This window comes from Enterobacter sp. BIDMC 30 (assembly GCF_000534355.1).
Taxonomy (GTDB): Bacteria; Pseudomonadota; Gammaproteobacteria; order Enterobacterales; family Enterobacteriaceae; genus Enterobacter; species Enterobacter ludwigii.
Genome location: NZ_KI973169.1, coordinates 3206445 through 3262805, shown reverse-complemented (window position 1 = coordinate 3262805; position 56361 = coordinate 3206445). Strand labels below are relative to the sequence as shown.

At 56.9% G+C, this 56361-nt stretch carries 52 protein-coding genes, 1 tRNA gene, 2 pseudogenes and 1 riboswitch (1 of these 56 cut by a window edge); of the genes and pseudogenes, 30 read left to right on the top strand and 25 right to left on the bottom strand.

Annotated features, from left to right (window positions below; all coding sequences use genetic code 11):
- Together guaD and L466_RS06920 are read right to left on the bottom strand one after the other, a co-directional pair.
- Positions 1-1299, bottom strand: partial view of a guanine deaminase gene (gene guaD / locus L466_RS06915; protein ID WP_032681296.1) — the 5' portion only. It extends 21 nt beyond the left edge of the window; the window shows 1299 of its 1320 coding nt (coding positions 1-1299); its start codon is at positions 1297-1299; the stop codon falls past the left edge of the window.
- Between the two features lie 99 nt (positions 1300-1398).
- Positions 1399-2895, bottom strand: a complete 1497-nt coding sequence (locus tag L466_RS06920) for an NCS1 family nucleobase:cation symporter-1 (protein ID WP_032681295.1) — start codon at positions 2893-2895, stop codon at positions 1399-1401.
- 144 nt (positions 2896-3039) lie between these two features.
- Here L466_RS06920 and L466_RS06925 point away from each other — a divergent pair, with 144 nt between their 5' ends.
- The 3 genes and pseudogenes from L466_RS06925 to puuE all read left to right on the top strand — a co-directional run.
- The gene (locus L466_RS06925) at positions 3040-3756 is read left to right on the top strand and encodes a GntR family transcriptional regulator (protein WP_020884746.1); all 717 of its coding nucleotides are present in this window, start codon (positions 3040-3042) and stop codon (positions 3754-3756) included.
- Positions 3756-4632 (top strand): annotated as a pseudogene (gene hpxA, locus L466_RS06930) (allantoin racemase). The gene L466_RS06925 and the pseudogene hpxA overlap by 1 nt, the downstream one beginning before the upstream one ends.
- Positions 4532-5449 (top strand): annotated as a pseudogene (gene puuE, locus L466_RS06935) (allantoinase PuuE); the annotation flags it as partial. The pseudogenes hpxA and puuE, both read left to right, overlap by 101 nt.
- A gap of 92 nt (positions 5450-5541) precedes the next feature.
- Here the strand turns inward: puuE and hpxZ are convergent.
- Genes hpxZ through hpxW form a run of 4 tightly spaced genes read right to left on the bottom strand, consistent with a single transcriptional unit; the run spans position 5542 to position 9101 of the window.
- The gene (gene hpxZ, locus L466_RS06940; protein WP_032681293.1) at positions 5542-5928 is read right to left on the bottom strand and encodes an oxalurate catabolism protein HpxZ; all 387 of its coding nucleotides are present in this window, start codon (positions 5926-5928) and stop codon (positions 5542-5544) included.
- Entirely contained in the window at positions 5925-7322 is a 1398-nt protein-coding gene (locus tag L466_RS06945; RefSeq protein WP_014169466.1) for an AtzE family amidohydrolase, read from the bottom strand. Before L466_RS06945 ends, hpxZ begins: the two co-directional genes overlap by 4 nt.
- Positions 7319-7507, bottom strand: coding sequence for an oxalurate catabolism protein HpxX (gene hpxX / locus L466_RS06950; protein ID WP_014169467.1), 189 nt, complete (start codon positions 7505-7507; stop codon positions 7319-7321). Before hpxX ends, L466_RS06945 begins: the two co-directional genes overlap by 4 nt.
- A gap of 10 nt (positions 7508-7517) precedes the next feature.
- Positions 7518-9101 (bottom strand): oxamate amidohydrolase, encoded by a 1584-nt coding sequence (gene hpxW, locus L466_RS06955; RefSeq protein ID WP_032681292.1) that lies wholly within the window; start codon positions 9099-9101, stop codon positions 7518-7520.
- Positions 9102-9254: 153 nt separating this feature from the next.
- Between hpxW and hpxU the strand changes: the two genes are divergently transcribed.
- The 7 genes from hpxU to hpxK all read left to right on the top strand — a co-directional run bounded on the left by hpxU (position 9255) and on the right by hpxK (position 15607).
- Positions 9255-10094: a MurR/RpiR family transcriptional regulator HpxU gene (gene hpxU, locus L466_RS06960; protein WP_032681291.1), complete on the top strand. Its 840-nt coding sequence runs from the start codon at positions 9255-9257 to the stop codon at positions 10092-10094.
- Positions 10095-10286: 192 nt separating this feature from the next.
- A complete protein-coding gene (locus tag L466_RS06965) occupies positions 10287-11069 on the top strand; it encodes a transporter substrate-binding domain-containing protein (RefSeq protein WP_020884739.1) in 783 nt (260 codons plus the stop codon).
- Positions 11070-11073: 4 nt separating this feature from the next.
- Positions 11074-11739, top strand: coding sequence for an amino acid ABC transporter permease (locus L466_RS06970; RefSeq protein WP_014169471.1), 666 nt, complete (start codon positions 11074-11076; stop codon positions 11737-11739).
- Positions 11739-12395 (top strand): amino acid ABC transporter permease, encoded by a 657-nt coding sequence (locus L466_RS06975; RefSeq protein ID WP_025204495.1) that lies wholly within the window; start codon positions 11739-11741, stop codon positions 12393-12395. Before L466_RS06970 ends, L466_RS06975 begins: the two co-directional genes overlap by 1 nt.
- The gene (locus tag L466_RS06980; RefSeq protein WP_032677837.1) at positions 12376-13113 is read left to right on the top strand and encodes an amino acid ABC transporter ATP-binding protein; all 738 of its coding nucleotides are present in this window, start codon (positions 12376-12378) and stop codon (positions 13111-13113) included. Before L466_RS06975 ends, L466_RS06980 begins: the two co-directional genes overlap by 20 nt.
- A gap of 14 nt (positions 13114-13127) precedes the next feature.
- Positions 13128-14369 carry a pyridoxal-phosphate-dependent aminotransferase family protein gene (locus L466_RS06985; protein ID WP_032681290.1) on the top strand — a complete coding sequence of 414 codons (1242 nt, stop codon included), beginning with the start codon at positions 13128-13130 and terminating at the stop codon, positions 14367-14369.
- The gene (hpxK, locus tag L466_RS06990; protein ID WP_032681289.1) at positions 14366-15607 is read left to right on the top strand and encodes an allantoate amidohydrolase; all 1242 of its coding nucleotides are present in this window, start codon (positions 14366-14368) and stop codon (positions 15605-15607) included. The genes L466_RS06985 and hpxK overlap by 4 nt, the downstream gene beginning before the upstream one ends.
- Here the strand turns inward: hpxK and L466_RS06995 are convergent.
- Complete coding sequence (locus L466_RS06995; protein ID WP_032681288.1) at positions 15604-16719, bottom strand: ABC transporter ATP-binding protein; 1116 nt, start codon at positions 16717-16719, stop codon at positions 15604-15606. The genes hpxK and L466_RS06995 overlap by 4 nt on opposite strands.
- 321 nt (positions 16720-17040) lie before the next feature.
- Here L466_RS06995 and L466_RS07000 point away from each other — a divergent pair, with 321 nt between their 5' ends.
- The 6 genes from L466_RS07000 to L466_RS07025 all read left to right on the top strand — a co-directional run bounded on the left by L466_RS07000 (position 17041) and on the right by L466_RS07025 (position 24115).
- Positions 17041-18255 carry an extracellular solute-binding protein gene (locus L466_RS07000; RefSeq protein ID WP_032681287.1) on the top strand — a complete coding sequence of 405 codons (1215 nt, stop codon included), beginning with the start codon at positions 17041-17043 and terminating at the stop codon, positions 18253-18255.
- A 57-nt stretch (positions 18256-18312) separates the two neighbouring features.
- Positions 18313-19617, top strand: a complete 1305-nt coding sequence (locus L466_RS07005; RefSeq protein WP_020884733.1) for a carbohydrate ABC transporter permease — start codon at positions 18313-18315, stop codon at positions 19615-19617.
- Positions 19618-19628: 11 nt separating this feature from the next.
- Positions 19629-20480, top strand: a complete 852-nt coding sequence (locus L466_RS07010; RefSeq protein ID WP_032681286.1) for a sugar ABC transporter permease — start codon at positions 19629-19631, stop codon at positions 20478-20480.
- A gap of 2 nt (positions 20481-20482) precedes the next feature.
- Positions 20483-21685, top strand: a complete 1203-nt coding sequence (locus L466_RS07015; protein WP_032681285.1) for a glycoside hydrolase family 53 protein — start codon at positions 20483-20485, stop codon at positions 21683-21685.
- 30 nt (positions 21686-21715) lie between these two features.
- The gene (locus L466_RS07020; RefSeq protein ID WP_032681284.1) at positions 21716-23773 is read left to right on the top strand and encodes a beta-galactosidase; all 2058 of its coding nucleotides are present in this window, start codon (positions 21716-21718) and stop codon (positions 23771-23773) included.
- Positions 23774-23872: 99 nt separating this feature from the next.
- A complete protein-coding gene (locus tag L466_RS07025; RefSeq protein ID WP_155962775.1) occupies positions 23873-24115 on the top strand; it encodes a PTS sugar transporter subunit IIB in 243 nt (80 codons plus the stop codon).
- A 104-nt stretch (positions 24116-24219) separates the two neighbouring features.
- On the opposite strand, the gene L466_RS07030 is transcribed toward L466_RS07025, so the two are convergent.
- Positions 24220-25485, bottom strand: a complete 1266-nt coding sequence (locus L466_RS07030) for a maltoporin (RefSeq protein WP_032681282.1) — start codon at positions 25483-25485, stop codon at positions 24220-24222.
- 269 nt (positions 25486-25754) lie between these two features.
- On the opposite strand from L466_RS07030, the gene L466_RS07035 reads away from it, so the two are divergent.
- Positions 25755-26831 carry a LacI family DNA-binding transcriptional regulator gene (locus tag L466_RS07035; RefSeq protein WP_032677847.1) on the top strand — a complete coding sequence of 359 codons (1077 nt, stop codon included), beginning with the start codon at positions 25755-25757 and terminating at the stop codon, positions 26829-26831.
- 41 nt (positions 26832-26872) lie between these two features.
- Here L466_RS07035 and L466_RS07040 read toward each other — a convergent pair whose 3' ends face one another.
- Positions 26873-27874 carry a magnesium transporter gene (locus L466_RS07040; RefSeq protein ID WP_032681281.1) on the bottom strand — a complete coding sequence of 334 codons (1002 nt, stop codon included), beginning with the start codon at positions 27872-27874 and terminating at the stop codon, positions 26873-26875.
- A 60-nt stretch (positions 27875-27934) separates the two neighbouring features.
- Positions 27935-28104, bottom strand: a riboswitch (M-box (ykoK) riboswitch).
- A 288-nt stretch (positions 28105-28392) separates the two neighbouring features.
- Here L466_RS07040 and L466_RS07045 point away from each other — a divergent pair.
- Entirely contained in the window at positions 28393-28896 is a 504-nt protein-coding gene (locus L466_RS07045) for a DedA family protein (protein WP_032681280.1), read from the top strand.
- Between the two features lies 1 nt (position 28897).
- On the opposite strand, the gene L466_RS07050 is transcribed toward L466_RS07045, so the two are convergent.
- The gene (locus L466_RS07050; RefSeq protein ID WP_032681279.1) at positions 28898-29647 is read right to left on the bottom strand and encodes an SDR family oxidoreductase; all 750 of its coding nucleotides are present in this window, start codon (positions 29645-29647) and stop codon (positions 28898-28900) included.
- A gap of 100 nt (positions 29648-29747) precedes the next feature.
- Between L466_RS07050 and L466_RS07055 the strand changes: the two genes are divergently transcribed.
- Positions 29748-30107 (top strand): winged helix-turn-helix transcriptional regulator, encoded by a 360-nt coding sequence (locus L466_RS07055; protein ID WP_020884724.1) that lies wholly within the window; start codon positions 29748-29750, stop codon positions 30105-30107.
- An 86-nt stretch (positions 30108-30193) separates the two neighbouring features.
- Positions 30194-31435 (top strand): bifunctional glucose-1-phosphatase/inositol phosphatase, encoded by a 1242-nt coding sequence (gene agp, locus L466_RS07060; RefSeq protein WP_032681278.1) that lies wholly within the window; start codon positions 30194-30196, stop codon positions 31433-31435.
- 32 nt (positions 31436-31467) lie between these two features.
- Here agp and L466_RS07065 read toward each other — a convergent pair whose 3' ends face one another.
- Both L466_RS07065 and wrbA read right to left on the bottom strand, forming a co-directional pair.
- On the bottom strand, positions 31468-31695 hold the full coding sequence (locus L466_RS07065; protein ID WP_014169490.1) for a YccJ family protein: 228 nt from the start codon (positions 31693-31695) through the stop codon (positions 31468-31470).
- An 18-nt stretch (positions 31696-31713) separates the two neighbouring features.
- On the bottom strand, positions 31714-32310 hold the full coding sequence (gene wrbA / locus L466_RS07070; protein ID WP_014169491.1) for an NAD(P)H:quinone oxidoreductase: 597 nt from the start codon (positions 32308-32310) through the stop codon (positions 31714-31716).
- A gap of 391 nt (positions 32311-32701) precedes the next feature.
- On the opposite strand from wrbA, the gene L466_RS07075 reads away from it, so the two are divergent.
- Positions 32702-32872, top strand: coding sequence for a con-10 family general stress protein (locus L466_RS07075; protein WP_001273664.1), 171 nt, complete (start codon positions 32702-32704; stop codon positions 32870-32872).
- A gap of 117 nt (positions 32873-32989) precedes the next feature.
- Positions 32990-33913: a DMT family transporter gene (locus L466_RS07080; RefSeq protein ID WP_032670558.1), complete on the top strand. Its 924-nt coding sequence runs from the start codon at positions 32990-32992 to the stop codon at positions 33911-33913.
- On the opposite strand, the gene rutG is transcribed toward L466_RS07080, so the two are convergent.
- From rutG to rutA, 7 genes are read right to left on the bottom strand one after another with little or no spacing between them, the layout of a single operon-like run.
- On the bottom strand, positions 33901-35229 hold the full coding sequence (rutG, locus tag L466_RS07085; RefSeq protein ID WP_014169495.1) for a pyrimidine utilization transport protein G: 1329 nt from the start codon (positions 35227-35229) through the stop codon (positions 33901-33903). The two genes, L466_RS07080 and rutG, sit on opposite strands and share 13 nt — an antisense overlap.
- 21 nt (positions 35230-35250) lie before the next feature.
- On the bottom strand, positions 35251-35745 hold the full coding sequence (gene rutF / locus L466_RS07090; protein WP_014169496.1) for an NADH-dependent FMN reductase RutF: 495 nt from the start codon (positions 35743-35745) through the stop codon (positions 35251-35253).
- A gap of 9 nt (positions 35746-35754) precedes the next feature.
- Complete coding sequence (locus L466_RS07095; protein ID WP_025204485.1) at positions 35755-36345, bottom strand: malonic semialdehyde reductase; 591 nt, start codon at positions 36343-36345, stop codon at positions 35755-35757.
- 9 nt (positions 36346-36354) lie between these two features.
- On the bottom strand, positions 36355-37155 hold the full coding sequence (rutD, locus tag L466_RS07100; protein ID WP_032681277.1) for a pyrimidine utilization protein D: 801 nt from the start codon (positions 37153-37155) through the stop codon (positions 36355-36357).
- 7 nt (positions 37156-37162) lie between these two features.
- Entirely contained in the window at positions 37163-37549 is a 387-nt protein-coding gene (gene rutC, locus L466_RS07105; RefSeq protein ID WP_020884718.1) for a pyrimidine utilization protein C, read from the bottom strand.
- An 11-nt stretch (positions 37550-37560) separates the two neighbouring features.
- Positions 37561-38250: a pyrimidine utilization protein B gene (gene rutB, locus L466_RS07110; RefSeq protein WP_020884717.1), complete on the bottom strand. Its 690-nt coding sequence runs from the start codon at positions 38248-38250 to the stop codon at positions 37561-37563.
- Positions 38250-39341 (bottom strand): pyrimidine utilization protein A, encoded by a 1092-nt coding sequence (rutA, locus tag L466_RS07115; RefSeq protein WP_025204484.1) that lies wholly within the window; start codon positions 39339-39341, stop codon positions 38250-38252. The genes rutB and rutA overlap by 1 nt, the downstream gene beginning before the upstream one ends.
- 243 nt (positions 39342-39584) lie before the next feature.
- Between rutA and rutR the strand changes: the two genes are divergently transcribed.
- Complete coding sequence (rutR, locus tag L466_RS07120) at positions 39585-40223, top strand: HTH-type transcriptional regulator RutR (protein ID WP_020884715.1); 639 nt, start codon at positions 39585-39587, stop codon at positions 40221-40223.
- Here rutR and L466_RS07125 read toward each other — a convergent pair.
- Both L466_RS07125 and putA read right to left on the bottom strand, forming a co-directional pair.
- The gene (locus tag L466_RS07125) at positions 40220-40615 is read right to left on the bottom strand and encodes a lysozyme inhibitor LprI family protein (protein WP_020884714.1); all 396 of its coding nucleotides are present in this window, start codon (positions 40613-40615) and stop codon (positions 40220-40222) included. The two genes, rutR and L466_RS07125, sit on opposite strands and share 4 nt — an antisense overlap.
- A 101-nt stretch (positions 40616-40716) precedes the next feature.
- Entirely contained in the window at positions 40717-44679 is a 3963-nt protein-coding gene (putA, locus tag L466_RS07130) for a trifunctional transcriptional regulator/proline dehydrogenase/L-glutamate gamma-semialdehyde dehydrogenase (protein ID WP_032681276.1), read from the bottom strand.
- 423 nt (positions 44680-45102) lie between these two features.
- Between putA and putP the strand changes: the two genes are divergently transcribed.
- Positions 45103-46611 carry a sodium/proline symporter PutP gene (putP, locus tag L466_RS07135; RefSeq protein WP_020884712.1) on the top strand — a complete coding sequence of 503 codons (1509 nt, stop codon included), beginning with the start codon at positions 45103-45105 and terminating at the stop codon, positions 46609-46611.
- 115 nt (positions 46612-46726) lie between these two features.
- Complete coding sequence (locus tag L466_RS07140; protein WP_014169506.1) at positions 46727-47146, top strand: DUF3574 domain-containing protein; 420 nt, start codon at positions 46727-46729, stop codon at positions 47144-47146.
- A 32-nt stretch (positions 47147-47178) separates the two neighbouring features.
- Here L466_RS07140 and L466_RS07145 read toward each other — a convergent pair whose 3' ends face one another.
- The gene (locus L466_RS07145) at positions 47179-48363 is read right to left on the bottom strand and encodes a NupC/NupG family nucleoside CNT transporter (RefSeq protein ID WP_014169507.1); all 1185 of its coding nucleotides are present in this window, start codon (positions 48361-48363) and stop codon (positions 47179-47181) included.
- Positions 48364-48614: 251 nt separating this feature from the next.
- Between L466_RS07145 and efeU the strand changes: the two genes are divergently transcribed.
- The 4 genes from efeU to phoH all read left to right on the top strand — a co-directional run bounded on the left by efeU (position 48615) and on the right by phoH (position 53195).
- Complete coding sequence (gene efeU, locus L466_RS07150) at positions 48615-49448, top strand: iron uptake transporter permease EfeU (RefSeq protein ID WP_032681275.1); 834 nt, start codon at positions 48615-48617, stop codon at positions 49446-49448.
- A gap of 42 nt (positions 49449-49490) precedes the next feature.
- Positions 49491-50618, top strand: coding sequence for an iron uptake system protein EfeO (efeO, locus tag L466_RS07155; RefSeq protein WP_032681274.1), 1128 nt, complete (start codon positions 49491-49493; stop codon positions 50616-50618).
- 5 nt (positions 50619-50623) lie between these two features.
- A complete protein-coding gene (gene efeB / locus L466_RS07160) occupies positions 50624-51907 on the top strand; it encodes an iron uptake transporter deferrochelatase/peroxidase subunit (RefSeq protein ID WP_032681273.1) in 1284 nt (427 codons plus the stop codon).
- 499 nt (positions 51908-52406) lie between these two features.
- Positions 52407-53195, top strand: a complete 789-nt coding sequence (gene phoH / locus L466_RS07165; RefSeq protein WP_024908976.1) for a phosphate starvation-inducible protein PhoH — start codon at positions 52407-52409, stop codon at positions 53193-53195.
- 116 nt (positions 53196-53311) lie between these two features.
- On the opposite strand, the gene L466_RS07170 is transcribed toward phoH, so the two are convergent.
- The 3 genes from L466_RS07170 to L466_RS07180 all read right to left on the bottom strand — a co-directional run bounded on the left by L466_RS07170 (position 53312) and on the right by L466_RS07180 (position 55105).
- Positions 53312-53399: transfer RNA gene (locus L466_RS07170), tRNA-Ser, on the bottom strand.
- 147 nt (positions 53400-53546) lie between these two features.
- Positions 53547-54224 carry an isochorismatase family protein gene (locus tag L466_RS07175; RefSeq protein WP_032677857.1) on the bottom strand — a complete coding sequence of 226 codons (678 nt, stop codon included), beginning with the start codon at positions 54222-54224 and terminating at the stop codon, positions 53547-53549.
- 20 nt (positions 54225-54244) lie between these two features.
- Positions 54245-55105 (bottom strand): pirin family protein, encoded by an 861-nt coding sequence (locus tag L466_RS07180; protein ID WP_032681272.1) that lies wholly within the window; start codon positions 55103-55105, stop codon positions 54245-54247.
- Positions 55106-55214: 109 nt separating this feature from the next.
- On the opposite strand from L466_RS07180, the gene L466_RS07185 reads away from it, so the two are divergent.
- Complete coding sequence (locus L466_RS07185; protein ID WP_032681271.1) at positions 55215-56120, top strand: LysR family transcriptional regulator; 906 nt, start codon at positions 55215-55217, stop codon at positions 56118-56120.
- Positions 56121-56361: the final 241 nt, after the last annotated feature.

Sequence of the window (56361 nt, the reverse complement as noted above, 5' to 3'; positions counted from 1 at the left end):
CCACACCTGCACACCGTTGACCCAGGTCTCGCTAATATTGCGCTCGTCGCCCAGGGTCATCAGCACAAACAGCTGCTCATAAATGTCCTGACAGCGCCGGTGACGCAGGCGCTGTAGCGGCGTAACGGCCGGGTCGATGACGATAAAATCGGCCTCTTTGCCGGGGGCGAAATTGCCAATCTTATCGTCCAGCCTCAGGGCGTGAGCGCCGCCCAGCGTGGCGTGATAAAACGCTTCGCTGGCGCGCAGGCGGTAGCTCTGCAGCTGACCCACCTTGTACGCCTCCCCGAGGGTGCGCAGCATGCTGAAGGTGGTTCCGGCACCCACATCGGTGCCAATGCCCATACGCACCTGGTGTTGCCAGCAGGCGGGTAAGCGGAACAGTCCGCTGCCAAGAAACAGGTTCGAGGTGGGGCAAAACGCCACCGCCGAGCCGGTATCGTGCAGACAGCGCCACTCGCTCTCATGGAGGTGGATCCCATGGGCAAACACGCTGCGTTCGCCGGTCAGCCCGTAATGATGATACACATCCAGATAACGTTCATGTTCCGGCCACAGATCGCTTACCCAGGCCACTTCATTTGGGTTTTCGCTCAGATGGGTCTGCATCCAGGTGTCGGGAAACTCCTCTCTGAGCAGGCTGACCGCGGCCAGCAGTTCCGGTGAGGAGGTCGGGGCAAAGCGTGGCGTAATGGCGTAGCCCAACCGTCCACGGTGGTGCCAGCGCTGGATCAACTCGCGCGTCTGCCGGTAGCTCTCTTTCGCGGTTTCACTCAGGTAGTCAGGCGTGTGGCGGTCCATCATCACCTTCCCGGCGATAAGGCGCATGTTAAGGCGCAGGGCCTCGGTGAACAGCGCCTCGACCGATTCAGGATGCAACGTACAAAACACCAGCGCGGTGGTGGTGCCGTGGCTGACCAGTTGGTTGATGAAAAACGCCGCGATCTCTTTCGCATAGGCCTCATCGGCAAACTGGCTTTCTACCGGGAACGTGTATGTGGTCAGCCACTCCAGCAGCTGCTCACCAAAAGCGCCAATCATCTCCGTCTGCGGGTAATGAACGTGGGTATCGACAAAACCCGGGAGCAGCAGTTTGCCGCGCAGGTCGGTGTACCCTTTGTAGGGATCAAGATACTGCTCGCCCTCCTGCCAGGCCATCTGCGCCAGAATTTTGCCGTTATGGATGAACAACAGCCCGTCTTCAAGGTAGCGCGCCTGTTGGGCGATAACGTCTGCACTGTTGCAGACCTGGGCAATATCAAAAAATGCACCGCGGATCGCAGTCTGGTAGTCCATCATGATTCCTGCCTTAGTGTTTGCGTAGCGGGGTGATGAGACTGAGCAAAAACGGTGCCAGAATGAAAAAGGCCGCAGAGGAACTGCGGCCCGGAGGAAGGGTTACTCTTTTTGCGTCGCCACGCGGGGGCTGAACGACGAGGCGCCTGCCGCTTCACGATCTTCCCGCGCCAGCCAGCGGTAGGTGACCCCGCCCAGGAAGACGCCGATAAACCAGCTAAAGTTGGCCACTTCATGCAGGGAGGGAATAAAGCTTATCACCAGTCCAACGGCAACGGATGGCACCAGCGCGCCGATGGCTTTCGGGTTGAAACCGTTGCGATACCAGTATTTGCCTTTTGGCGTGTCATCAAACAGATCGTCTACGGAGACCTTGCCGCGCTTAATCAGGTAAAAATCGGCAATCAGAATCCCGAACAGCGGGCCAATAAACGCCCCGAGCACGTCCAGAGTGTAGTGGATAAGCTCCGGCGAGTTAAACAGGTTCCACGGGGTTAACAGGATAGAGCCGACGGCGGCGATCATCCCCCCGGTGCGGAAGCTGATTTTTTGCGGTGAACAGTTAGAGAAATCAAACGCCGGGGAGACGAAGTTCGCCACGATGTTGATCCCGATGGTGGCGGTGATCATGGTCAGCAAGCCAATGGCCACCGCCAGATCGTTGCCCACACGGCTGACGGTTTCAATCGGGTCAGTGATCATGCGGCCAAACAGCGATTGCGTACCCGACACAATCACCACGGTAACGATGGAGAACAGCAGGAAGTTAAACGGCAGGCCCCAGCGGTTACCGCGGCGGATCTCCCCCATGCTTTTACCGTAGCGGGAGAAGTCACCAAAATTGAGCAGCGGGCCGGAGAAGTAAGAGACCACCAGCGCCGTGGCGGTGATCATCTGCCAGGTCTGCTCACCGGCGCTCAGGGATTTGCTGGCGAGGGTAAAGGAGATGCCGTCAAAACCGGTCTTGTATACAATCCATCCCGCCAGCGCCAGCATCACCACGTAGACCGCCGGACCGGCGATATCAATAAAGCGCTTAATGGCGCTCATGCCGTGCCAGAAGACCATCGCCTGCAGCACCCACATGATAGCGAAACAGATCCAGCCAAGATGCGACAGGCCCAGGAACGAACCGGTGGTGAGCGTCGCGAGTGAAGGCCAGAACTTAAGCGCCACCAGCATCAGCGCGTTGGCGGCCAGGTAAGTCTGAATGCCGTACCATGCGAAAGCAATCAGCCCGCGGATCACCGCCGGAATATTGGCCCCGAAAACGCCAAATGCCTGACGGCAAATCACCGCGTAGGGTACGCCTGCCATCTGACTCGGTTTCGCCACCAGGTTGGCGCACAACTGCACAATGCAAATCCCTATCAGCAGGCAGAGCAAGACCTGCCAGCTTGCCAGCCCGAGCGTAAAGAAGCTCGCGGCAACAACATAACCCCCCATGCTGTGGACGTCCGACATCCAGAAAGAAAAGATGTTGTACCAGCTCCAGTTCTGGTCACGCGTCGGTGCCAGATCCTCATTGCAAAGCCGTGGGCTGTAAACCGCACCGGAATCAGCGGCCGTACCGTGCTGCGCGTTTTGTCTGTTTGGCATGAAACCTGCTCCTGTGAATGAAAACCCGTTAAGTGGGAGTGCAGACGGTGTTGCAGGATCCAGGCCAAAATAATAAATCTTGTATGCAATATTTTATTTTTATGTATACGATTCGATAGCGAAAAGTAAAAATCGGAGTGGTGAATGAACAACATAAACAGCCTGCAGACCGCGCCAGACCTGCATGACAAAGATGAATCCATCTTTCAGGCGCTGATGACCGCGATAGTCGAACATCAGTTGCTCCCGGGAAGTAAATTGCCTGAAGAGGCGCTGGCTGAAGTCTTCGGCGTGAGCCGTACCGGTATTCGCAAAGTGCTGCAACGACTCGCCGCTGTGCAAATGGTCACCTTAACGCCCAAACGTGGTGCACACGTGGCCAGCCCGACGGTAGAAGAGGCGCAGCAGATCTTCCGCACGCGCGCGCTGCTTGAGGTGGCTAACCTGCCGGACGTGCTGGCCCACTGTCAGCCGCCACATCTGGCTGCGCTGGAAGGGATTATTCGCCAGGAGCAGCAGGCGCACGAAGCGTATGACGGTCCCGCCGCAATCCGCCACTCCGCCAATTTCCATATTCAGCTTCAGGCCATTTCAGGCAATCAGGTGCTGACAGAGATGGTGACCGGCCTGAGCCAGCGGTCGTCGCTGGTGATCGCAGCCTGGGGCGCGCCGTGGCGTCAGGGCTGCCGCTGCAATGACCACGAGCAACTGGTGGAACTCTTGCGCCAGAAGGCGCTCCAGCCCCTGAGTGAGGCCTTAATGCACCATTTTGAACATATTGTCGCCAGTCTCTGTTTCGAACGGGCCGGTGAGTGCCTGCCTGATTTTGCCCGGCTGTTCGCCAGCCACAAGGAGTCGTAATGTCGTCTGTTTGTATACAAGTGATTAACCCCAACACCAGCCTCGCGATGACGGAAACCATCGGCGCCGCAGCCCGCGCGGTAGCAGCACCGGGAACGGAGATCCTCGCCGTCTGCCCGAGCGCAGGTGTGCCCTCGATAGAAGGTCATTTTGATGAGGCCATCGCCGCCGTGGGCGTTCTCGAACAGATAAAACGCGGACGGCAACAGGGCGTGGATGGACATGTGATTGCCTGCTTTGGTGACCCCGGCCTGCTGGCGGCGCGCGAGCTGGCGCAGGGGCCGGTCATCGGTATCGCAGAAGCTGCGATGCATATGGCCACGCTGGTGGCAACGCGCTTTTCCGTTGTGACCACGCTGCCGCGCACGCGGATTATCGCCCGTCATCTGTTGCACCAGTATGGTTTCCAGGACCACTGTGCAGCCCTGCATGCCATCGATCTGCCGGTGCTGGCACTGGAAGACGGTAGCGGCCTGGCTCAGGAGAAGGTGCGCGCGCGCTGCATCCAGGCGCTGAAAGAAGATGGCTGCGGCGCGATTGTGCTCGGCTGCGGTGGAATGGCGACGCTGGCGCAGGCGCTGACGCGCGAGCTGCACGTGCCGGTGATCGACGGCGTCAGTGCGGCGGTGAAAATGGTCGAGTCGCTGGTGGCGCTGGGGCTGTCAACCAGCAAACACGGGGACCTGGCTTTCCCGGAGAAAAAAGCGTTGAGCGGACACTTTCAGGCACTGAATCCATTTTAATTGAGGGGGGGGTGATAATGGCGCTTTTTAACGAAGATTATCCGCGGGACTTACGCGGCTATGCAGGCAAGCCGCCGCACGCGCAGTGGCCGAACCAGGCGCGCATCGCCGTGCAGTTTGTACTCAATTATGAAGAAGGGGCGGAAAACCACGTGCTGCACGGTGATGCCGGCTCAGAACAATTCCTCTCGGACATCATTGGTGCGGCCAGTTATCCGGACAGACACATGTCGATGGACTCCCTCTATGAATACGGCAGCCGTGCCGGGTTCTGGCGGATCCATAACGAATTCTGCAAGCGTGGCCTGCCGCTGACGGTCTTTGGCGTGGCAATGGCGCTGGCGCGACATCCCGATATCGTCGACGCCATCAAAGCAGCTGATTACGACGTGGTTAGCCACGGCTGGCGCTGGATCCACTATCAAAGTATGGATATCAACCAGGAGCGCGAGCACCTGCACAAGGCCGTGCATGTCCTGACTGACCTGTTTGGCAAACCGCCTGCCGGCTGGTACACCGGGCGTGACAGCCCAAACACCCGTCAGCTGGTAGTGGAACATGGGGGCTTTGACTATGACAGCGACTACTATGGCGATGATTTACCGTTCTGGACGCAAGTGGCGTGCAGCGACGGCACGCGCAAACCCCACCTGATTGTGCCGTATACGCTGGATGCCAACGACATGCGCTTCGCGACCGCGCAGGGGTTCAACACCGCCGAGCAGTTTTATACCTACCTGAAAGACAGCTTTGACGTGTTGTACGAAGAAGGGGAACGTGCGCCGAAGATGATGTCCATCGGCATGCATTGCCGTCTGCTGGGGCGTCCGGGGCGTTTTCGTGCACTCCAGCGGTTCCTCGATTACCTTGCGCAGCACGATCGGGTATGGGTCTGTACCCGCCAGCAGATAGCCGATCACTGGCGTGAGGTGCACCCGTTTCAACAATAACGATCCAGCAGTGCGCCGGGGGGCGGCGACGCCTGTCCCGGCCTGCTGCTTATCTGATGGGAAAAGAAGCAGGCTGGGCAGGGTTATTAACATTACGTCATCACGCTCACCTGCGCCGCCACAATCCGCCAGCCGTACGGGAAGCGTACCCATGTCTGCTGCTGGCGACCAATCCGCTCCGTTCTTTCGCGGGTGAATTCGGTGCTACACACGGCGTAATCCTCTCCGAAGGTGGTGATTACCGTATGGTGCAATGTCCTTTGCAGACCCGCGGACGGGCGCGCCGCCCGAAAGGCGCGGATTTCCTCAATGCCGTACAGGTTTTCGCCCGCACCGAGACGCACCGTGTTTTTGTCGTGCCAGAACAGCTCATCCAGCACCGGAATGTTGTTGCTTACCAGCGCATCTTCATAGCGGTAAAAGGCTGCGGTCACTTCTGCAACGACCCACGGAAGGTTAATGTCATCGTGATTTATCATGGAGCCATCTCCGCCGGCCGGGCATCGGTTATTCCGCTTGCTTCCAGAACCCGCGCCACACGCAGGCAGGCTTGCTCGTTAAACGGTGCGGCGATCAACTGCAGGCCAACAGGTGCGCCCTGAGCGGTGCGCAGCGGGACGGTGGTAACGGGTAAACCTAAAAACGAAATCGGCTGCGTCAGCATGCCCATGCTGGCGCGAACCGGTAACGGCTGGCCGTTGATCTCCATAATCTCTTCGCCAATTTGCGTTGCACAGCGCGGCGTGGCCGGGGCGATCAGCACGTCGGCCTGCGCAAACAGCGCTTTAAACGCCTGTCGGGCCTGCGTGCGAAAACGCTGGGCCTGAATATACCAGGCAGAAGGGATCATCGCGCCGGCCAGAAGCCGTTCGCGCGAATGGGGTTCAAAACGCCCGGGCTCGCGGCGAAGCGCGGGCAGGTACTGATTTCCGCCTTCCGAGGCGCTGATGATAAACGCTGCGGAGCGGGCCAGCTCGGCATCGGGGAATTGCAGCGTTTCCTGCACGTCGAGAGCTTTTGCCACCCGCGCCACGGCGTCCCGCATGTCGCTGTCGCACCAGGTACTGAAATAGCCGCCGAGCACCGCGCAGCGCAAACCATCCAGACCGCGGTCGAGCAGGGGCCGGGTCTGCTCCCGGGAGCTCTCCGCCTGAAATCCGTCGCTGGTATCCCGACCCTGCAGTGCATCGTACACCGACGCCAGATCGCTCACGCGACGGGCAAACGGCCCGATGTGATCCAGACTGGCGACAAACGGATGGCTGCCGGCGCGTGACAGACGACCAAAAGTGGGCTTAAGACCGTATATTCCGCACAGGGAGGCCGGTACGCGAATCGACCCGTTGGTGTCGGTACCGAGCGAAAAATGGACCAGTCCGGCAGCGACCGCGGCGGCAGAGCCGCCGGACGATCCTCCGGCAATGCGCGTCACATCGTGCGGGTTACGCGTTGCGCCGTAGTAACTGTTTTCCGTCGTAAAGCCGTAGGCGTAGGCATCCATGTTGACCATCCCCGACAATAAGCCACCGGCACTGCGCAGCTGGCGTACCGCAAAGCTGTCAGCGGTAGCGGGGGGGCGCTGGCTGAACAGCTCTGCACCGGCAAGGGTCGTATGCCCGGCGACGTCGAACAGGTTTTTCACCGCGTAGGGAATGCCCGCCAGTGGCGGCAGAGGGCGTTTCTCCCGACGCAGGGTGTCGATATTCTCGGCTTCGGCCAGCATGCGTTCTTCCGTGACGGTGGTCCAGGCGTTGATATGGGGATTGATGCGCGTAATGGCTTCCAGGGTCTGGCGGGCGATGTCATGGGCGCTCAGGTCGCCTGCACTCAGCGCCTGCTGGATCTCACTGATACTCATCTCGTGTAGCGTCATGCTTTGTATACTCCTGCGATCTCCAGACGGTCATCAAGCGGCAGCGCCATCAGCGGGGCGGCCATCGCCGCGATACGGCAGAACTGCACATAGAGTTCTGCCCGGCGGGCGTCATCCAGCTCAACGCCGAGCACGGACTCCATTTGCGCCAGATAGGCATGCCAGTCAGGTTGTGTGGTATTCATCAGTCTCTCCTTAAAATCCGGCGGCGGCGCCGTTGCTGCGCGGGTCAAATGCCCCTTCAAACAGCCCGTTAGGATGGCGAACAATCGCACCCGCGTGGCCCATGGCTTCGCTGAATGCCGGGAAGCACTCCACGTCGTGGCCCAGCGCCTGCAGGCGCGCGACGGTCTGCGGCGTAAAGCGGCCTTCCACCTTCAGGGTGTCGGACGTCTGTCCCCAGGTGCGCCCCAGTAACCAGCGCGGGCGGGCGATGCTCTCCTGCAACGATACCCCCTGCACCACATAGCGGGTAAACAGGGTGGCCTGAGTTTGCGGCTGGCCGTCACCGCCCATCGAGCCGTAGACCATGACGCGTCCGTCATGCAGACGCGCGGCTGCCGGGTTCAGGGTGTGGAACGGTTGTTTTCCTGGCGCAAGCGCCAGCAGGTGACGGGGATTGAGGCTGAATGAGGCTCCCCGGTTTTGCCAGACGATGCCGGTATCAGGCAGGACCACGCCGCTGCCGAACTCGTGATAAATGCTCTGGATAAACGACACGGCAAGACCGCTGTTATCCATTACCCCCATCCAGACCGTATCACCAGGGCCTTTGCCGCAGCCCCACGGTGCGGCCTGGTTATCATCGACCTGGTCGGCGAGGGCGGCCAGTGCGGCAGGATCCAGCAGACTCTGGATATCGGTTTTCAGCTCGCGCGGATCGGTGATATGGGCATCGCGCAGACCAAACGCCAGTTTGGTGGCCTCTACAATGCGGTGAACGGTGGTCGCTTCGTCAGCATCGGCCATGGACAGGCGGTCGGTTATCCCGAGGATCGCCAGCGACACCAGCCCCTGCGTTGGCGGCGCGAGGTTCCACACTTCACCCTGTTGATGCTGTAATTTCAGCGGCGTGGTGCGCCGGGCGACATGCGCGTTTAGGTCAGCCAGGGTGATGGGCAGCCCCAGCGTTGCCATGCCCCGGGCCAGACGCTCCGCCAGCGGGCCGCGATAAAAACTGTCCAGACCGTCTTCTGCGAGGTGCGAGAGCGTGGAGGCCAGCGCCGGTTGATAAAACCGGCTGCCGACCTGCGGCGGTTTGTCGTCCGTCAGCCAGGTCTCTGCGAAGCCGGGCAGGTCCTTCAGTTCATCCAGCTTACTGGCCGTGGCGGCGGCCTGAGACGCGGTCACCGGCGTGCCGTTTCGGGCATAGTCAATGGCGTCTGCCAGCAGGCGATTCAGGGGAAGAGCGGTGCCCGTCAGCGTGCGCGAAACCTTCAGTGCTTCGTCCCAGCCGCTCACCGTTCCCGCCACGGTCAGCGCCGCACGAGGCCCGCGATGGGGGATCTGAGAGACATCGTCATAGGCGGCAAGCGTCGCCAGTGAGCCAGCTGCGCCGCTGGCGTCAATGGCAACCGGTTCGCCATCGGGCGGCACGATAAGCCAGAAACCATCCCCACCGAGACCGTTCATGTGCGGGTAAACCACGGCAATGGTTGCGGCGGCGGCGACCATTGCCTCAATCGCGCTACCGCCTTCACGCAGAATGGCCAGGGCGCTCTGGCTGGCAAGATGGTGGGGCGCCACGGCCATTCCGTGTACGGAGACATTACTTTGCATGGAGAGTCCTCATAACCCAAAAGTCATAAGGTGCTGCAAAAGCTGTTCCAGTTATGAATGAAAAGTTTCACGTCAGTCGTAACATAACGTTTTAACAAGCTGGCATGCTTAATGAAAGGTATAGTGAGGTGAAACAAAAGTTACAGAGGCTTTATGGAACAGCTTGATGAACGTCTGAAAGCGCAATACGCGTCGTTGTCACCGCAGGAGCAACGGGTGGCTGATTTTATTTTTGATCATTTCGACGACCTCATTAGTTATAACAGCGCCGAGCTGGCGCAGCTGAGCGGGGTGTCGAAAGCCACGGTGAGCCGTCTGTTTAAGCGTCTGGGCTATGAGAAGTATAAAGAGATGCGCGACGAACTGCGCACGCTGCGCCAGAGCGGCATGCCGCTGACCGATAACCGCGATGCGGTGCAGGGCAACACTCTGCTGGCGCGGCATTATAAGCAGGAGATGGCAAACCTTACCCAGTGGGTCAACGCTCTGGATGCTCAGCAGTTTGCCGAGGCCATGGCCTCAATGGTGAAGGCGCGGCGGATTGTGATTATCGGGATGCGCAACGCCTATCCGGCGGCGCTGCACCTGCGCCAGCAGCTGTTGCAGGCGCGCGGACAGGTGCTGCTGCTGCCGCAGCCGGGGCAGAGCCTGAGCGAGGAACTGGTCGATCTCACGCCCGACGATCTGGTGATTATGATGGCGTTTCGCCGTCGCCCGCGGATCGTACGGCCGCTGTTGCAGCAGCTTCAGCACAGCGGTATTCCGGTTCTGCTGATGTGTGAGCCGCAGGCACACAGCCTGTTTCCGCTGACCAGCTGGCAGCTCTGCGCCCCGCTGGACAGCGTCTCGGCGTACGACAGCTACTCGTCGGTCAACAGTCTGATCAACCTGCTGGCTAACGCCTTCCTGCATGAAATCCTCGATAAAGGCCGTCCCCGGATCCACAATATCGCCTCCCTGTATCAGCAACTGGACGAACTGGAACAGCGATAATGGGGCATCAGGCTGGTGCTTTGCATTAAAATAGTGCAGAAGAGCGGGGCGGAAAAGGGAGGCCTTTTCCGCCCCGCTCTCGTTTTATCAGGCCTTCAGAGAAAATTTCCCGTTTCGCTTCATCTGGCACATTAGTTGCAAAATCTAATTCAAAGAATCTTTTGTTTCATGTTAACGTTACGGGGAAGCACCATGAAAAAGTTATTGATTGCACTGACCGGGGCCGTCTGTCTGTTTGCAAACCTGCCAGCAAAAGCTGACCAGCTTCAGGATATTGAGAAACGCGGCACTCTTCGTATCGCCGTCCCGCAGGATTTTCCTCCGTTTGGTTCAGTCGGGACCGATCTCCAGCCGCAGGGCTACGACATCGACATGGCGCGCTATCTGGCAAAACAGATGAAGCTCAAGCTGCAGCTGGTGCCGGTGACCAGTGCCAACCGCGTGCCGTATCTGCAAACCGATAAGGTGGATCTGGTGATCTCAAGCCTCGGCAAAAACGCCGAGCGTGAAAAGGTGATTGATTTTAGCCGTGCCTATGCGCCGTTCTTCCTCGGCGTGTTCGGCCCGAAAGGGGCTGAACTGAAAGATGCTGCTCAGCTGAGTGGAAAAACCATTGGCGTGACGCGGGGTGCGGTGGAGGACATGGTGCTGACCAGCCTTGCGCCGAAAGATGCAGACGTCAAACGCTACGAAGACAATAACACCACGCTGTCGGCTTACCTGTCCGGTCAGGTCCAGTACGTGGCGACAGGTAATCTGGTCGTGGCGGCGATTTCCCGCCAGAACGCCGCCAAAGCCCCGGTTCCGAGCTTTATGCTGAAGGACTCGCCGTGCTTTATCGGGCTGAAGAAAAACGAACCGGCGCTGAAAGCGAAAGTTGATGCGGTGATCGAGCAGGGAATTAAAGACGGCACCCTGAATAGCCTCTCTGAGCAGTGGCTGAAAGCGCCGTTGCCGGCAAGCCTGGGCGTGTAAGGCGATGACAGAGCAACTCCATTTCTCTGCGCTCTGGCCGTACTGGCCGGCGCTGCTGGCAGGGCTGTGGGTCACCATTCAACTGACGGTGATGGCAACCCTCGGCGGGCTGGCGATCGGTATTTTCGGGGCGGCGATTCGCAGCGGCCGGACGACGTGGTTTAGCCGGATCTGGGGCGGCTACGTGGAGATTATCCGCAACACGCCCTTTGTCGTGCAGCTGTTTTTCATTGTGTTCGGTCTGCCGAATCTGGGGCTGAAGATGACGGCGGGCGAAGCGGCGCTGCTGGCAATGGTCGTCAACCTGGGCGCGTACAGCACGGAGATTGTCCGTGCCGGTATTCAGGTTACGCCCAAAGGACAGTGGGAGGCCGGCCGCGTGCTGGGGCTTACCCGCCTGCAAACGTTTATACGCGTGGTGCTGCCACCGGCACTGCAGCGTATTTATCCGGCGCTGGTCAGCCAGTGCATTATCGTTATGCTCGGTTCGTCGGTGGTGTCGCAGGTCTCCTATGAAGAGCTGACTTTTGCCGCCAACCTGATTCAGTCAAGAACGTTCCTGAGCTTTGAGGTCTATCTGGTGACCACCGGAATTTACCTGGTGCTGTCAATTACCCTGCGCCAGCTAATGATGGCGGCAGGACGGAAGTGGCTGGGGGTACAGGCATGATGACCACCTTTACCGACTGGGACATTATTCGCAATCTGCTGCTCGCCGGACGCTGGACGGTGCTGCTGTCGCTGGTGGCGTTTGTCGGCGGGGCGGCGGTAACGCTGCCGCTGTTGCTGTTGCGCCTCACGGGTGGGCGTACGGTAAAACGTCTTATTCGCGGCTATATCGAACTGTTTCAGGGCACGCCGCTGCTGATGCAACTGTTCCTGGCCTTCTTCGGCGTGGCGCTGTTGGGTATCGATGTTTCGCCGTGGACCGCCGCGTCGCTGGCCCTGACGTTCTACACCAGCGCCTTTTTGCTTGATATCTGGTTTGGCAGTATTCGTGCGCTGCCGAAAGGGCAGTGGGAGGCGTCGCGCTGTCTGGGGCTGACCTTCGGCCAGACGCTGTTTCGCGTGGTGGCTCCCCAGGCGTTACGCATCGCCATCGCCCCAACGGTGGGGTTCGCCGTGCAGGTGATTAAGGGGACCGCGCTGGCATCCATTATCGGTTTTATCGAGCTGACCAAGGCCGGGACGATGCTGACCAACGTGACCTATCAGCCGTTTAAAGTCTTTGCGCTGGTGGCGCTCGGCTACTTCATTCTGTGTTATCCGCTGTCGCGCTACAGCCGTTATCTGGAGACTAAATTCAATGCCTCTCATCACCATTAATCAGGTGCAGAAGTACTACGGCGATAACCACGTGCTCAAGGGCGTGGATCTGGACATCGACATGGGCCAGGTCATTTCAATTATCGGGCGCAGCGGTTCGGGTAAAAGCACGCTGTTGCGCTGCATTAACGGCCTCGAAGGGTATCAGGACGGCAGCATCAAGCTCGGCGGCATGACCATTACCGACCGGGATTCCCAGGCGCGTGAAATCAGCCGCTCGGTCGGCATGGTATTTCAGAACTTCAACCTTTTCCCGCACATGACGGCGATGGAAAACGTGATGCTCGCGCCACGTCGGGTGCTGAAGAAAAGCGCAGCAGAATGTCAGGCACTGGCGCAGCGCATGCTGGAGAAAGTCGGGCTGGGTGACCGTCTGGATTACTACCCGTCAAGCCTCTCCGGCGGCCAGCAGCAGCGCGTGGCGATTGCCCGTGCTCTGGCGATGTCGCCTAAAGTTTTACTCTGTGACGAGATAACTTCCGCGCTCGACCCGGAACTGGTGGGCGAAGTGCTCAAGGTGCTGGAACAACTGGCCGCTGAGGGGATGACGCTGATCCTGGTGACCCATGAAATGAATTTTGCCCGCGAAGTGGGCGACCGCGTGGTGTTTATGCATCAGGGGCGCGTCTGGGAGCAGGGCGACAGCAAAACACTGTTCGCTAACCCACAGACCACTGAGCTTAAACAGTTTATCTCCTCCGTGCGCGGCCTCAATTAACTAAGGACTAAAAAATGGATATCGCTCAATTTCCGCAAATCAATCCGCCACAACGTCTGCTGATGGGGCCGGGGCCGATCAACGCCGATCCGCGCGTATTGCGTGCCATGTCGAGCCAGCTTATCGGCCAGTACGATCCGGCGATGACCCACTACATGAACGACGTCATGGCACTCTACCGCGGCGTGTTCCGCACGGAAAACCGCTGGACGATGCTGGTGGACGGCACCTCCCGCGCGGGAATTGAAGCGATTCTGGTATCGGCCATTCGTCCGGGGGACAAGGTGCTGGTGCCCGTTTTTGGTCGCTTCGGCCATCTGCTGTGCGAAATTGCCCGCCGCTGCCGCGCAGAGGTCCACACCATCGAGGTACCGTGGGGTGAGGTGTTCACACCGGATCGGGTGGAAGATGCCATTAAACGCGTGCGTCCGCGCCTGCTGTTAACCGTGCAGGGGGATACGTCCACCACCATGCTGCAGCCGCTTGCGGAACTCGGGGCAATCTGCCGTCGTTACGATGTCCTGTTTTATACCGATGCTACCGCGTCGCTCGGCGGCAACGCCCTGGAGACCGATGCCTGGGGACTGGATGCGGTCTCGGCGGGGATGCAGAAATGTCTTGGCGGTCCGTCCGGCACCTCGCCTGTTACCCTGAGCCCGCGGATGGAAGAGGCAATCCGTCGCCGCAAATGCATCGAAGAGGGGATCCGTACCGATGCCCATCGCGACGGCGACGAAGAGATGATTTACTCCAACTATTTCGACCTCGGCATGGTGATGGATTACTGGGGACCCGAGCGTCTGAACCACCACACTGAAGCGACCACCGCGCTGTTTGGCGCCCGCGAATGTGCCCGCCTCATTCTGCAGGAAGGGCTGGATAACGGTATCGCCCGCCACAAGCTGCACGGGGATGCGCTGCTGAAAGGTATTCAGGCGATGGGACTCGAGACCCTCGGCGACCTCAGGCACAAGATGAACAACGTGCTGGGCGTGCTTATCCCTCAGGGCGTAAACGGTGACCAGGTGCGTAAACTGATGCTGGAGGATTTCGGCATTGAAATCGGTACTTCGTTTGGTCCGCTGCACGGCAAAGTGTGGCGTATTGGCACCATGGGCTATAACGCGCGTAAAGACTGCGTGATGACCACCCTGAGTGCGCTGGAGTCGGTACTGAACTACCTGAAGTTTTCCACTACGCAGGGTGCCGCGATGCAGGCCGCGTGGGATCATTACCGCACTGAGACGGCGCTATGAATCACGCGACACGCCAGCAGGCGGCAGAACGTGTGATGGCCCGCGCCGATGCGCTAGCCGCCATCAGCGAAACCCAGGATTCCCTTACCCGCGTGTATCTCTCTGCCCAGCATCTGCAGGCTAACCAGCTGGTCGGGCAGTGGATGAACCAGGCGGGCATGACCGTCTGGCAGGACAGCGTGGGGAATATCTGCGGACGTTATGAAGGCGAGCAGGAGGGCGCACCGGCGGTATTGCTTGGCTCGCATCTGGATACCGTGCGCAATGCCGGACGCTACGACGGGATGCTGGGGGTGCTGGCGGCCATTGAAGTCGTTGACAGCCTGCACCAGCAGGGAAAACGGCTGGCGCAGGCCGTTGAGATTGTCGGCTTTTGCGATGAAGAGGGTACCCGCTTTGGTATCACGCTGTTGGGCAGCCGCGCCCTGACGGGCACCTGGCCTGCGGGCTGGCTCGACACGTGCGATGCCAGAGGTATCAGCGTGGCGCAGGCGATGGTACAGGCAGGGTTAGATCCCAGCCGTGTCGCGATGGCCGCCCGACGCCCGGATGATTTCAGCGCCTGTCTGGAGCTGCATATTGAACAAGGACCGTGTCTGGAACAGGCCGGTCTGGCGCTGGGCGTGGTTGAAGCCATTAACGGCGCGCGTCGTCTGAACTGCCGCTTCACCGGTGAGGCCGGCCACGCCGGGACCGTGCCGATGGCGCATCGTAAGGACGCGCTGGCCGCCGCCGCCGAATGGATGGTGCTGATTGAAAGCACCACCCGTCAGCACGGCGGCAACCTGGTGGCCACGGTGGGTGAGTTGCGCTGTCTGCCTGGTGCAGTAAACGTCATCCCCGGCGAGGTCGCGCTCTCGTTAGATATTCGCGGCCCGCAGGATGCGCCGCTTGACCTTCTGCTTACTGCACTGCTGACGCAGGCGCAGGCGATAGCGGCCCGTCGCGGAATACATTTTGCAGCCGACGAATTTTACCGAATCGCCGCCACGCCATGCGATACACGTCTGCAGGCGCTGCTGGCGGAGGCTGTAGAATCGGTGCAGGGGAAGACATTATCGCTGCCGAGCGGTGCCGGTCATGACACCATCGCCCTGGCGGAGCGCTGGCCGGTAGGGATGTTGTTTGTGCGGTGTAGGGGAGGCGTCAGCCACCATCCGGCGGAATCGGTGATGGCTGAGGATGTCGCGCTGGCGGTTGATGCCTTTTCGCGTGCGGTGATGCGTCTGGCGGGTTAAGCGACCGAGCGTACCGCTTCATCGATGTCGGCACTCACCCGCACATCCTGCTCGTCAAACACCATGCAGTGGCGATCGTCAAAAGCCACATCAATTTGCTGCCACGGTGCGAATTTCACATCGCCCGGCAGCAAAATCTTCACATTGTCGTGGCCGTAGCACTGACCGAAGAGGTAGGTGTTATTGCCCAGACGCTCAACCACTTCACAGTTAAACGTCAGCCGCGTGCCGTGGCGGAGATCGGTGGTTAAATGTTCCGGACGGATGCCCAGCGTCACCGGGCTGCCTGCGTTCAACGGTGTGGTGGTCAGGGCCAGTGTGAGTGTCTTCTGCTGGGATAATCTCACCGTCAGCTCACCCGGTTGCCAGGACTCTACCGTTGCCGGCAGGAAATTCATCTTCGGCGAGCCGATAAACCCGGCCACGAACTTGTTCGCCGGTTTGTAGTAGAGTTCCATCGGCGCGCCCATCTGCTCAACCTTTCCGTAGTTCATCACCACAATTTTATCAGCCAGGGTCATCGCTTCTATCTGGTCGTGGGTGACATACACCATGGTGGTTTTCAGTTCCTGGTGCAGACGGGCAAGGTGCAGACGCATCTCCACGCGCAGCTCGGCATCCAGGTTGGAGAGCGGTTCGTCGAACATAAAGACCCGCGGATTACGTACGATGGCGCGGCCAATAGCCACACGCTGGCGCTGGCCGCCGGAAAGCTGCTTAGGTTTGCGATCCAGAAGGTGGGAAAGCTGCAGCGTTTTGGCCACCATCTCGACCTGATGGCGGATCTGATCTTTCGGCACCTTATTGACCTTCAGGCCGTAGCCCATGTTTTCGGCCACCGTCATATGTGGGTAGAGCGCATAGGACTGAAACACCATCGCCACGCCGCGGTGGGAGGGGGCAACGTCGTTCATCACCTCGTCACCAATTAACACTTCCCCTTCGCTAATGTCCTCCAGTCCGGCAATCATGCGCAGCATTGTCGATTTACCGCAGCCGGAAGGACCGACAAAGACGGCAAACTCACCGTCTTCAATCTCAAGATTCACGTTGTGCAAGGTTACGGTGTCGCCAAAGCGTTTGGTGACATTCCTCAATTGTATGTTCGACATCTGTATTCCCCGAGTAAACCGCCGCGTATGTATTACGTATAACAATTATTTGCTACATGGCTGGACGGTGCAATTTGTCTGCTCTGACTATAACTTCCAGTATTCACGCACCCTATACTGATATTCCATTAATGTTATGACGATCACACAACTTACAGTTTTTTGTAGAGTTATCATGATGTGAAGGGTAGCGTATACCAAACCAAAGGCATTTGATGTTATACGTTATACGCCAGTGTTAGTCGGTTTTCTGGCGAAGGTGTATGGCGGTGAAATGCAATAACAACCATAAAATTGTTATACCTTCACATGAGGTTGATAATGAAAAAGAACATACTCGCTGCTCTGATCCTCTCTACGCTCGCGGTGCAGGCTCACGCCACCACGCAGCTTAACGTCTGGGAAGACATCAAAAAGTCGTCCGGCATTAAAGACGCGGTCGCCGATTTCGAAAAGCAGTACGACGTTAAGGTTAACCTGCAGGAGATGCCTTACGCGCAGCAGCTGGAAAAACTGCGCCTCGACGGCCCGGCAGGAATTGGCCCGGACGTGCTGGTCATTCCCAATGATCAACTCGGCGGCGCGGTTGTGCAAGGGCTGCTGACCCCCCTGAATCTGGAGGCGAAGCAGACCGAACAGTACACGCCGGCGTCGATAAATGCCTTCAAAATGGATAACACCCTTTACGGTGTGCCGAAAGCGGTTGAGACGCTGGTGCTGATTTACAACAAAGACCTGATCGCGAAGCCGCTCAACTCACTTCAGGACTGGTATGACTTTTCTAAACAGCAGCGCGCCAAAAACCAGTACGGCCTGCTCGCCAAGTTCGACCAGATTTACTACAGCTGGGGGGCTATCTCCCCGATGGGCGGGTACATCTTCGGTAAAAACGATAAAGGCGGTTATAACGCCAGCGACGTGGGCCTGAACAAGCCGGGCGCGGTAGACGCGGTCACCTACCTGAAAAAATTCTATACCGATGACGTATTCCCGGCGGGGATCATCGGCGATAACGGTCTGAACGCGATCGATTCTCTGTTTACCGAGAAAAAAGCGGCAGCCGTCATCAACGGTCCGTGGGCGTTCCAGCCGTATGAAGCGGCGGGCATTAACTACGGCGTTGCGCCGCTGCCGACGCTGCCGGACGGTAAGCCAATGAGTTCATTCCTGGGCGTGAAGGGCTATGTCGTCTCTACCTGGAGCAAAGACAAAGCCATGGCGCAGAAATTTATCGAATTTATCAACCAGCCGCAGTACGTCAAAACGCGCTATATCGCGACGCGTGAAATTCCGCCGCTGACCGCGATGATTGACGATCCGCTCATTAAGAACGACGAGAAAGCCAGCGCGGTTGCCGTGCAGGCCGCACGGGCGACAGCGATGCCGGGCATTCCGGAAATGGGTGAAGTCTGGGCTCCGGCGAACGCGGCCCTCGAGCTGAGCCTGACCGGTAAACAGGATCCGAAAGCCGCGCTCGACAGCGCAGAAAAACAGGTTCAGATGCAAATCGAAGCCATGCAGGCCAGCAACCAGTAGTTTTCTGACGTCGCAGAACGGGAGGGCGTCTCTCCCGTTTTTTGAAAGGAGTTGTTTGTGAGTATCATCCCGGAACATTTTGCCAAACCGCGCGTGGCCGGGCGTCACGCCTGGACCAGCCTGCTGCTGGCGGTCATTCCCGGCTTCGGTCAGTTTTACCACCGTCAGTGGCTGAAAGGGGTCATCTTCCTGGTGCTGCTTGCCAGTTTTATCGGCGTATTTGCTGATTTTCTGCGCGAAGGGCTGTGGGGACTGGTGACGCTGGGTGAGGAGGTGCCGCGCGACAACTCCATCTTCCTGCTGGCGGAGGGGATCATCAGCGTGTTAATCGCTGCGTTCGGCGTGATGGTGTATTACCTGTCGATGCGTGACGCGTGGGTCAATGGCCTGAAACGTGACGAAGGGTTGCAGCTTAACAGCGTGCGTAAACAGTATCAGATGCTATTGAGCGACGGCTTCCCGTATCTGATGATCACCCCGGGCTTTATCCTGCTGGTGTTTGTGGTGGTGTTTCCCATTTTGTTCGGGTTTGCCATCGCCTTTACCAATTACAACCTCTACCACACGCCGCCGGCTAAGCTGGTTGACTGGGTCGGGTTTAAGAACTTCATCAATATCTTTACGCTCTCTATCTGGCGTTCCACCTTCTTCGACGTGCTGCAGTGGACGGTGGTCTGGACGCTGCTCGCCACTACGCTGCAGTGTACGGTGGGCGTACTGCTGGCGATTCTGGTGAACCAGAAAGATTTACGCTTTAAGCCGCTGATCCGCACCATCTTTATTTTGCCGTGGGCGGTGCCGGGCTTTGTCACCATCCTGGTTTTCGCCGGGATGTTTAATGACTCGTTCGGGGTGATTAACAACGCCATTCTGGCCTTCTTTGGTATTGCGCCTAAAGCCTGGATGACCGATCCGTTCTGGACCAAAACGGCGCTGATCATGATGCAAACCTGGCTTGGTTTCCCGTTTGTTTTCGCCATGACCACCGGCGTGCTGCAGGCCATTCCTGATGACCTGTATGAAGCGGCCACCATGGACGGCGCCAGCAGCTGGACCCGGTTGCGGACCATTACGCTGCCGCTGGTGCTCTACGCCATTGCGCCGATCCTGATTACGCAATACACCTTTAACTTCAACAATTTCAACATCATCTATCTGTTCAATAACGGCGGACCGGCGGTGGTAGGGTCGAATGCGGGCGGCACCGACATTCTGGTGTCGTGGATCTACAAACTGACGATGTCATCTTCGCAATATGCCATTGCGGCGACCATCACCATCCTGCTGTCTGTTTTTGTCGTCGGCCTGGCGCTATGGCAGTTCCGCGCCACCAAATCTTTCAAAAATGACGACATGGCGTAAGGGACGTAACAATGGCTAAATCACAAAGTATTAAACGTGAGAAATGGGTCCGCCTTTCACTCTCCTGGCTGGTTATTGTGCTGGTGTCGGTCATCATCATTTACCCGCTGGTGTGGACGGTGGGCGCCTCACTCAACGCGGGCAACAGCCTGTTAAGCTCCTCTGTTATTCCACAGAACCTGTCGTTCCAGCATTACGCCGACCTGTTTAATGGTCAGGTGAACTATATGACGTGGTACTGGAACTCGATGAAAATCAGCTTCCTGACCATGGTGTTGACCTTAATCAGCGTTAGCTTTACCGCCTATGCCTTCTCGCGTTTTCGCTTTAAGGGGCGGCAGAACGGACTGATGCTCTTCCTGCTGCTGCAGATGATCCCGCAGTTCTCGGCGCTGATTGCCATCTTCGTGCTCTCGCAGCTGTTGGGCTTAATCAACAGCCATCTGGCGCTGGTGCTGATTTACGTTGGCGGCATGATCCCAATGAATACCTATCTGATGAAGGGCTACCTGGACGCCATTCCTAAGGATCTGGATGAGTCCGCGCGCATGGACGGAGCCAGTAACTTCCGCATCTTCATCGAGATCATCATGCCGCTTTCCAAACCCATTGTGGCGGTGGTGGCGCTGTTCTCCTTCACCGGGCCGCTGGGGGATTTCATTCTCTCCAGCACCATTTTGCGCACCCCGGACAAATACACCTTATCCATCGGGCTTTATAACCTGGTGGCGCAAAAAATGGGTGCCAGTTACACCACCTACGCGGCAGGCGCGGTGCTGATTGCGGTGCCGGTCGCGATCCTCTATCTGGCCTTACAAAAATACTTCGTCTCCGGTCTGACCTCCGGGAGTACTAAGGGATAACCATGAAAAGACTCAAACCCGCTTTGCTTGCTGTTTGTCTTTCTTGCGGTCTTGCCGCGAGTGCGTTCGCCGCGGACGGGGTAAAAACGCGTCCTTTTAACGCCATGCCGGCAGACTTTATTAAGGGGGCGGACATCTCGACGCTGCTCGAGGCGGAACAGCATGGCGCAACATTTTATAACCAGAATGGCCAGCAGCAGGACGCGATTGCCATTCTGAAAGCCAACGGCGTGAACTATGTGCGCCTGCGTTTGTGGGTGGATCCGCAGGATGCCAACGGAAATACCTACGGGGGCGGCAGTAACAATCTGGAAAACACGCTGGCGCTGGCGAAGCGCGTGAAGGCCCAGGGCATAAAACTCCTGCTCGATTTCCACTACAGCGATTTCTGGACCGACCCGGGCAAACAGTTCAAACCTAAAGCCTGGGAGAAGATGGATTACCCGCAGCTTAAAACGGCAATCCATGACTATACGCGCGACACCATTGCCCGCTTTAAAAAAGAGGGCGTGCTGCCGGACATGGTCCAGATTGGTAATGAAATCAATGGCGGAATGCTCTGGCCGGAAGGCAAAAGCTGGGGGCAGGGTGGCGGCGAGTTTGACCGCGTAGCCGGGTTACTCAACGCCGCAATCAGTGGGATGAAAGAGAACCTGACCGACGGCGAGCAGGTGAAAATTATGCTGCACCTGGCCGAAGGCACTAAAAATGACACCTTCCGCTGGTGGTTTGATGAGATAACGAAGCGTGATGTGCCGTTCGATATTATCGGCCTGTCGATGTACACCTACTGGAATGGCCCGATCGGCGCGCTGAAAGCCAATATGGATGACATCAGCAAACGCTATAACAAAGACGTCATTGTGGTGGAAGCGGCCTATGGCTATACGCTGGAGAACTGCGATAACGCAGAAAACAGTTTCCAGGCCAAAGAAGAGAAGGACGGTGGCTATCCCGGCACCGTGCAGGGTCAGTACGATTATATCCACGATTTAATGCAGGCCGTGATTAACGTTCCCGATCGTCGCGGTAAGGGCCTGTTCTACTGGGAGCCGACCTGGATTGCCGTACCGGGCACCACATGGGCCACCAAAACCGGCATGAAATATATCCATGATGACTGGAAAGAGGGAAATGCCCGCGAAAACCAGGCGTTATTTGATTGTCATGGCAAAGTGCTGCCGTCGATAACGGTATTTAAATAGTATTCTGTTTCACTTCAGGACGTTTTTAATATGAATAAATTTGCGCCTTTAAGTTCGAAGGTCGCTGCGTTATTGCATGGCGCCGACTATAACCCGGAGCAATGGGAGAATTACCCCGGTATTATTGAAAAAGATATTGCCATGATGCAGCAGGCGAAATGTAATGTCATGTCGGTGGGCATATTTAGCTGGGCGAAGCTCGAACCGCGTGAAGGGGAATATGATTTTGTCTGGCTGGATAACGTCATTGATAAATTATATTCAGCGGGGATCCATATTTTCCTCGCCACGCCGAGCGGTGCGCGCCCGGCATGGATGTCGCAAAAATACCCGCAGGTGCTGCGCGTAGGGCGTAACCGCGTGCCTGCGCTGCACGGTGGACGTCATAACCACTGTATGTCTTCCCCGGTGTACCGTGAGAAGACATTGAAAATGAATACCTTACTGGCTGAGCGTTATTCACAGCACCCGGCGGTGCTGGGCTGGCATATCTCCAATGAGTACGGCGGTGAGTGCCACTGCGATCTGTGCCAGGAGCGCTTTCGTGACTGGCTGAAAGCGCGCTACAAAACCCTGGATGCGCTGAACCACGCATGGTGGAGCACCTTCTGGAGCCACACCTATAGCGACTGGTCGCAGATTGAGTCCCCTGCGCCGCAGGGCGAGGTGTCCATTCACGGTCTGAACCTCGACTGGCGCCGCTTTAATACGGCGCAGGTAACAGATTTCTGCCGCCATGAGGTTGCGCCGCTAAAAGCCGTCAACGCAGCGTTGCCGGTGACGACCAACTTCATGGAGTACTTCTACGATTACGACTACTGGCAGCTTGCGAAAGCGATCGACTTTATCTCCTGGGACAGCTACCCGATGTGGCACAAGGAGAAAGACGAAACCCAGCTCGCCTGCTACACCGCCATGTACCACGACATGATGCGCAGCCTGAAAGGCGGCAAACCTTTTGTGCTGATGGAGTCCACGCCGAGCACCACCAACTGGCAGCCGACCAGCAAGCTGAAAAAGCCGGGGATGCATATTCTCTCGTCAATGCAGGCGGTGGCACACGGGGCCGATGCCGTACAGTACTTCCAGTGGCGTAAAAGCCGCGGTTCGGTGGAGAAATTCCACGGGGCGGTTATCGACCACGTGGGACATCTTGATACGCGTGTCGGGCGCGAAGTGACGCGTCTGGGCGAAATGCTTGAGCGCCTGCCGGGGGTGGTCGGGTGTCGCACGCAGGCACGGGTGGCGATTATCTTCGACCAGCAAAATCGCTGGGCGCTGGACGATGCCGAAGGGCCGCGCAACATGGGGATGGAGTACGAAAAAACCGTTAACGAACACTACCGTCCGTTCTGGGAAAAAGGCATCGCGGTGGATGTGATTGATGCCGATGGCGATCTCAGCCAGTACGCGCTGGTGATTGCGCCGATGCTTTATATGGTGCGGGAAGGCTTCGCCGAACGCGCTGAAGAGTTTGTCGCCGGGGGCGGCCATCTGGTGACCACCTACTGGAGCGGCATCGTGGATGAAAGCGATCTTTGTCATCTCGGCGGGTTCCCGGGGCCGCTGCGTAAACTGCTCGGCATCTGGGCAGAAGAGATCGACTGTCTCGGTGAGGGAGAACGTAATCTAATACAGGGGCTGGCGGGTAATGCGGCTGGCCTGCAGGGGCCGTATCAGGTTCGTCATCTGTGCGAACTGATCCATGTCGAAAACGCTCAGCCGCTGGCGACCTACCGGGATGATTTCTACGCCGGTCGGCCTGCCGTGACGGTGAACCGTTTCGGTAAGGGGAAAGCGTGGCATGTGGCGTCGCGCAACGATCTGCCGTTCCAGCGTGATTTCTTCGCCGGGATTATTGACGAACTGGCGCTGCCGCGGGCCATGGAATGCGATTTCCCACCGGGCGTGGTGGCAACGGCCCGCACGGACGGCGAAAGCACGTGGGTGTTTGTGCAGAACTACACCGCCCAGCAGCAGCTCATTACGCTGCCGCAGGGGTATACCGACTGCATGACCGATGCCGTCGCCGCGGGTGATACTGCTCTGCTGCCGTGGGATTGTCGGGTACTCAGACGTAAAGCGTAGTCGCTGAGGGCGTCGCGTCGTACAACCCTGGCTAATCAATCTGAAGGCGCCTGCTCTATGAGCAGGCATTTTTTTATCTGCATAACAGAGAGGCGTATTATGGACAGTGAAATAACTCAGCGTTTAATTCCTGCATTCGGCGGCGACGATAATATCGAACATGTTGAAGCCTGTATTACCCGTTTGCGCATCACGGTAAAAGATTTAAATAAGGTGGATACGCAGGCGTTACAACAGGAGGGGGCGCTGGGCGTGATTATTATCGGCCAGCAGGTGCATGCGATATTTGGCCGGCAGTCTGATACCTTGCGGCAATTATTAGATGCGCATTTTAGTCATTAATAATAAAAAAGGGATAGCCAAAATAATGGCTATCCCAAACGAGGAGAATAGACTGCCAGTTGTTGGAGATACAATAACGATTAACGCATATCAGGAAATAAACATTACCACCAGGCTTCCACCTGCACGCCAAAATTCCAGGTATTATTTGCGGTGCCGTCTTCGAAGGATTGTCCTTTCTCGGAGTCATTCAGGTAAGAGGCGAAGACGCGCAGTTCCGGACGCGACATAAAATCAGGCCCATCCGCCAGTCCGAGTGCGAGGGTGTACTTCTCACCGCTCTGCTTGTAGCTGGAGCCGTCGGTGTAGGTATCTTTCTGGTAGAAACCGCCCACTTCACCAATCAGACGCACGTATTCGGTGAACTGGTACTGCGCGCGACCCACCAGAGAGACAAGGCGCGATTTATCGGTGAATTGCGTGGTGTCATCCGCCGAGCCCCAGGTCAGCACGTGGTTGAAGGAGAGCTTGTCCGTAATCGGAATTAAGCCGGTGTTAATCACACGGTAGCCGCTGGCGTCGTTCACGTAGTTCCACATGTCATACCAGCCGCCGCCCTGGGACACCATGTTTTGCGCCAGGCCTTTGTTCGCATACTGCAGCACCAGCTTGTTGTAGCCGCCTAACATGTCCTGGCTGATCTCACCGGTGACCATGACGCCGTTGTCGGCCTCATACAGCCCACCGTACTCTTTCTGCTTATTGGTGGGGTTTGGCATGGCGTAATCAATGCCCACTTCAGTCCATGCACCCGCCCACGGCTTCCAGCCCGCATAGCGAAGGTCGATGTAGTTGATATTGACGTCACTATCGCCGTCCACGCGGTAGTCTACGTCGTTGGCATCGCCACGGATCCAGGCCACGGACACCGCACCCGGTCCGAGCGTGTAGTTTTCGATACCGGCACCCGCGCCTGAGATGTTCCAGTATTTGGTGTCAATGATGTGCAGGTCATGGCGCTGGTAGTAGCGCTTACCGCCCCAGATCACCGCGTTCGGATCGCCGGGGATCAGCCCCTTGATCTGCAGATTCAACTGACGCAACCCGAACTGCGCATCGTCGCCGAAGGTGGTTTCATTGTCGTTAGAGCCGTCAGAGACCATGCTCACCATGCTGTCGAGGTAGAAGCTGACATCGTTCTTTTTGTACACCTCTGAGCCCAGCTCCAGCTCGCCGTAGGTATCGGCCTCGTTACCCAGACGGCCAATTTTATTTTTTTGCCACTCCTCCATCCCACCATCCCGTGAGACGCCCACACCGGAGCGAAGATATCCATGAAAATCAATTGGTACTGAAGACGCTGCAAACAGCGAAGGAGACGCTAACGCGGCAGCCAACGCAACAGATACAGAGCGGATCGTCGTGTTCATTGTTACCCTCTTATTGTTTTGTAATACGTTCACAAATCCGCTGTCATAAAATGCCTAAACCTTTTTTCTGGCAATTGCGTGATCGTTAATCTGTGATTAAGTGCAAATAAAATAGCCAATTTTGTTACGATTGATGAGGTGCGACCAGAAATGTAGTATTGTGAACGTAATACTTTTTGATGGTGTTATGGCAGCCAGACGTGCCCAGTGGACGTTTTTTTATATCGCCCCTGATACAATCAGCGCATAACAACATAAGGAACCGGACCATGAAGTCGAAAAGCGCAACGTTAGAGGACGTCGCACGCCATGCGGGCGTCTCCTATCAGACCGTGTCCAGGGTACTGAATAAATCTGCCAATGTATCCGAAGCCACGCGTCACAAGGTGGAGAAATCCATAGAGTTATTGCGGTATGTCCCGAACCGTCTGGCGCAGCAGCTGGTCGGAAAGCAGACCCAGACCGTCGGACTGGTGACGATTTCGCTGGCTTTGCATGCGCCGTCACAGGTCGCCGCGGCGGTAAAACGCTATGCAAATGTGGAAGGGTATCAGGTGTTGATCTCCATGATTGATGAGAACGTCAACCACAGCATCCAGGATTCGATCAATGAACTGAAATCTCAGCTCGTCAGTAAGGTGATCATCAATGTCCCGCTGGAAGCAGAGCAGGCGCAGAAAATCGCGACGGACAACGACGATATCGTCTGTCTGTTCCTCGACGTTGACCCTTACAGTTCCGTGTTTAACGTTTCGTTTAACCCGGCAGATGGCACCCGTGCCAGCGTCAAATATCTCTACGAACTGGGGCACCGGGAAATCGCGTTGCTGGCGGGGCCTGCGTCTTCTGTCTCGGCGCAGCTCAGGCTGAAAAGCTGGATTGAAACCCTGAAAGGTTACGGTCTGGAGCCGGCCTCGGTGATCCGCGGGAACTGGGACGCGCAGAGCGGTTACGCGGGTGCGTTGCAGATGCTGCGCGAGACGCCGCAATTCTCTGCCGTGCTGGTGGCCAACGACCAGATGGCGCTGGGAGTATTAAGTGCTTTCCATCAGCATCAGATTTCCATTCCGGGTGAAAAGTCGGTGATTGGCTACGATGACACCTACGAAAGCTCATTCTTCTATCCGGCATTGACCACGGTATCGCTGGATCTGGATCTGCAGGGGAAAGAGGCGGTGCGCCGCATTCTTGACAGTGGCGAAGACAATGCCGTGCGCATGTCATCCATTTTGCCTGCCCGGCTGGTGGTGCGGCAGTCGACCGGGCCGAAAGGTGAGAAGGGCAAAAACCTGCAGGCGCTGGCGCAACAGCTTCGTGATATCGCACATCAGCTTGGCGATATGTAAAACGGTGAGCACCTCATCCCGGCGGATGAGGTGCTGCACTCTTATTCCAGCCCCAGCGTGTACTGCGCAATCTTGAAGTAGATAATCAGACCGGTTCCGTCGATAAGCGTCGCGATAAAGGGCGCGGAAACGACGGCCGGGTCAATGCCGCAGCGCTTCAGTACCATCGGAATAACTGACGAGACAATCGCACTCCACAGCGTAATGCAGACCAGCGTCAGGCTGACGATAAGGGTAATTTCCAGCCCGATACCCATCATCCAGGCGCGAACACACCCGGCAAGACCAAGCGTGGCGGCAATCATCAGCGAGGTGGTCATCTCCTTTCGTAACACGCGGCCAACGTCGCGCAGACGCACTTCACCCAGCGCCATTGCACGCACCAGCGTGGAGGTGATCTGCGTCCCGCTGTTCCCACCGGTCCCTATCAGCAGCGGAATAAAAAAGGCCAGGGCAATGGCGGATTCCAGCGCCTCTTCGAAGTGCTGAATAACCGAGCTGGTATAGGCTTCAGCGACAAACAGCAGCAGCAGCCAGACGGAGCGTTTTTTCCACAGGCTGAAGGGGCTGGTTTCCAGATACGGCTTTTCCAGCGGCAGCGTTGCTCCCTGGAGCTGGGCATCTTCGGTGACATCATCTTCCAGCAGATGAGCGATTTCGCGTTCGGTCAGGCAGCCGACCACTTTACCGTGCGTGACCACCGGCACGACATCCGCCTCGCCGTGGGCCAGCAGCACGGCGACATCGGCACGCTCGTCTTCCGGTTTGACCTGCAGAAACTGAGAAATCATCAGCGTTTTCACCGGCTGTACCGTATCGGCGGTCTGCAGCAGTTTGCGCACTGCAACCATGCCCGCCAGCCGACCGTTATCTTCGAGGAAAATATGCGATGGAATATCATCGTCTTTTAATTTTTCGAAAAATTGCTCGCGTGCCAGCGCCACGCATAATGAAATATCGAGGACGATAAAATCGGTATTCATATATTGCGCGATTGCGCTGTCATTGAATGCCAGGTTTTGATTGTGAATAGCGTAAGACATAGTGAATTCCCTTTGAATAATAAAATCTCTCAGGGGCGAGCAAGACAGGGCATGTCGAAGAGGAGATCCCCACGTCCTGGGTTCAGCACTGTACACCGTATCCCGTAAGGGAAGTTATACTGACAAAGCCTTGATTCGACAGTGCCTGTTTTACCCTGTGCCGGTTCTCTCGAACCCACCAGAGCGATAACGTGTATTTGTACAGGAGCCTCGCCATAACGAGATCGTTGTAAAACGAGAGGGATAATACGCCACTTTAAACATCGCGCTGTGGAATTTAAAAGACGTTTAAGAAACGTTTAGAACAATAATTTAATCCGCGTATTAATGACATCGATTATTCATCAATGACGGTGGTTATTGCTCAAGAGAGTATAATTCCACACCTCTGTGTTTCTAATGTCGCTGACATTTTGGCGTGTCGTTAATGCCTTCCTGCTGGAGGTCTGAGTGGTTGATACCCCATTTAAGATTGTTCGTTTCTAATGGTCAGCATCACGAACGCTGCGGGGTGGAATATGACGTGGTTTGACAATCTGCTGAATCATTTTGCGCTCTATCCGACGCATCTGTTCGCGCTGCTTTTCGTCATCGCGCTGAGCAAGTCTACGGTACTGGTTTCCTCCGTGCTTCCGCCGGCCTCGGTGATGCTGCTGGCAGGGATCACAGTCAGCCAGACCAGCCTGCATCCGGCACTGACGTGGCTGGCTGTCGCGGCGGGTGCCACAACAGGGTCGGTATTGAATTATCATATCGGCCAGTTGATGGGCCACACGCGGCTGGTCACGCGCTTCACCTCCCGGCACGCCGAGAAATTTTTGCGGGTACAACATCAGCTGCAGAAAAACGGCGTGCTGGTGCTCTTTACCGCGCGTTTCCTGGCGGTGCTGCGCTATATCGTCCCGCTGGCAGCGGGCATGCTCAGACTGAACGCGGCGAAGGTGTACGCGGTAAGCCTGATTTCAGCCGTCGTATGGGCGGCGCTGTATGTCGGCATCGTCACCGGCATCAGCGCCTTTTGACCTACAGGTTTCCCATTCCGCCGTCGACCAGCAGTTCCGTTCCCACCATATAGCGCGATTCGTCAGAGGCAAGATAGAGCGCGGCTTTCGCCAGCTCCGTCGGCGTGCCCATTCTGCCCAGCGGCACAAGTTTGGTGATATCCCCCAGCATCGCCTTGAGCGCTTCCTCGCTTAACCCCGTTTTATTAAATGCCGGTGTTTCTACCGGACCCGGGCTCAGGCCGTTGACGCGAATACCGCGCGGCAACAGCTCCCCTGACAGCGTGCGTGCCAGCGACAGTAATCCCGCCTTGCTGGCGGCATAAACGCTGCTGGCAGGCAGCCCGATGCGGGCGCTCACGGACCCGCACAAGATCACAGAGGAGGGATTATTGAGCAGCGGCAGCAGGGCCTGAATCAAAAAGAACGGTCCTTTAAGGTTGATGCCCATCAGGCGATCCCAGGCGTCTTCCTGCCACTCTTCAAGCAGCCCGTGCGTCACATCGCCGGCGTTAATAAACACGGCATCAAGACGTGGCCAGCGAGAGGCGAGTGTGTCCGCCAGCGCTTTTTGCGCGGCGATGTCACCCGCATCGGTCGGAATAACCCAGGCATTATCGCCCAGAATGCGTTGTGCTTCGGCAAGGGTATCCGGGTTACGTCCGGTGACAGCAACGTGCGCCCCTTCGGCAATAAATTCCTGCGCGGTAGCGAGACCAATACCGGAAGTACCGCCGGTAATCAGCGTATATTTACCTGCTAAACGACCCATGTGCTTCTCCTGAAATGACTCTGGAGAAAGCACTATAGAAACGTTAGTATCGAAAGGAAACCAGGTACCATTTGGATACTAATGAGGCAAGAGGTGTGCTATGGCGGAATCACTCACTATACCCTGTGAAAAAAAATCTGAGGTTTATCTTTGCCCGATGACGCAGTTTGTAAACCTGATTTCCGGTAAGTGGGCCATCCCGGTGCTCTATCGCCTGATTATGCTCAATGCACCGGTCCGGTTTGGCGATCTGCTGCGCGCCGCCGCCCCCATCACGCAAAAAGAGCTCACGAAGCAGTTGCGCCTGTTTGAGCAGCGCGGGCTGGTGTCGCGCACTATCTACCCGGAGATCCCACCGCGGGTGGAGTACCAGATAACTGCGCTGGGGTTAACCCTCCAGAGCGCGCTCTCCCCGCTGGCCGACTGGATGAGCGAATACGGCGATCGCCTTGAAAAGTAATCCTCAGTTTGCGAAACGCTTCCCGGAAAATTGTCACGAATCTGTCACACTCACTGCGACATTTTAAAACGAGTGAGGAATTAGGGATGAGAAAAGCACTACTTGCGCTGGCAATCGCCGGTTCCATTGCAGTGACATCTGGCGTGCAGGCGCAAGAGACGCCGGAAGGGTATCAGCTGGAACAAGTTTTAATCATGAGTCGCCATAATTTGCGCGCGCCGCTCGCCAACAATGGCAGCGTGCTCGAGCAATCCACACCGAAGCAGTGGCCAGAATGGGAGGTGCCAGGCGGCCAGCTCACCACCAAAGGTGGCGTGCTTGAAGTCTATATGGGCCACTATATGCGCGAGTGGCTGGCACAGCAGGGGATGGTGAAAACCGGCGAGTGCCCGGCCGCGGATAGCGTATATGCCTATGCCAACAGCCTGCAGCGCACTGTCGCCACCGCGCAGTTCTTTATCACCGGCGCCTTCCCGGGGTGCGATGTGCCTGTGCATCATCAGGAAAAAATGGGCACCATGGATCCGACCTTTAACCCGGTGATTACGGATAACTCACCTGAATTCCGTGAAAAAGCGCTGAAGGCGATGGAGACTGAGCGGCAGAAAATGCAGCTTGGCGAGAGCTACAAGCTGCTGGAGCAGATGACGAATTACGCTGATTCACCGTCCTGTAAAGAGAAGAACGTGTGCTCGCTGGCAGAGGCGAAAGATACCTTCAGCGCCGACTATGAAAAAGAACCTGGCGTATCGGGGCCGTTAAAAGTCGGTAACTCGCTGGTGGATGCCTTCACGCTGCAGTATTACGAAGGCTTCCCGGCAGACCAGGTTGCCTGGGGTGAAATTAAAACCGATCAACAGTGGCGCGTGTTGTCGCAGCTGAAAAATGGCTATCAGGACTCGCTGTTTACCTCCACCGAGGTGGCACAAAACGTGGCCAAACCGCTGGTGAAGTATATCGACCAGGCTCTCGTCACCGGGCAGGCGAAAGCGCCGAAAATCACCCTGCTGGTGGGGCATGATTCCAATATCGCGTCGCTGCTTACGGCGCTGGATTTCAAACCGTACCAGCTGCATGACCAGCATGAGCGGACGCCAATTGGCGGGAAAATTGTTTTCCAGCGCTGGCATGATAAAAGCGCCAACCAGGAGCTCATGAAGATTGAGTATGTCTATCAGAGCGCCGACCAACTGCGTAACGCCAGCGTACTGTCACTGGATGCGCCGGCACAGCGTGTGACGCTGGAGCTGAAGGGGTGTCCGGTTGATGCGAACGGTTTTTGCCCAATCGATAAATTCAATGCGGTGATGAATAACGCGGCGAAATAGTTAAAACCCCCCGCTCAGGCGGGGGGAAACGTTCAGACGTTTTTACGTTCGATGGTTTGCTCACCCCAGAAGAGCGCGTCTTTGTCCGTTTTCCCGAAGGCACGTTCCAGCACTTCATCGCTGCCTTCTTCCCAAATCTGCTCTGCCAGCTTCTCGTCATAGTTCGCGACTTCAAAAATGGCTTCGGCGATCTCCGGAGAGGTGTTGCGTAAACTTGCCCATTCACCCACGCGGTGGGCTTTGGATTCTTGAGTTGGCATACTTGTCCTCCTGTTGAGTTAGCCGTTCAGTTTTTTGGCGAGGCCTGCGACATACTCACCCTGATAGCGGGCGATAGTGAGCTCTTCGTTGCTCGGCTGTCGGGAGCCATCGCCACCGGCAATGGTGGTGGCGCCGTACGGTGTCCCGCCACGAACCTGGGAAATATCAAACAGTTCCTGCGCGCCGTAGCCAATCGGCACAATCACCATCCCATGGTGAGCAAGGGTAGTCCAGGTTGACGTAATCGTCTGCTCCTGACCGCCGCCGGTCCCGGTGGAGCTGAAGACGCTGGCGAGTTTGCCATATAACGCTCCGGATGCCCAAAGTCCTCCGGTTTGATCGAGGAAGGTCCGCATCTGGCCTGACATATTGCCAAATCGGGTAGGGGTGCCGAAAATAATGGCATCGTAATCAGCCAGTTCCTGCGGGGTGGCAACCGGGGCATTTTGTGTTTTCCCCCCGGCTTTGGCGAACGCCTCAGCCTGCATCGTTTCCGGTACGCGTTTCACCACAACTTCTACGCCGTCCACTCTGTTTGCACCTTCTGCTACCGCGTGAGCCATGGTTTCAATGTGTCCATACATGGAATAATAGAGCACCAGAACTTTTGCCATTTTGCATCACTCCTCGTTTGTGTTTTCTGACAGCGGATCGCTGCGTTCATTTAAAGATAAGTCATCACAGCCAGACTGCAAAAATGAACGGCATTTCTTTGATTTATAACAATATGGATACAAAAGCGCTTTGTAGCAAAATGAAACAACTTTCCCGCTGCGGATTTTTAAAATGATAAGAAAGGCTTATAAATGGCCGTCGCGTAATCTCACCCGAATGGCTGAGATCATGTTGCAGAATATTACCTCTGACTTGCCGGATAGCCGCATTCCACTAAGCTTAATTTCACGTGGCACAGATAAAGGCACTGTCCTTCAGCCGCGCGGTGAAAGAATCCTCTTTTACTGAATGCAATATGATGTCTAATGTTTCACACTCTGGAGGTTAGAGATGGCAAACCATCGTGGTGGTTCAGGTAATTTCGCTGAAGACCGTGAAAGAGCATCAGAAGCAGGTCGTAAAGGTGGCCAGTCTAGCGGGGGGAATTTCAAAAATGATCCTCAGCGGGCATCAGAAGCTGGCAAAAAAGGGGGCAAAAACAGTCATGGCAGCAATAAGTAATACGCCGGGCTGATACCCTGCCGCCGGGATCTCCCGGCGGTTTTTTATTTCTGCAACATTGAACTGTCACCAAAGGCATCGCACACTAGAGGATTGATGCTTATTTGCTGGTGCCGCATGTCTCTCTCCCGTTTCACATTCTCCGTCAAACCTCAGGAAGCCCTTCTCATTCTGATCACCATGTTCTGGGGCGGAACCTTTCTCGCCGTCCAGTACGCGGTCACGCTGAGCGGTCCGTTCTTTTTTGTCGGCCTGCGCTTTGCGACGGCGGCGATTGCCGTGGGGTTACTCTCGCTTAAAACCTTGCGTGGGCTGACGCTTAAAGAACTGAAGGCCGGGGTGGCCATTGGGGTTGCGATTGCCATGGGCTACAGCCTGCAGACGTGGGGATTGCAGACCATCACCAGCAGCAAATCGGCGTTTATCACCGCCATGTATGTGCCACTGGTGCCGTTACTGCAATGGCTCTGTCTGGGGAGAATACCGGGTCTGATGTCCTGCACGGGGATCGTGCTGGCGTTTGTTGGCCTTATCTTGCTTGCCGGGCCGGAAAATAACCTGCTGGCGCTGGGGCCGGGCGAAATCATTACGCTGGTGGGTGCTATCGCGATTGCCGCGGAAATTATTCTGATCAGCGCCTGGGCTGGCAAAGTGGACGTCAAGCGCGTCACCGTGGTTCAGCTGGCGACCGCGTCGCTGGTGGCTTTTGCCACCATGGTGCCGGCAGGGGAGTCTGTTCCGCCGATGTCCACCGGGCTGGTTGTAGTGGCGCTGGGGCTGGGCATCTTTAGCGCCATTATCCAGGTCACCATGAACTGGGCGCAGCGCAGCGTTTCCCCGACGCGTGCGACGGTTATCTATACCGGTGAACCGGTATGGGCGGGCATTTTCGGGCGTATCGCGGGAGAGCGTTTACCGCTGCTGGCGCTGGTGGGTGCGGCGTTTATTGTCGCCGGCGTGCTGGTGAGTGAGCTGAAGCTGAAACGGAAGAAAAAAGCGCTGCCAGAGCGTGACAGCGCTGCGATAAATCAAGAGTCCTGATGTACCACGTCGCCCTGCGGTGCGGCCGCTTCCCGGCGGCTCAGCAGGGCGTTAAGCAGGATTGCGCCAAAGGTTGCGGTGCCAATCCCACCAAGGGTGAAGCCGCCCAGCGTCAGGGCAAAATCTCCCGCCCCCAGCACCAGCGTGACCGCCACCATAATCAGGTTGCTGTTCTGGCTCAGATCGACACGGTGCTGCACCCAGATGCGTGCCCCGGCAACGGCAATCAGACCAAATACCACAATCGATGCCCCACCAATCACCGGCGCGGGAATGGTGTGGATCAGCGCGCCGAATTTCGGTGAGAAGCCGAGGAGCATCGCCATCACCGCTGCCGCCACGAAGACCAGGGTGGAGTAAACTTTGGTCACTGCCATCACACCAATATTTTCAGCGTAGGTCGTTACACCGCTACCGCCGACCGAGCCGGAGAGCATGGTAGCCAGACCGTCGCCGACAAAGGCGCGGCCCATGTAAGGGTCCATGCTGCGCCCGGTCATACCCGCAACGGCTTTCAGATGGCCTAAGTTTTCTGCCACCAGGATCACCGCAACCGGCGCGATTAACATCATCGCCTGCGTGTTAAAGACCGGAGACGTCACCTGCGGCAGGCCGAACCAGGCGGCGTTATGCAACAGTGTAAAATCAACCGGCTTGCCCAGACCGAAGACGTTTGCCAGCAGGGCGTACACCAGACAGGCAACGATTAACCCCACCAGGATCAACAGTCGCTGGATCATCCCCCGCGTAAACACCGCCACCAGGCCAATGCAGAGTACCGTGATCACCGCCATCCAGCTTTCAAAGGGCGAACCGGAGACGCTTCTGACGGCTATTGGCGCAAGGTTCAGACCAATTGCCATCACCACAGCCCCGGTGACGACGGGAGGCATCATCCGCTCTATCCAGCGCGTCCCGACCTTCATGACCACCAGGCCAATCAGCGTGTAGACCAGCCCGCAGGCGATAATGCCGCCGAGCGCGACGCTCAGATTCGGGTTGATACCCTGACCGTTAAAGCCGGTGGTGGCGATGACCACGCCGACAAACGCAGCGCTGGAACCAAGATAGCTGGGCACGCGCCCGCCGGTGATGAAAAAGAACAGCAGGGTACCGATACCCGACATCAGAATGGACAGATTGGGATCAAGCCCCATCAGCATGGGCATCAGCACCGTTGCGCCGAACATCGCGACCGCGTGCTGAACCCCCATCACTAAGGTTGGCCCGAGCGGGAGCCTTTCATCCGGCGCGACCACGCCAGGTTCTGTAGAGGTCGATTTCAACTGCCAGTGGGGAAAACCGAACATTGCCATGAGCTGACTCCTTAAGGAGGGTTAACAGGCGGGTCGCATAAGCGCGTGATAGCCGCGGTCAAACCACACCAGCCCTTGCGGCGCGGGGTGGCGAATAATCGAAACGATGTCGCAAAACAGGATGTCGTGCGTGCCCACGCTCACCACCTGGCTGATACGGCAGTCAAACGAGGCCAGCGCCTCCTCCAGACGCGGGCACCCCGTTTCGCCGGTCTCCCAGCGCGCGGCGGCGAAGCGCTCGTCCATCGGGGTTTTCCCCCCAAACAGGTTTGATAGCGGCTCTTGTCCGGCGCTCAGGGTATTGACGCACAGGGTGCGGTTTTCACTGAAGGTCGGCCAGACGGATGCGCCACGGTTCAGGCATACCAGCAGCGTGGGCGGTGAATCCGTTACGCTGCACACCGCGCTGGCGGTGAAGCCCGCCATCCCGGCAGGACCGTCGGTGGTGATGATATTGACCGCCGCACCGACGCAGGCCATGGCATCACGGAAGGTTTGTTTATCGGGTGTCATCATGATGGCTCCTTATGCCAGTGCGCATGCGTCTTCAAAGGCCAGACGCGGCAAACGGCCGTAGAGTTTGCTGGTATCGCCATAGCCAATATTGATAAGCAGATTACTTTTCAGCGACGTGCCGGTGAAAAACGCGTCGTCGACTTTTTGGCGATCAAAGCCTGACATTGGGCCCGTATCGAGCCCCAGCGCCCGACAGGCGAAAATCAGGTAAGCCGCCTGCATCGCGCTGTTGCGAAAGGCGGTCTCTTCGGCAAGCGCCGGGCTTGAGGTAAACCAGCTCCGCGCATCCCCGTGGGGGAACAGGGCGGGAAGGCGTTCATAAAATTCACTATCCCAGGCGACAATCGCCGTGACCGGGGCGGTGAGGGTTTTCTCCAGGTTGCCGCTGGAAAGCGCCGGGCGCAGTTTTTCTTTTCCCTCTGCGCTTCGTACAAACACAATCCGCGCTGGCGAGCAGTTGGCGGACGTGGGACCCCATTTCATCAGGTCGTAGATCTCGCGCAGCGTCTCGTCGCTGACGGGGATCGCCTGCCAGCCGTTATGGGTGCGTGCGCCGGTAAACAGTGATGCCAGCGCGCCAGGGGTAATCGCTTCGCTCATCAGGGCTCCTTATAAAGCGGGTTCAGGGCTGTGCAGCAGGCTGGCAAGCCCGTTCAGCAGCAGCGTATTAAAGGTTTCTGGCTCGGTGACGTTGCAGGCGTGCCCGCCCTGACGCATCACCACCTTGTGGCTGCCGGGGATGGCCGCCTGTAGCTCAGTGGAACAGACCGCAGGGATGAGCAGATCGTCGGCGGAGCAGATGAGGTGTACCGGGCAGTGAATGCGTGAGGCGTGGCGACTGAAGTCCGCTTTCTTCAGGGCATTCAGCCTGTGCAGCAGGTTGTTTTTGCCCTGGAAGTGGGCCAGTGCCAGAGCCTCTTCGGCCTCCAGACGCGGCGCGCGGGCGGCTATCCAGTCGGCCGGGTAAAGAAACAGCGGCTGTGCCTCTACCCACGCCTGTGCGCCGCCTGCATGAAGCAGGCGTTCGCGGATCTGGAAACAGCGTCGGGTATGAGCATTCAGAGTGAGCCAGCCGTTCACGCACACCAGCGCGCTGAGGGCATCGGGGTGGTCGAGCGCCAGCTGCAGGCCGATCAGCGCCCCCAGCGCATGACCCACGACGCAGTAACGAACGATCCCGGCGGCATTCAGCGCCCGGGCCAGCTCGTCGGCCATCATCGCCAGGCTGTAGGCTTCCGGCAGCACGTCGGGATTATTGCCCGTCCCGCGCTGGTCGTAGCACACCACCTGGTACTCTTGCTCCAGGACGGCAAGCTGCGGTAGCCAGTAGCTGCCGCCCCCGCCAAGCCCGGCAATGAGGACAACCGTGGGCGCGCCGTCGTAAGGGGGAGGTGAGACAGAGAGCTTCATGGCCGCCTCACTTTGCGATGTGTGCAACGGTCGCGATTTCAACCAGCGCATCTGGCTTCACCAGCCCACACTGAATGCAGAACCGGGCCGGTTTATCACCGGGAAAGAACTCGGCGTAAATGTCGTTAATCGCGGCGTAGTTTTTCCAGTCGGTGATAAAGATACTGTTGAACGTCACATCCTCCATTGTGCCACCCGCTGTTTCGATCACTTTTTTGATCGTCTCCAGCACGTGGCGGGTTTGCGCCTTTGGGTCGTTGGGGTAGACCACGTTATTGTGCTGATCAAACGGCAGCGTGCCGGATACATACACCACACCATCGGCCAGCGTGCCGGGCACGAACGGGGCAATCGGGGTACTGGTTCCTGGCGGAATAATCACGGATTTCGGCATGGTCTTGTTCCTCAGGCAATACGGGCTAGCGGTGGATTCAGGGCGTCGCAAAAATCCGCGACGTTACTGACCCAGCCAAAAAAGGTTTCGATGTTGAACAGGGCCGCTTGCTGCGCAAACGCCGGCCCGGCCTGATGGGTGGCGTCTTCCAGCACCACGCCAAAATATTCCAGGAAGAAGCCGTCGCGCAGGGTGGATTCCACGCAGACGTTGGTAGCGATGCCGGTAAAGACCAGATGACGGATCCCCCGGCTGCGCAGCAGGCTGTCGAGCGGGGTGTTGAAAAAGCCGCTGTAGCGCGGTTTGGGCAGCACGATATCGCCTGCCTCTGGCACTAGCTCATCCACCAGCTGGTAATCCCAGCTGCCTTTCGCCAGCAGTGTGCCCTGCAGTTCGGGCCGTTTGCGCATGGTTTTCAGGGCGTTAGATTTATGGAAATTGGGAGAGCCCGGGCCACCGGCCTCCACATATTGATCGTCCCAGCCGTTCTGGAACCAGACGATCAGCATGCCAGCCGCGCGGGCTGCGTTGACGGCAGTTTTAATGTTCTCAATCACCGGTCGGGTGGCGGAGACGTCAAATCCCGCCAGATCCAGATAGCCGCCCTGGCTGGCATAGGCGTTTTGCATATCCACCACAATCAGGGCACTTTGGTGCGGCGCAAAGGTGATGGCTTCCGGACGTGCTGCAAGCGTGGTCATTACGCGACCTCCTTTGTGATAGCAGGAATGTGGGCGCGGCACTGCATCAGCGGCTGAATGCGCTCGCCGAATGTTTCCACACCGGTCAGGAACTCATCGAAGGTCAGCAGCACGCCTTCCGCACCGGGCACGGCGGCCACTTCATCGAGCATTCTGGCGACGCTGGCATAGGAACCGACCAGCGTGCCCATGTTGATGTTGACCGCTGAGGTCGGGTCGGCCATCTGACGGACGTTGGTGTCCGAGCCGGAACGGGTATCTTTCTGGCTCTGTTCGGTGAGCCAGCTCAGCGCTTCATCGTCCGCGCCCGCCTTATACCGTTCCCATTTCGCGCGGGCGGCGTCGTCGGTTTCGTCGGCAATGACCATAAACAGGACATAGGAACCCACATCGCGACCGGTTTTGTCCGCGGCCTCTTTCATGCGTGCCGCGGTCGGGGCGAAGGCGGCTGGGGTATTCACGCCTTTGCCAAAGCAGAAGTTGAAGTCGGCGTATTTAGCGGAGAATTCCATTCCTGCGTCGCTCTGCCCGGCGCAGATCACTTTCATCGGGGCGGAAGGCTGCGGGCTAACGCGGCAGTCGTTCATGGTGAAGTAATCACCTTTGAAGTCGCTTTTGCCGGTGCCCCAGAGATCGCGCAGCACCTGCACATACTCGGTCAGGTAGTCATAGCGGCGGGAGAAATACTCGTCGCCCGGCCAGATCCCCATCTGCTCATACTCAGGTTTTTGCCAGCCCGTAACCAGGTTAACGCCAAAGCGACCACCGGAGATGGAGTCGATGGTGGAGGCCATTCTGGCAACGATCGCCGGCGGCAGGGTGAGGGTGGCGGCCGTCGCGTAGATCTGAATGCGCGAGGTGACGGCTGCCAGCCCGGCCATCAGGGTGAAGGACTCCAGGTTGTGATCCCAGAATTCGGTTTTGCCGCCGAAACCCCGCAGCTTGATCATCGAAAGCGCAAAATCGAAATGGTAGTGCTCCGCCTTTTGCACAATGGCCTTATTCAGCTCAAAAGTAGGCATGTATTGCGGGGCGGTGGTCGAGATTAGCCAGCCGTTGTTGCCGATAGGTACAAATACGCCAATTTTCATCACGAACCTCTCTTTACGACGTTGCAGGTAAAGAGGGGGTTGCAAAGGCAATGCCAGTTTTGAAAATGGCTTTGTTATTAATGTGTTAATCAATGGTTGGTTAATTGAGGTATGCAAATGTGGACTAAATGGTCAAAAACATTGCACAGAAAACAGGCATTCATGCGCGATCGGAGTGCAGAGTGTCGTGGTCGGTGAGGGGTTTTGCTATGCTGATGGCAACGCAAAATATGGAGAGCGGGAATGACACAAGGTGCAGTGAAAACACCCGGTAAACGTTCGCAGGCGGTCAGTGCGAAGAAGCAGGCCATCCTCGGTGCGGCGCTGGAGACCTTTTCGCAGTTTGGTATTCATGGCACGCGCCTTGAGCAGGTGGCGGAACAGGCCGGGGTGTCGAAAACGAATCTGCTCTACTACTATCCGTCGAAAGAGGCGCTTTATATTGCGGTGATGCAACAGATCCTCGATATCTGGCTGGCGCCGCTCAAGGCGTTTCGCGAAGAGCTTGCCCCGCTGGTGGCGATCAGGGAGTACATTCGCCTGAAGCTGGAGGTGTCGCGTGATTATCCGCAGGCGTCACGGCTGTTCTGCCTGGAGATGCTACAGGGCGCACCGCTGTTGCAGGCGGAACTGACCGGGGATTTAAAACAGCTGGTTGACGAGAAATCGGCCATTATTGCCGGATGGGTGGCGGGCGGGAAGCTGGCTCCAGTTGACCCACATCATCTGATCTTTATGATTTGGGCCTCCACTCAGCATTACGCTGACTTTGCGGCCCAGGTTGAAGCGGTGACCGGTAAAACGCTCCAGGATGAGGCGTTTTTCCACAGCACGCTGGAAAACGTTCAGCAGATGATCATTGAAGGGATCCGCGTGCGTTAGTTTCCCGGCGGAAGAGGGCAGCTTAAATCGCCCTCTTCACACTGCATCAGTGAGGCAAGAAACGCTTCACGCTCAACGGTTTTTTCGTTCAGGCACTGGCTGATGATCATCGGCTGGACGCTGCCTCCCTCAGTACCCGACCCGATAAAGTTGCAGTCGGCATCGCGCAGGGCAATCCACGCCTGCTGTGCCTTTTTCAGAAGCTCACGCTGTGGGGCTTCTGCGCGTTTGATGGCAGCCTGATACGTCTGATTCAGTTTTTTATCGGCTGCCTGGTACTGCTGCGCCGTACAGGTGTTCATTTCAAGCTGGGTGGTCGCATTTGCGCACTCTTCTGCCAGCGCGTTCGCGCTCAGCAGCAATGCAGCCCCCGCGATCAGATATCTTTTCATCATCCCCTCCATGTAAAAAAGCCGGATGCGCTGTGCTTATCCGGCCTTGGGTTTTTTTGTCACCCCGGTAAGCGTAGTGCCACCGGGGATATTTTACACGATTAACCGATTGTCATCAGGCTCGCGTTACCGCCCGCCGCCGCGGTGTTCACGCTGAGCGAGCGCTCCACGTACAGACGTTCCAGCAGCAGATTGGTTTCGCCGCGGGCAAAGCCCTGCACCGAAACAATCGCACCGCTGCGGGCCGCTACCTGCTCGCACAGTTCGCGCAGCTGGTCGGAATCACCGTGATAGATAACGGCATCAAACGACTGAGTCAGCAGAGCATCGGGCTTCGCAAAATGAATGCGGGCAGAGACCGTTTTCGGCAGCTGTTTCGCGAGGTCACGATGCAGTGCATCTTCCGGCCACAGCACTTCACAACCGGTTGCAGCAGCGGCGGCCAGCTGAACCAGCGCATCCTGCTCATTGTCCGCCACGCACAGCACACGCTCGCGCGGCATCAGCGTCCAGGTGTTGCGCTCACCGGTTGGCCCCGGCAGCAGGCGCTGCGTTCCCGCCTGCGCCAGTTCGCCATACTGCTGTGCGACAGCGCGCAGTTCCGGGCGTGTTTCTGCCCACGTGATGAGCGCCTCCAGCGGCTGTGTCAGCACGGCCTTCAGCTGCGCGTCCACCGGACGTTCGGCATCCTGACGTGCCAGCGTCACGCCGAGCGCATTGTCCGGACGGTTTGCCAGCAGACGGTACAGGTAGAGTGGACCACCGGCTTTTGGACCGGTACCTGACAGACCTTCACCGCCGAACGGCTGTACGCCCACTACCGCGCCGACCATGTTACGGTTGACGTACAGGTTGCCTACTTTAGCGCTGCCGGTCACCTGAGCGATGGTCTCATCGATGCGGGTATGCACGCCGAGGGTCAGGCCATAGCCGGAGGCGTTAATCTGTTCAATCAGCTCGTTGAGGTTGTTACGGTTGTAGCGCACCACGTGCAATACCGGGCCAAAGACCTCTTTTTTCAGCTCGTCGAAGCTGGCCAGTTCAATCAGCGTTGGCGGCACAAAGGTGCCGGTCTGCCACTCGCGGGCATCCTCGCTGTTTTCACGCACGGCCTGGAAGACCGGACGGCCTTTGGTGCGCATGGTCTGAATGTGGTTTTCGATATTTGCTTTGGCTTCCGCGTCGATAACCGGCCCGATATCGGTCGTGAGACGGCCCGGGTTACCCATGCGGCATTCGGCCATCGCGCCGCGCAGCATCTTCAGCGTGTGGTCTGCCACGTCATCCTGCAGACACAGCACGCGCAGGGCGGAACAGCGCTGGCCCGCGCTGTCGAAGGCGGAGGCGAGAACATCGACCACCACCTGCTCGGTGAGCGCGGAGGAGTCGACGATCATGGCGTTCATGCCGCCGGTTTCAGCGATGAGCGGCGTTGGACGCCCCTGTGCATCAAGACGGGTGGCGATGTTGCGCTGCAGCAGGGAGGCCACTTCAGTCGAGCCGGTAAACATCACGCCGCGCACACGGTTATCGGCGGTCAGTTTCGCCCCGACCGTTTCACCGCGGCCCGGCAACAGCTGTATGACACCCGCAGGCACGCCTGCTTCCAGCAGAATGTTAATACCCTGAGCGGCAATCAGCGGGGTCTGCTCCGCCGGTTTTGCCAGCACGCTGTTGCCGGCGGCAAGTGCGGCGGCAATCTGGCCGGTGAAGATCGCCAGCGGGAAGTTCCACGGACTGATACACACCACCGGACCGAGAGGACGGTGGGTTTCGTTATCGAAATCATCACGAACCTGGCCTGCGTAGTAGTGCAGGAAGTCGACCGCTTCACGAACTTCGGCAATGGCGTTGCTGAAGGTTTTACCTGCTTCGCGCACCAGGATCCCGATGAGCGACTGCATCTGGTCTTCCATCAGCACCGCAGCACGTTCCAGAATGGCGCCACGCTCTTGCGGCGGCGTCGCGAACCAGATTGGCGCGTTATTCACCGCGCTGTCCAGCGCCTGATCCACTTCTGCTTCGGTTGCTTCCCGCACGTAGCCGACGATATCTTTTGGCTCCGCCGGGTTAATCACGGGCTGCATTTCGCCATCAGCGACGGGCTGCTCCAGAATCGGTTTGGCCTGCCATTTCTGCAGCGCGCTGTTGAGCAGGGCGGAGGAGAGGGAGGCCAGACGGTGTTCGTTCGCCAGGTCCAGGCCCGCGGAGTTCACGCGACCTTTGCCGTACAGTTCACGCGGCAGCGGGATCTTCGGATGCGGCAGGCCAATCTGACCTTCCTGGGCCGCCATCTTCTCAACCGCCTGCACCGGATCGGCAACCAGCTCGTCAAGCGGCAGGGTGGTATCGGCGATACGGTTAACGAAGGAGGTGTTCGCCCCGTTCTCCAGCAGACGACGCACCAGGTACGCCAGCAGGGTTTCATGGGTGCCCACCGGGGCATAAATACGGCACGGACGGTTCAGTTTGCCATCCGCCACTTTACCGGTGACCTGCTCGTACAGCGGTTCACCCATGCCGTGCAGGCACTGGAACTCATACTGACCCGGATAGTAGTTCTGTCCGGCCAGGCTGTAGATGGCCGCCAGGGTGTGGGCGTTATGGGTGGCAAACTGCGGGTAAATCAGGTTCGGCACGCCGAGCAGTTTTTTTGCGCAGGCGAGGTATGAGACATCGGTGTAAACCTTGCGGGTATAGACCGGATAGCCTTCCAGACCTTCCATCTGGGCGCGTTTAATTTCGCTGTCCCAGTAGGCGCCTTTCACCAGGCGGATCATCAGGCGACGGCGGCTGCGGCTTGCCAGGTCAATCAGGTAATCAATCACGAACGGACAACGTTTCTGATACGCCTGGATAACGAAACCAATTCCGTTCCAGCCTGCCAGCTCCGGCTCGAAGCACAGTTTTTCCAGCAGATCGAGGGAGATCTCCAGGCGGTCGGCCTCTTCGGCATCGATGTTGATACCGATGTCGTACTGGCGCGCCAGCAGGGTCAGGGATTTCAGGCGCGGATAGAGCTCTTCCATCACCCGGTCGTACTGCGCACGGCTGTAGCGCGGATGCAGGGCCGAGAGCTTGATGGAGATCCCCGGGCCTTCATAAATACCGCGACCGTTTGACGCTTTACCAATGGCGTGAATCGCCTGCTGGTAAGAGACCATATAAGCCTGCGCGTCGGCGGCGGTCAGCGCCGCTTCACCCAGCATGTCGTAAGAGTAGCGGAAACCTTTATCTTCGAGCTTACGGGCGTTGGCCAGCGCTTCCGCGATGGTTTCGCCGGTAACAAACTGCTCGCCCATCAGGCGCATCGCCATATCCACGCCTTTGCGGATCAGCGGTTCACCGCTCTTGCCGATGATGCGGTTCAGGGAGCGAGAGAGGTTGGCTTCGTTATGAGTCGAGACCAGTCGGCCGGTAAACAGCAGGCCCCAGGTCGCCGCGTTGACGAACAGCGACGGGCTGCGGCCAATGTGTGACTGCCAGTTACCGTTGCTGATTTTGTCGCGGATCAGTGCGTCACGGGTGGCTTTGTCAGGAATACGCAACAGCGCTTCCGCCAGACACATCAGCGCTACGCCCTCCTGAGAGGAGAGGGAAAACTCCTGCAGCAGACCCTGTACCATTCCGGCGCGGCCGGTGGCATTTTTCTGGTTACGTAATTTGTCGGCAAGTTGATACGCCAGGCTGTGCGCCTGAGAGGCAATGGCTTCTGGCAGACGGGCCTGCTCCAGCAGCATCGGTACGGCGTCGGTTTCGGCACGACGGTAAGCACCGGTAATGGCGGCGCGGCTGACCGACTGAGGCAGGATCTGCTCGGCGAATTCAAGGAACGGCTGATGGTTTTCGTCAGCAGCGGCGGAAACCTCATCACTTTCATTGGCCGCACCCGCCAGCAACGCGGGCAGCTCTGGCAGCCCCTCATCGCTTTCGAGCCTTTCGAGGTAGTTAAAAATCGCCTGCTTGATTAGCCAGTGCGGCGTGCGGTCAATGCGGGTTGCTGCGGTCTTAATCCGTTCGCGGGTTGCGTCATCCAGCTTAACCCCCATGGTGGTCATACCCATGCCAAAGCTCCTGTTGTTCTGTCGTCGTGTGCTATCGATAGCGTGAAATATCCACCATGTTGCAACTTTGTGCAACCGTGTTAAATGTGACCTGGTTTGCAACCCAGGAAATGAATGGATTGTTAAGAGATGGTTAGCTGGAAAAAAGTGCTGGTTTCTGGATGAGAGGCCTGTTTTTATGCGGAACTTAACACTTTTAAAAGGTGCAACCCGTAAAAGCGTGAGCGAGTGCAACCTATACGAAAGACGTATAAAACCAGGGATGAATTTGATGTAAATGCAGTGTTAAATCGTTTGTGTGCGAGCACTGCTTACGGCAGGATACGCGCGGCCAACAGAAACACATACACACATCACTACGTTCCGGTGATGACATAACAAGGCAACCCGGACGGTTGTCGCTCGACATTTTGGAGAATTTGAATGGCAATTAGCACACCGATGCTGGTGACATTTCTCGTTTATATATTTGGCATGATCCTGATAGGGTTTTTGGCATGGCGTTCAACAAAGAACTTTGACGACTACATTCTCGGCGGGCGTAGCTTAGGGCCGATGGTCACCGCACTCTCTGCGGGCGCGTCCGACATGAGCGGCTGGCTGCTGATGGGTCTGCCGGGGGCGATTTTCATCTCCGGTATTTCTGAAAGCTGGATCGCCATTGGCCTGACCGTCGGGGCATGGATCAACTGGAAGCTGGTTGCGGGCCGTCTGCGCGTGCATACCGAAGCCAACAACAATGCGTTGACCCTGCCGGATTACTTCACCGGACGCTTTGAAGATAACAGCCGCGTGCTGCGCATTATCTCTGCGCTGGTTATCCTCGTGTTCTTCACCATCTATTGTGCCTCTGGCATTGTGGCCGGCGCGCGCCTCTTCGAAAGCACCTTCGGCATGAGCTATGAAACGGCGCTGTGGGCCGGTGCTGCGGCAACCATTCTCTATACCTTCGTGGGCGGTTTCCTGGCCGTAAGCTGGACTGACACCGTGCAGGCGAGCCTGATGATCTTCGCTCTGATCCTGACGCCAGTCATTGTCATCTTCACCGTCGGCGGCTTTGCTGATTCGCTTGAAGTGATTAAGCAGAAGAGCATTGAAAATGTCGACATGCTGAAAGGGCTGAACTTTGTCGCCATCGTTTCTCTGATGGGCTGGGGTCTGGGCTACTTCGGTCAGCCGCACATTCTGGCGCGCTTCATGGCCGCTGACTCTCACCACACGATTGTTCATGCCCGTCGTATCAGTATGACGTGGATGATCCTCTGCCTGGCGGGTGCCTGTGCGGTTGGCTTCTTCGGCATCGCTTACTTCAACAATAACCCGGCGCAGGCAGGGGCAGTAAACCAGAATGCCGAGCGTGTGTTCATCGAACTGGCGGGCATTCTGTTCAACCCGTGGATTGCCGGTATTCTGCTCTCCGCGATCCTGGCGGCCGTGATGTCCACCCTGAGCTGCCAGCTGCTGGTCTGCTCAAGTGCAATCACCGAAGACCTCTACAAAGCGTTCCTGCGTAAAGATGCGAGCCAGAAAGAGCTGGTATGGGTGGGGCGTTTCATGGTGCTGGTGGTGGCCTTAATTGCCATTGCGCTGGCGGCAAACCCTGAGAACCGCGTGCTGGGCCTGGTGAGCTACGCGTGGGCGGGCTTTGGTGCGGCGTTTGGTCCGGTGGTGCTCTTCTCGGTGCTGTGGTCGCGCATGACCCGCAACGGCGCGCTGGCGGGGATGATTATCGGTGCGCTTACCGTTATCGTCTGGAAGCAGTTCGCCTGGCTCGGTCTGTACGAAATTATCCCGGGCTTCATCTTCGGCAGTATCGGCATTGTGGTGTTCAGCCTGCTGGGTAAAGCGCCTTCTGCCTCAATGCAGAAACGTTTTGCTGAAGCAGACGCACACTATCACACTGCACCGCCGTCTAAGCTGCAGGCTGAGTAATCTTTTTCGCTGATAGACAGGCCGGGTAAGCGCGCGCGCTACCCGGCTTTTTTCTTGCCAAAATCCGCAATTTACGATGATATCGCTGTGCTTATAACAATGAGGATAGCGAAGCATGACAATCAAAACAGGGGTAATGGCAGCGGCATTATTGATGCTGGCGGGCTGCAGTGTGCCGTCGCAACACGCGGCGATGGAGACCTGCAAAGCGGATAACCAGATGCAGCAAACCACGCTCTATTTCGGGCTAAACCGTCCCGCAGGGGCGCAAATCACCACCGGCGAGTGGCAGCAGTTCGTTGACCAGGACGTGACGCCGCGTTTTCGCGATGGCCTGACGGTCTTTGATGCGCGTGGGCAGTGGCTGGGTAACGACGGGAAAGTGGCGCGTGAACCGAGCAAGGCGCTTATGCTGATCCACGGTAAAGATGCGCAGAGCGAGAAGAATATTGAAGCGTTGCGCGGTATTTATAAATCACGCTTCGCGCAGGAGTCGGTGATGCGAGTCGATCAGCCGGTGTGCGTGCAGTTTTAATGAAAAACGGCGGGAGAACCCGCCGTTATCGCTTACAGCACCAGTCCTGCAAAGCTGGCGGACAGTAAACTGACCAGCGTCGCGCCATACACCAGACGTAAGCCAAAACGCGATACCACGTTCCCCTGTTGCTCGTTCAGGCCTTTGATCGCCCCGGCCACAATGCCGATAGAGGCAAAGTTAGCGAACGACACCAGGAAAACGGACAAAATGCCCAGTCCGCGTGGTGACATCTGATGCGCAATTTTTTGCAGCTCAATCATTGCCACAAATTCATTTGCGACCAGCTTGGTTGCCATAATACTGCCGGCATTCAACGCGTCGCTCAGCGGAATACCAACCAGCCATGCCAGCGGGTAAAATACATAGCCCAGGATCTGCTGGAAGCTCATACCAAATACGCTGGAGAAGAGGGCGTTAACGGCGCTAATAAGGGCAATAAAGCCAATCAGCATCGCCAGAATAATCATCGCCACTTTAAAACCGGCCAGAATATACTCGCCAAGCATTTCGAAGAAGCTCTGGGACTCGTGCAGCTTTTCAAGCTTGATGTCCGGCTCTGCTTCCGGGCGCGCCGGGTTGATAATGGAGAGAATAATAAAGGTGCTGAACATGTTCAGGATGAGTGCGGCAACGACAAATTTGGCGTCGAGCATGGTCATATAAGCACCGACAATCGACAGAGATACCGTCGACATGGCCGTGGCCGCCATGGTGAAGAGACGACGAGAGGAGAGGTCGCCCAGTACACCCTTGTAGGCAATAAAGTTTTCAGACTGTCCGAGGATCAGCGAGCTCACCGCGTTGAACGATTCCAGCTTACCCATGCCATTCAGTTTTGACAGCAGTGTCCCGATCACCCGAATAAAAATCGGCAGAATTCGCCAGTGCTGAAGAATACCAATCAGTGCGGAGATAAAAATAATCGGGCAGAGTACGCCGAGGAAAATGAACGCCAGTCCTTTTTCACCCATCCCGCCAAAGACGAAATTGGTGCCTTCAGCCGCGAATTTCAGCAGTGACTCAAAGAATCCCGAGACATATTTAATAATGAACAGCCCGCTTTCGGCATGCAGGAAAAAGAACGCCAGGGCTATTTCAATGACAATCAGCTGTAAAACAAAACGAATGCGAATTTTTCGGCGGTCGAAACTCACCAGCCAGGCAAGCGCAAGAATAATCACCAGCGCCAGCAGGAAATGGATAATGTTAAACATGGTTAATTTTCAGTTGGTTTTTGAGGCAGATATTTAGCCATAGCCCTGATTAACCGTAAATGGGCATTTTCGCTATAACTTATAAACTTAACGATAACGCCAGCAATTATTACCAGGCTGGGTGTTTACAACTCGTCATCAAAACAACACACATTTCACTTGTTTTTCTTGCTGGCGTAATGATAATCACTATCACAAGAATTTACCTTTCTTTGCATCAGTTGACCGCGATAAACATTTAAGGTGTCGGCATGTTTGTTCCATTTCTCATTATGTTACGTGAAGGTCTCGAAGCGGCCCTCATCGTCAGCCTCATCGCCAGTTATCTGAAGCGAACCCAGCGTGGACGCTGGATCGGTGTCATGTGGATTGGGGTATTCCTCGCCGCAGCGCTCTGTCTGGGCCTTGGCATTCTTATCAATGAAACCACCGGTGAGTTTCCCCAGAAAGAGCAAGAGTTGTTTGAAGGGATCGTGGCCGTCATTGCCGTGGTAATCCTCACCTGGATGGTGTTCTGGATGCGTAAAGTGTCCCGCAACGTGAAGGTGCAGCTGGAGCAGGCGGTGGATAACGCCCTGCAAAAGGGCAATAAACACGGCTGGGCGCTGATCATGATGGTCTTTTTCGCCGTGGCGCGGGAAGGGCTGGAGTCGGTTTTCTTCCTGCTGGCGGCATTTCAGCAGGATGTGGGGATCTGGCCACCGCTGGGTGCGATGCTGGGTCTGGCCACTGCGGTGGTGCTGGGATTCCTGCTCTACTGGGGCGGCATTCGTCTTAACCTGGGTGCGTTCTTTAAATGGACCAGCCTGTTTATTCTGCTGGTGGCCGCTGGGCTGGCGGCGGGGGCGATCCGCGCTTTCCACGAAGCGGGCCTGTGGAATCACTTCCAGGAAGTGGCGTTCGACCTCAGTAACGTGCTCTCAACGCACTCCCTGACCGGTACCTTGCTCGAAGGTATTTTTGGTTACCAGGAAACGCCGAGCGTCAGCGAAGTGGCGATGTATTTTATCTATTTGGTTCCGGCGCTGGTGCTGTTTGCCATGCCGCCGCGCACCGGCACTCAGACGTCGCGCGTTGCGCCGTAATCTGACTGCATTAGTTACAACATACTTTTAAAGGGAAGAGTCATGGCAATTCAGTTCCGTCGTAGTGCGTTATGCGCAGGCCTTGCCGCGCTGTTCGCTTCAGCATTTTCCGCCTGGGGCGCGGATGTTCCGCAGGTCAAGGTTTCGGTCAATGATAAGCAGTGCGAGCCAATGACCATCACGGTTAACAGCGGCAAAACCCAGTTTATTATTCAGAACCACAGCCAGAAGGCGCTGGAGTGGGAAATCCTGAAAGGCGTCATGGTGGTGGAAGAGCGTGAAAATATCGCGCCGGGCTTTAGTCAGAAGATGACCGCCAACCTGCAACCGGGTGAATATGAGATGACCTGCGGGCTGCTGACGAACCCTAAAGGCAAGCTTATCGTGAAGGGCGACGCCACGGCCGATGCCGGAAAAGGCACGGCCCTGTTGAGCCTGGGTGATGCGATTACTGCTTATAAAGCGTATGTCATCAAAGAGACGGCGGACCTGGCTACCGGTACTAAAGCCTTCACCGATGCAGTAAAAGCGGGCGATATCGCGAAAGCGAAATCCCTGTATGCGCCAACCCGTCAGCATTACGAGCGTATTGAGCCGATTGCCGAGTTGTTCTCTGACCTGGATGGCAGCATTGATGCCCGTGAAGATGATTTTGAGCAAAAAGCCGCCGACCCGAAATTTACCGGCTTCCACCGTCTGGAGAAAGCCCTGTTTGGCGATAACACTCTCAAAGGGATGGATAAATATGCCAATCAGCTGAACAGTGACGTGCTTGAGCTGCAAAAACGCATCAGTGAGCTGGCCTTCCCGCCATCAAAAGTGGTGGGCGGTGCCGCGGGTCTGATTGAAGAAGTGGCGGCAAGTAAAATCAGCGGTGAAGAAGACCGTTACAGCCACACCGACCTGTGGGACTTCCAGGCCAACGTCGATGGCGCGCAGAAAATTGTCGATCTGCTGCGTCCTCAGCTGCAGAAAGATAACAGCGAACTGCTGGCTAAAGTGGATGCCAACTTCAAAAAAGTCGACACCATTCTGGCGAAGTACCGTACCAAAGACGGGTTTGAAACCTACGATAAACTGACCGATGCCGACCGTAACGCGCTGAAAGGCCCGATTACCACACTGGCGGAAGATCTCTCCCTGCTGCGTGGCGTACTGGGTCTGGATTAAGCACGATGAACAAGCAGAATGAACACGACGTGGTGGAACCTTCACGTCGTCGATTGTTAAAAGGAGTAGGGGCGCTGGGGGGCGCCCTTGCTCTGGCCGGAGGGTGCCCGGTGGCGCATGCGGCGAAACCGCAAAGTGCTCCCGGCACGCTGTCACCCAATGCACGCATGGAGACGCAGCCTTTTTATGGCGAGCATCAGTCGGGCATTTTGACGCCACAGCAGGCCTCCATGATGCTGGTGGCTTTTGATTCGCTGGCAAGCGATAAAGCCGATCTTGAGCGTTTGTTCCGCCTGCTGACGACGCGCATCGCGTTTCTCACCGCCGGTGGTCCGGCGCCGGACACGCCTAACCCGCGTCTGCCGCCGATGGATTCCGGTATCCTCGGGGCATTTATCGCTCCGGATAACCTGACGATAACCGTTTCGCTCGGTGAGTCGCTGTTTGATGCGCGCTACGGGCTGGCAAAACAGAAGCCAAAAGCGCTGCAGAAAATGACGCGTTTCCCGAATGACTCTCTGGATGCTGCTCTCTGCCATGGCGATCTGCTCTTGCAAATTTGCGCCAACACCCAGGATACGGTGATCCACGCGCTGCGCGACATCATCAAGCACACGCCGGACCTGCTGAGCGTTCGCTGGAAGCGGGAAGGGTTTATCTCTGACCATGCCGCCCGCAGCAAAGGGAAAGAGACGCCGGTTAACCTGCTGGGCTTTAAAGACGGCACGGCCAACCCGGACAGCCGTAATGACCCGCTCATGAAAGAGGTGGTCTGGGTGACGGCCGATCAGGGCGAGCCGGCATGGGCTGTGGGTGGAAGCTATCAGGCGGTGCGGATTATTCAGTTCCACGTGGAGTTCTGGGACCGTACGCCGCTCAAAGAGCAGCAGACGATTTTTGGCCGCGATAAACAGAGTGGCGCTCCGCTCGGGATGAAGAACGAGCACGATGTGCCTGACTACGCCAGCGATCCGAATGGCGATGTCATCGCACTGGACAGCCATATCCGCCTGGCCAATCCGCGTACCAAAGAGACACAATCCAGCCTGATGATGCGTCGGGGATATAGCTATTCACTTGGCGTAACCAACGCCGGCCAGCTCGATATGGGGCTGCTGTTTGTCTGCTATCAGCACGACCTGGAGAAGGGCTTCCTGACCGTACAGAAACGCTTAAACGGGGAAGCGCTGGAAGAGTACATTAAACCCATCGGCGGCGGTTATTTCTTTGTCCTGCCTGGCGCACGCGATCGCAACGCCTATCTCGCTCAAGGGTTGATTGAAGCCTGATAATTGTCCCTGCGATAATTCGCGGGGACATTATTTTTTCATATGCCTGTCCTGCTGTTATATTTCTGTAATATTCCTGTATGAGACTGATTTCCACTGTAGGGACAGTCTTAAAGTTACGTTCAGGTAAAATAAATGTTGCATTTATGATAACTCCTGATGTACTTAAGATAAGACAGCGGTAGTTCCCGGCAGTGATGCTGAATCACTATGGAGATCGCGAATGGTTGCGTCCTGTACTGGACATGGTAAACACAACACCCGCAGCACCCGGCGCGGAGGCTCAGACTCCGGCAGCGATTTCCTCACCACAAAATTATCCCCTTCAACTCAAGAATCTCTTTCGACCGACGTGCAGAATGGTGCGCGTAGCCGTTCTGTTGCGTCATCCGGTAAAGCAAGCAATGGCTTACAAGGAAGCCAACCCTCTGATGTTCGTGCGCATAATCGTGCTGAAACTGGCACGTGTGATGAATACCAACAACTCAAGGTGCTATCCATGGGAAGACAAAAAGCAGTGATCAAAGCTCGTCGCGAAGCAAAACGTGTGCTGAGACGGGATTCACGTAGCCATAAACAGCGTGAAGAAGAATCGGTCACCTCGCTTGTGCAGATGAGTGGCGTAGAAGCAATTGGCATGGCCCGAGACAGCCGTGATAATTCTCCAATTGTGGCGCGCAATGAGGCTCAGGCGCACTACCTGAATGCTATCGAGAGTAAACAGCTCATCTTTGCAACCGGCGAAGCCGGATGCGGGAAAACGTGGATCAGTGCAGCCAAAGCGGCAGAGGCGCTGATCCATAAAGACGTGGAGAGAATTATTGTCACCCGTCCGGTACTGCAGGCTGATGAAGATCTTGGCTTCTTGCCCGGAGATATTTCAGAGAAGTTTGCCCCTTACTTCAGGCCCGTCTATGACGTGCTGGTGAAACGTCTGGGAGCATCCTTTATGCAGTACTGTCTGCGACCAGAGATTGGCAAGGTGGAAATCGCGCCGTTCGCTTATATGCGCGGACGTACATTTGAAAATGCGGTCGTCATTCTTGACGAGGCTCAGAACGTGACCGCAGCGCAAATGAAGATGTTTTTAACGCGCCTCGGGGAAAACGTGACGGTCATCGTCAATGGTGATATTACCCAGTGCGATCTGCCGTCGGGCGTGAAGTCCGGACTGAGCGACGCCATGTCACGTTTTGAGGAAGATGAGATGATTGGGGTGGTACGCTTCACGAAAGAAGACTGCGTGCGTTCAGCGCTCTGCCAGCGCACGCTGCAAGCGTACTATTGAGTTAGCCGTTGTGTTCAAGGCCCGGGAAACCGGGCTTTGTTTTTTGTGCGGGCGTCCTGTCCGGGGAATATAAAAGAAAAAAGCCCGTACTTTCGTACGAGCTCTCATCTTGAATATGGCGGTGAGGGGGGGATTCGAACCCCCGATACGTTGCCGTATACACACTTTCCAGGCGTGCTCCTTCAGCCACTCGGACACCTCACCATATTGTTTTGCTGCCTGACCGCTTGGGGGGCAACGGGGCGCTACTATAGGGAGTTGCGCTAAAACGGTCAAGCAGATTTTCTGCTTTAGTGCTTGTTCGGTTAAGCAATAATCAGCTCCACGTCATTTTGACCGTGGAGCCGGTGATTAACGCTGTGAATCGAGCACTTCGCTGTTTTTGACCACCTCTTGTGCTCTGGTATAGCTTTCGATCAGCAGCTGATAGGCAGGGAAGATATGGGTATACACTTCAGCCCACTCGGCTGCATCTTCCCGGTTCCATGTCCGCTGGATCTCAGAGGCAACCGCCGCGGTATCCATTGGTACCACCCCGGCCTGGACCACGCGCGCCAGGGTGATCTCCTGAGCCATTTTGCTGTAGGTGCCGGAGGCATCAATAACCGCAAACACTTTATAACCCTCCGCGACTGCGCTAATAGAGGGAAACGCCATGCAGACGCTGGTGATGGTGCCGGCGATGATCAACGTTTTGCGCCCGGTGGCTTTCACCGCAGCCACAAACTCCGGGTTATCCCAGGCGTTGATCTCACCTTTACGTGGAACGTATTGCGCATGTGGCGCATTAGTGTGGATCTCCGGGATAAGGGGGCCATTCGGTCCCTGTGGAACAGAAGCGGTGGTGATCACCGGGATCTTCGCCAGGGTAGCGATTTTTGCCAGCGCCGCAGCACGTGCGCGCAACTCTGGCATTGGCATATCCCCCACGGTCTGGAAAAGTCCGCTCTGGTGATCGATAAGCAACATCACCGCATCGTTTACATCAATAACCGGGCGTGAGCCGTTAAAATTTGCAGGTGCAGACATCTTCTTCTCCTTTATTACCATCAGAACTGGCCGAAGCGGCCGGAGTTGAAATCACGAATGGCTTCCGCGATTTCGGTTTTACTGTTCATCACAAACGGCCCATAGCCCACGATGGGTTCATTCAGCGGCTCGCCGGCCATCAGCAGGACTTTGGCATCGAGGCTCGCTTCCAGATGGAGTGTGTCGCCTTGCTGGCTTAATACAACCAGCTGTGCCTCGCCTGCCTGGGCTGTTCCGTTCACCGTAATGGTGCCTTCCATCACAACCAGCGCCGTGCTCCAGCCCTCCGGCTGACTGAGCGTGAGATGGCTACCCTGATTGAGCGCGATGTCCCAGACGTTTAGCGGCGAAAAGGTGTGTGCGGGGCCAGCAACATCCTCGTAGCGACCTGCGATAACCCGCAGCGAGCCGCTGTTATCCGGCAGTGTGACCACAGGGATATCCGCCTTAGTGATGCTCTGGTAGCCCGGCGTCGCCATTTTGTCTTTGGCTGGCAGGTTGACCCACAGCTGCATCATTTTCAGTTCACCGCCTTTCTGCGCGAACGCGCTGGAGTGGAACTCCTCGTGCAAAATGCCAGCGCCCGCCGTCATCCATTGCACGTCCCCGGGGCCTATTACGCCGCCTCTGCCGGTGGAATCGCGATGTTCAACTTCGCCGGAATAGACGAGGGTGACCGTTTCGAAACCCCGGTGCGGATGCTCGCCGACGCCGCGCTTTGCCCCATCCGCCGGGAACGTGTATGGCCCGGCATAGTCCAGCAGTAAAAACGGGCTGAGCGGCTCGCCGTGCGTCTGGTAAGAAAACATTGAACGTACCGGGAAACCATCACCAACCCAGTGTTGACGGGGAGCGGTATACACGCCTGTTACGTTTTTCATGATGAACTCCTGAAGCGTTGTTGATGTAATTAGCTTATATTCAGCGTTAATATCCCGGTAGATAGTGAAAATGGCATTCACTGTTCTAAAAATAGAACGATGAGGATTTATGCAGGATCTCAATGACTTCGTCTGGTTTGTGAAGGTGGTCGACTACGGTGGTTTTGCTGCAGCGGGGCGTGCGCTCGATTTGCCGAAGTCCCGGCTAAGCCGCCGGATAGCTCAGCTGGAAGAGCGGCTTGGCGTGCGGTTAATACATCGCACAACGCGGCAGTTTACGGTGACAGAAGTTGGCCAGACCTTCTATCAGCACTGTAAAGCAATGATGGTGGAAGCAGAAGCTGCTGAGGAGGCGGTGGCCGCGTTACAGGCTGAGCCGCGCGGTATTGTCAGGATCACCTGCCCGATAACATTGTTGCATGTCCATGTTGGCCCGATGCTGGCGAGATTTATGGCGCGCTATCCAGGGATCGCGCTGCAGCTTGAGGCAACCAACCGGCGGGTAGACCTGGTGGGGGAGGGGATTGATGTCGCGATCCGTGTGCGCCCGCGTCCGTTCGATGACAGCGATCTGGTGTTAAGGGTACTGGCGGACCGGGGACATTGCCTGGTCGCTGGACCGGCGTTGATTCAGCGGATGGGTAAACCGTTGGTGCCCTCTGAACTCAGTGCCTGGCCTGGATTAAGCACGAACGAGGGTAAACACATCCATAAATGGGAACTGAGCGGTCCCGAAGGGGCGAAGGCGGAAATCCATTACCATCCTCGCCTGATCACTACCGATATGCTGGCGCTGCGTGAAGCGGCTATAGCGGGTATCGGCGTGGTGCAGTTGCCGATATTGATGGTGAAAGATCAGCTTGCGTCAGGGGACCTCATTCGCGTACTTGATGCCTGGGAGCCACGACGTGAGGTGATTCATGCTGTGTATCCTTCAAGACGCGGGTTACTCCCGTCTGTCAGGGCACTGGTGGATTTTCTTACCGAAGAGTATGAGCGGATGGTGGAAGATTAATCTTTCCCTCTCCCCTGGAGCGAGGGTGAGGATCTTACACCACACAAGGTCTCATGCTGCGCGGGCGGAGAATATAAAAGAAAAAAGCCCGTACTTTCGTTCGAGCTCTCATCTTAAATATGTCGGTGAGGGGGGATTGACTCGCTTTGCTCGCCCTGCGGGCAGCCTGTTCGCTGCGCGCTCAGTCTGTCCAACTGGCTGTCGCCCGTTGTCGAACCCCGGTCGGGGATTCTCATCCCCC

Excerpts from the sequence above, each read along its gene's own strand:
- L466_RS07030 (WP_032681282.1), bottom strand. The coding sequence starts at position 25,485 with ATGAACACGACGATCCGCTCTGTATCTGTTGCGTTGGCTGCCGCGTTA.
- putP (WP_020884712.1), top strand. The coding sequence starts at position 45,103 with ATGGCAATTAGCACACCGATGCTGGTGACATTTCTCGTTTATATATTT.
- agp (WP_032681278.1), top strand. The coding sequence starts at position 30,194 with ATGAGAAAAGCACTACTTGCGCTGGCAATCGCCGGTTCCATTGCAGTG.
- L466_RS06920 (WP_032681295.1), bottom strand. The coding sequence starts at position 2,895 with ATGCCAAACAGACAAAACGCGCAGCACGGTACGGCCGCTGATTCCGGT.
- L466_RS07140 (WP_014169506.1), top strand. The coding sequence starts at position 46,727 with ATGACAATCAAAACAGGGGTAATGGCAGCGGCATTATTGATGCTGGCG.
- L466_RS06995 (WP_032681288.1), bottom strand. The coding sequence starts at position 16,719 with ATGTCGAACATACAATTGAGGAATGTCACCAAACGCTTTGGCGACACC.
- L466_RS07040 (WP_032681281.1), bottom strand. The coding sequence starts at position 27,874 with ATGTCTTACGCTATTCACAATCAAAACCTGGCATTCAATGACAGCGCA.
- rutF (WP_014169496.1), bottom strand. The coding sequence starts at position 35,745 with ATGATGACACCCGATAAACAAACCTTCCGTGATGCCATGGCCTGCGTC.
- rutG (WP_014169495.1), bottom strand. The coding sequence starts at position 35,229 with ATGGCAATGTTCGGTTTTCCCCACTGGCAGTTGAAATCGACCTCTACA.
- hpxU (WP_032681291.1), top strand. The coding sequence starts at position 9,255 with ATGGAACAGCTTGATGAACGTCTGAAAGCGCAATACGCGTCGTTGTCA.
- L466_RS06985 (WP_032681290.1), top strand. The coding sequence starts at position 13,128 with ATGGATATCGCTCAATTTCCGCAAATCAATCCGCCACAACGTCTGCTG.
- L466_RS06965 (WP_020884739.1), top strand. The coding sequence starts at position 10,287 with ATGAAAAAGTTATTGATTGCACTGACCGGGGCCGTCTGTCTGTTTGCA.
- L466_RS06980 (WP_032677837.1), top strand. The coding sequence starts at position 12,376 with ATGCCTCTCATCACCATTAATCAGGTGCAGAAGTACTACGGCGATAAC.
- L466_RS07045 (WP_032681280.1), top strand. The coding sequence starts at position 28,393 with ATGACGTGGTTTGACAATCTGCTGAATCATTTTGCGCTCTATCCGACG.
- L466_RS07185 (WP_032681271.1), top strand. The coding sequence starts at position 55,215 with ATGCAGGATCTCAATGACTTCGTCTGGTTTGTGAAGGTGGTCGACTAC.
- L466_RS07055 (WP_020884724.1), top strand. The coding sequence starts at position 29,748 with ATGGCGGAATCACTCACTATACCCTGTGAAAAAAAATCTGAGGTTTAT.
- L466_RS07080 (WP_032670558.1), top strand. The coding sequence starts at position 32,990 with ATGTCTCTCTCCCGTTTCACATTCTCCGTCAAACCTCAGGAAGCCCTT.
- putA (WP_032681276.1), bottom strand. The coding sequence starts at position 44,679 with ATGGGTATGACCACCATGGGGGTTAAGCTGGATGACGCAACCCGCGAA.
- hpxX (WP_014169467.1), bottom strand. The coding sequence starts at position 7,507 with ATGAATACCACACAACCTGACTGGCATGCCTATCTGGCGCAAATGGAG.
- hpxZ (WP_032681293.1), bottom strand. The coding sequence starts at position 5,928 with ATGATAAATCACGATGACATTAACCTTCCGTGGGTCGTTGCAGAAGTG.
- hpxW (WP_032681292.1), bottom strand. The coding sequence starts at position 9,101 with ATGCAAAGTAATGTCTCCGTACACGGAATGGCCGTGGCGCCCCACCAT.
- L466_RS07065 (WP_014169490.1), bottom strand. The coding sequence starts at position 31,695 with ATGCCAACTCAAGAATCCAAAGCCCACCGCGTGGGTGAATGGGCAAGT.
- rutB (WP_020884717.1), bottom strand. The coding sequence starts at position 38,250 with ATGACCACGCTTGCAGCACGTCCGGAAGCCATCACCTTTGCGCCGCAC.
- efeB (WP_032681273.1), top strand. The coding sequence starts at position 50,624 with ATGAACAAGCAGAATGAACACGACGTGGTGGAACCTTCACGTCGTCGA.
- L466_RS06925 (WP_020884746.1), top strand. The coding sequence starts at position 3,040 with ATGAACAACATAAACAGCCTGCAGACCGCGCCAGACCTGCATGACAAA.
- L466_RS06975 (WP_025204495.1), top strand. The coding sequence starts at position 11,739 with ATGACCACCTTTACCGACTGGGACATTATTCGCAATCTGCTGCTCGCC.
- wrbA (WP_014169491.1), bottom strand. The coding sequence starts at position 32,310 with ATGGCAAAAGTTCTGGTGCTCTATTATTCCATGTATGGACACATTGAA.
- L466_RS07095 (WP_025204485.1), bottom strand. The coding sequence starts at position 36,345 with ATGAGCGAAGCGATTACCCCTGGCGCGCTGGCATCACTGTTTACCGGC.
- rutD (WP_032681277.1), bottom strand. The coding sequence starts at position 37,155 with ATGAAGCTCTCTGTCTCACCTCCCCCTTACGACGGCGCGCCCACGGTT.
- L466_RS07125 (WP_020884714.1), bottom strand. The coding sequence starts at position 40,615 with ATGAAAAGATATCTGATCGCGGGGGCTGCATTGCTGCTGAGCGCGAAC.
- rutC (WP_020884718.1), bottom strand. The coding sequence starts at position 37,549 with ATGCCGAAATCCGTGATTATTCCGCCAGGAACCAGTACCCCGATTGCC.
- L466_RS07015 (WP_032681285.1), top strand. The coding sequence starts at position 20,483 with ATGAAAAGACTCAAACCCGCTTTGCTTGCTGTTTGTCTTTCTTGCGGT.
- efeU (WP_032681275.1), top strand. The coding sequence starts at position 48,615 with ATGTTTGTTCCATTTCTCATTATGTTACGTGAAGGTCTCGAAGCGGCC.
- L466_RS07025 (WP_155962775.1), top strand. The coding sequence starts at position 23,873 with ATGGACAGTGAAATAACTCAGCGTTTAATTCCTGCATTCGGCGGCGAC.
- L466_RS07000 (WP_032681287.1), top strand. The coding sequence starts at position 17,041 with ATGAAAAAGAACATACTCGCTGCTCTGATCCTCTCTACGCTCGCGGTG.
- L466_RS07075 (WP_001273664.1), top strand. The coding sequence starts at position 32,702 with ATGGCAAACCATCGTGGTGGTTCAGGTAATTTCGCTGAAGACCGTGAA.
- phoH (WP_024908976.1), top strand. The coding sequence starts at position 52,407 with ATGGGAAGACAAAAAGCAGTGATCAAAGCTCGTCGCGAAGCAAAACGT.
- rutR (WP_020884715.1), top strand. The coding sequence starts at position 39,585 with ATGACACAAGGTGCAGTGAAAACACCCGGTAAACGTTCGCAGGCGGTC.
- L466_RS07050 (WP_032681279.1), bottom strand. The coding sequence starts at position 29,647 with ATGGGTCGTTTAGCAGGTAAATATACGCTGATTACCGGCGGTACTTCC.
- L466_RS06970 (WP_014169471.1), top strand. The coding sequence starts at position 11,074 with ATGACAGAGCAACTCCATTTCTCTGCGCTCTGGCCGTACTGGCCGGCG.
- hpxK (WP_032681289.1), top strand. The coding sequence starts at position 14,366 with ATGAATCACGCGACACGCCAGCAGGCGGCAGAACGTGTGATGGCCCGC.
- L466_RS06945 (WP_014169466.1), bottom strand. The coding sequence starts at position 7,322 with ATGACGCTACACGAGATGAGTATCAGTGAGATCCAGCAGGCGCTGAGT.
- L466_RS07035 (WP_032677847.1), top strand. The coding sequence starts at position 25,755 with ATGAAGTCGAAAAGCGCAACGTTAGAGGACGTCGCACGCCATGCGGGC.
- L466_RS07175 (WP_032677857.1), bottom strand. The coding sequence starts at position 54,224 with ATGTCTGCACCTGCAAATTTTAACGGCTCACGCCCGGTTATTGATGTA.
- L466_RS07020 (WP_032681284.1), top strand. The coding sequence starts at position 21,716 with ATGAATAAATTTGCGCCTTTAAGTTCGAAGGTCGCTGCGTTATTGCAT.
- efeO (WP_032681274.1), top strand. The coding sequence starts at position 49,491 with ATGGCAATTCAGTTCCGTCGTAGTGCGTTATGCGCAGGCCTTGCCGCG.
- L466_RS07145 (WP_014169507.1), bottom strand. The coding sequence starts at position 48,363 with ATGTTTAACATTATCCATTTCCTGCTGGCGCTGGTGATTATTCTTGCG.
- L466_RS07010 (WP_032681286.1), top strand. The coding sequence starts at position 19,629 with ATGGCTAAATCACAAAGTATTAAACGTGAGAAATGGGTCCGCCTTTCA.
- L466_RS07180 (WP_032681272.1), bottom strand. The coding sequence starts at position 55,105 with ATGAAAAACGTAACAGGCGTGTATACCGCTCCCCGTCAACACTGGGTT.
- rutA (WP_025204484.1), bottom strand. The coding sequence starts at position 39,341 with ATGAAAATTGGCGTATTTGTACCTATCGGCAACAACGGCTGGCTAATC.